General features: G+C 71.4%; 37 protein-coding genes and 1 pseudogene. 19 read left to right on the forward strand and 19 right to left on the reverse strand.

Going from position 1 to position 42,031, the window contains the following annotated elements; genetic code table 11:
- Positions 1-122: pseudogene (locus ACFW2Y_RS14745) on the forward strand (DUF4291 domain-containing protein); the annotation flags it as partial.
- A gap of 25 nt (positions 123-147) precedes the next feature.
- On the opposite strand, the gene nucS reads toward ACFW2Y_RS14745, so the two are convergent.
- Positions 148-819 carry an endonuclease NucS gene (gene nucS / locus ACFW2Y_RS14750; RefSeq protein ID WP_384878021.1) on the reverse strand — a complete coding sequence of 224 codons (672 nt, stop codon included), beginning with the start codon at positions 817-819 and terminating at the stop codon, positions 148-150.
- 239 nt (positions 820-1,058) lie between these two features.
- Between nucS and ACFW2Y_RS14755 the strand changes: the two genes are divergently transcribed.
- Positions 1,059-1,451, forward strand: a complete 393-nt coding sequence (locus ACFW2Y_RS14755) for an SCO5389 family protein (protein ID WP_017236120.1) — start codon at positions 1,059-1,061, stop codon at positions 1,449-1,451.
- 154 nt (positions 1,452-1,605) lie between these two features.
- On the opposite strand, the gene ACFW2Y_RS14760 is transcribed toward ACFW2Y_RS14755, so the two are convergent.
- Positions 1,606-2,640 (reverse strand): LLM class flavin-dependent oxidoreductase, encoded by a 1,035-nt coding sequence (locus tag ACFW2Y_RS14760; RefSeq protein WP_384878024.1) that lies wholly within the window; start codon positions 2,638-2,640, stop codon positions 1,606-1,608.
- A 197-nt stretch (positions 2,641-2,837) separates the two neighbouring features.
- Here ACFW2Y_RS14760 and ACFW2Y_RS14765 point away from each other — a divergent pair, with 197 nt between their 5' ends.
- Positions 2,838-3,164 (forward strand): ATP/GTP-binding protein, encoded by a 327-nt coding sequence (locus tag ACFW2Y_RS14765; protein WP_384878115.1) that lies wholly within the window; start codon positions 2,838-2,840, stop codon positions 3,162-3,164.
- Positions 3,165-3,179: 15 nt separating this feature from the next.
- Here the strand turns inward: ACFW2Y_RS14765 and ACFW2Y_RS14770 are convergent, their stop codons facing one another.
- The 7 genes from ACFW2Y_RS14770 to mce all read right to left on the reverse strand — a co-directional run bounded on the left by ACFW2Y_RS14770 (position 3,180) and on the right by mce (position 13,671).
- Positions 3,180-4,016, reverse strand: a complete 837-nt coding sequence (locus ACFW2Y_RS14770) for an ABC transporter permease (RefSeq protein ID WP_384878026.1) — start codon at positions 4,014-4,016, stop codon at positions 3,180-3,182.
- Positions 4,013-5,164, reverse strand: coding sequence for an ABC transporter ATP-binding protein (locus tag ACFW2Y_RS14775; protein ID WP_384878028.1), 1,152 nt, complete (start codon positions 5,162-5,164; stop codon positions 4,013-4,015). Before ACFW2Y_RS14775 ends, ACFW2Y_RS14770 begins: the two co-directional genes overlap by 4 nt.
- Positions 5,165-5,353: 189 nt before the next feature.
- Positions 5,354-6,133, reverse strand: coding sequence for an ABC transporter permease subunit (locus ACFW2Y_RS14780; RefSeq protein ID WP_384878031.1), 780 nt, complete (start codon positions 6,131-6,133; stop codon positions 5,354-5,356).
- Between the two features lie 3 nt (positions 6,134-6,136).
- Complete coding sequence (locus ACFW2Y_RS14785; RefSeq protein WP_384878033.1) at positions 6,137-7,105, reverse strand: ABC transporter ATP-binding protein; 969 nt, start codon at positions 7,103-7,105, stop codon at positions 6,137-6,139.
- A gap of 75 nt (positions 7,106-7,180) precedes the next feature.
- Positions 7,181-8,116 (reverse strand): cellulose-binding protein, encoded by a 936-nt coding sequence (locus ACFW2Y_RS14790; RefSeq protein ID WP_384878035.1) that lies wholly within the window; start codon positions 8,114-8,116, stop codon positions 7,181-7,183.
- A gap of 114 nt (positions 8,117-8,230) precedes the next feature.
- The gene (gene scy, locus ACFW2Y_RS14795) at positions 8,231-13,003 is read right to left on the reverse strand and encodes a polarized growth protein Scy (protein WP_384878038.1); all 4,773 of its coding nucleotides are present in this window, start codon (positions 13,001-13,003) and stop codon (positions 8,231-8,233) included.
- Between the two features lie 215 nt (positions 13,004-13,218).
- Positions 13,219-13,671 (reverse strand): methylmalonyl-CoA epimerase, encoded by a 453-nt coding sequence (mce, locus tag ACFW2Y_RS14800; RefSeq protein ID WP_384878041.1) that lies wholly within the window; start codon positions 13,669-13,671, stop codon positions 13,219-13,221.
- 137 nt (positions 13,672-13,808) lie between these two features.
- Here mce and ACFW2Y_RS14805 point away from each other — a divergent pair, with 137 nt between their 5' ends.
- Both ACFW2Y_RS14805 and meaB read left to right on the forward strand, forming a co-directional pair.
- Positions 13,809-15,020, forward strand: a complete 1,212-nt coding sequence (locus ACFW2Y_RS14805) for an acetyl-CoA C-acetyltransferase (RefSeq protein ID WP_384878044.1) — start codon at positions 13,809-13,811, stop codon at positions 15,018-15,020.
- A 24-nt stretch (positions 15,021-15,044) separates the two neighbouring features.
- Positions 15,045-16,001, forward strand: coding sequence for a methylmalonyl Co-A mutase-associated GTPase MeaB (meaB, locus tag ACFW2Y_RS14810; RefSeq protein ID WP_384878046.1), 957 nt, complete (start codon positions 15,045-15,047; stop codon positions 15,999-16,001).
- Positions 16,002-16,066: 65 nt separating this feature from the next.
- Here meaB and ACFW2Y_RS14815 read toward each other — a convergent pair whose 3' ends face one another.
- From ACFW2Y_RS14815 to ACFW2Y_RS14830, 4 genes are all read right to left on the reverse strand, one after another.
- Entirely contained in the window at positions 16,067-16,543 is a 477-nt protein-coding gene (locus ACFW2Y_RS14815) for a MarR family winged helix-turn-helix transcriptional regulator (protein WP_384878048.1), read from the reverse strand.
- Positions 16,544-16,626: 83 nt separating this feature from the next.
- The gene (locus ACFW2Y_RS14820; RefSeq protein ID WP_384878051.1) at positions 16,627-17,412 is read right to left on the reverse strand and encodes an AIM24 family protein; all 786 of its coding nucleotides are present in this window, start codon (positions 17,410-17,412) and stop codon (positions 16,627-16,629) included.
- A complete protein-coding gene (locus ACFW2Y_RS14825; RefSeq protein ID WP_384878053.1) occupies positions 17,409-18,059 on the reverse strand; it encodes an AIM24 family protein in 651 nt (216 codons plus the stop codon). Before ACFW2Y_RS14825 ends, ACFW2Y_RS14820 begins: the two co-directional genes overlap by 4 nt.
- Entirely contained in the window at positions 18,059-18,697 is a 639-nt protein-coding gene (locus ACFW2Y_RS14830; RefSeq protein ID WP_384878055.1) for an AIM24 family protein, read from the reverse strand. The genes ACFW2Y_RS14825 and ACFW2Y_RS14830 overlap by 1 nt, the downstream gene beginning before the upstream one ends.
- Before the next feature lie 107 nt (positions 18,698-18,804).
- On the opposite strand from ACFW2Y_RS14830, the gene ACFW2Y_RS14835 reads away from it, so the two are divergent.
- The 4 genes from ACFW2Y_RS14835 (at position 18,805) to ACFW2Y_RS14850 (ending at position 23,400) form a co-directional block, all read left to right on the forward strand.
- Positions 18,805-19,149 carry a DUF3817 domain-containing protein gene (locus ACFW2Y_RS14835; RefSeq protein WP_384878058.1) on the forward strand — a complete coding sequence of 115 codons (345 nt, stop codon included), beginning with the start codon at positions 18,805-18,807 and terminating at the stop codon, positions 19,147-19,149.
- A complete protein-coding gene (locus tag ACFW2Y_RS14840) occupies positions 19,146-19,439 on the forward strand; it encodes an MTH1187 family thiamine-binding protein (protein WP_384878060.1) in 294 nt (97 codons plus the stop codon). The genes ACFW2Y_RS14835 and ACFW2Y_RS14840 overlap by 4 nt, the downstream gene beginning before the upstream one ends.
- A 214-nt stretch (positions 19,440-19,653) precedes the next feature.
- Entirely contained in the window at positions 19,654-21,435 is a 1,782-nt protein-coding gene (locus ACFW2Y_RS14845; protein ID WP_384878063.1) for a glycosyltransferase family 2 protein, read from the forward strand.
- 3 nt (positions 21,436-21,438) lie between these two features.
- Positions 21,439-23,400, forward strand: a complete 1,962-nt coding sequence (locus ACFW2Y_RS14850; protein WP_384878070.1) for a galactose oxidase-like domain-containing protein — start codon at positions 21,439-21,441, stop codon at positions 23,398-23,400.
- Positions 23,401-23,414: 14 nt separating this feature from the next.
- Here ACFW2Y_RS14850 and ACFW2Y_RS14855 read toward each other — a convergent pair whose 3' ends face one another.
- Together ACFW2Y_RS14855 and ACFW2Y_RS14860 are read right to left on the reverse strand one after the other, a co-directional pair.
- Complete coding sequence (locus ACFW2Y_RS14855; protein ID WP_384878073.1) at positions 23,415-24,431, reverse strand: glycoside hydrolase family 6 protein; 1,017 nt, start codon at positions 24,429-24,431, stop codon at positions 23,415-23,417.
- Positions 24,432-24,488: 57 nt separating this feature from the next.
- Complete coding sequence (locus ACFW2Y_RS14860) at positions 24,489-25,481, reverse strand: DUF5937 family protein (RefSeq protein ID WP_384878076.1); 993 nt, start codon at positions 25,479-25,481, stop codon at positions 24,489-24,491.
- 78 nt (positions 25,482-25,559) lie between these two features.
- Here ACFW2Y_RS14860 and ACFW2Y_RS14865 point away from each other — a divergent pair, with 78 nt between their 5' ends.
- The 4 genes from ACFW2Y_RS14865 to ACFW2Y_RS14880 all read left to right on the forward strand — a co-directional run bounded on the left by ACFW2Y_RS14865 (position 25,560) and on the right by ACFW2Y_RS14880 (position 29,628).
- Positions 25,560-26,957: an MFS transporter gene (locus ACFW2Y_RS14865; protein WP_384878078.1), complete on the forward strand. Its 1,398-nt coding sequence runs from the start codon at positions 25,560-25,562 to the stop codon at positions 26,955-26,957.
- Positions 26,958-26,966: 9 nt separating this feature from the next.
- Positions 26,967-27,476 carry a MarR family winged helix-turn-helix transcriptional regulator gene (locus ACFW2Y_RS14870; protein ID WP_384878081.1) on the forward strand — a complete coding sequence of 170 codons (510 nt, stop codon included), beginning with the start codon at positions 26,967-26,969 and terminating at the stop codon, positions 27,474-27,476.
- A 43-nt stretch (positions 27,477-27,519) separates the two neighbouring features.
- Positions 27,520-27,852, forward strand: a complete 333-nt coding sequence (locus tag ACFW2Y_RS14875; protein WP_384878084.1) for a DUF3817 domain-containing protein — start codon at positions 27,520-27,522, stop codon at positions 27,850-27,852.
- Between the two features lie 75 nt (positions 27,853-27,927).
- Positions 27,928-29,628, forward strand: coding sequence for a methylmalonyl-CoA mutase (locus tag ACFW2Y_RS14880; RefSeq protein WP_384878086.1), 1,701 nt, complete (start codon positions 27,928-27,930; stop codon positions 29,626-29,628).
- Here the strand turns inward: ACFW2Y_RS14880 and ACFW2Y_RS14885 are convergent.
- Positions 29,604-30,266, reverse strand: coding sequence for a TetR/AcrR family transcriptional regulator (locus tag ACFW2Y_RS14885; RefSeq protein WP_384878089.1), 663 nt, complete (start codon positions 30,264-30,266; stop codon positions 29,604-29,606). The two genes, ACFW2Y_RS14880 and ACFW2Y_RS14885, sit on opposite strands and share 25 nt — an antisense overlap.
- Before the next feature lie 322 nt (positions 30,267-30,588).
- Here ACFW2Y_RS14885 and ACFW2Y_RS14890 point away from each other — a divergent pair, with 322 nt between their 5' ends.
- From ACFW2Y_RS14890 to ACFW2Y_RS14905, 4 genes are all read left to right on the forward strand, one after another.
- A complete protein-coding gene (locus ACFW2Y_RS14890) occupies positions 30,589-31,554 on the forward strand; it encodes a tetratricopeptide repeat protein (protein WP_384878091.1) in 966 nt (321 codons plus the stop codon).
- A gap of 604 nt (positions 31,555-32,158) precedes the next feature.
- On the forward strand, positions 32,159-32,824 hold the full coding sequence (locus ACFW2Y_RS14895) for a DUF6230 family protein (protein ID WP_384878094.1): 666 nt from the start codon (positions 32,159-32,161) through the stop codon (positions 32,822-32,824).
- Positions 32,825-32,942: 118 nt separating this feature from the next.
- Positions 32,943-33,578: a DUF6114 domain-containing protein gene (locus ACFW2Y_RS14900; protein WP_384878097.1), complete on the forward strand. Its 636-nt coding sequence runs from the start codon at positions 32,943-32,945 to the stop codon at positions 33,576-33,578.
- A complete protein-coding gene (locus tag ACFW2Y_RS14905) occupies positions 33,568-34,854 on the forward strand; it encodes a hypothetical protein (RefSeq protein WP_384878100.1) in 1,287 nt (428 codons plus the stop codon). The genes ACFW2Y_RS14900 and ACFW2Y_RS14905 overlap by 11 nt, the downstream gene beginning before the upstream one ends.
- 135 nt (positions 34,855-34,989) lie before the next feature.
- Here ACFW2Y_RS14905 and pyk read toward each other — a convergent pair whose 3' ends face one another.
- The 3 genes from pyk to pta all read right to left on the reverse strand — a co-directional run bounded on the left by pyk (position 34,990) and on the right by pta (position 39,946).
- A complete protein-coding gene (gene pyk, locus ACFW2Y_RS14910; RefSeq protein WP_384878102.1) occupies positions 34,990-36,420 on the reverse strand; it encodes a pyruvate kinase in 1,431 nt (476 codons plus the stop codon).
- A 74-nt stretch (positions 36,421-36,494) separates the two neighbouring features.
- Positions 36,495-37,802 carry an acetate kinase gene (locus ACFW2Y_RS14915; protein ID WP_384878105.1) on the reverse strand — a complete coding sequence of 436 codons (1,308 nt, stop codon included), beginning with the start codon at positions 37,800-37,802 and terminating at the stop codon, positions 36,495-36,497.
- Complete coding sequence (pta, locus tag ACFW2Y_RS14920) at positions 37,799-39,946, reverse strand: phosphate acetyltransferase (RefSeq protein ID WP_384878107.1); 2,148 nt, start codon at positions 39,944-39,946, stop codon at positions 37,799-37,801. Before pta ends, ACFW2Y_RS14915 begins: the two co-directional genes overlap by 4 nt.
- A 301-nt stretch (positions 39,947-40,247) precedes the next feature.
- Here pta and ACFW2Y_RS14925 point away from each other — a divergent pair, with 301 nt between their 5' ends.
- Both ACFW2Y_RS14925 and ACFW2Y_RS14930 read left to right on the forward strand, forming a co-directional pair.
- The gene (locus ACFW2Y_RS14925; protein WP_384878110.1) at positions 40,248-41,273 is read left to right on the forward strand and encodes an ATP-dependent 6-phosphofructokinase; all 1,026 of its coding nucleotides are present in this window, start codon (positions 40,248-40,250) and stop codon (positions 41,271-41,273) included.
- Between the two features lie 367 nt (positions 41,274-41,640).
- The coding region (locus ACFW2Y_RS14930) for a hypothetical protein (RefSeq protein WP_384878113.1) at positions 41,641-42,031 on the forward strand (391 nt) is incomplete at its 3' end.

Consider the following 42,031-nt stretch of genomic DNA (forward strand, 5'->3'; position numbering starts at 1 on the left):
CCCGGGAGGGGTGGGAGGAGGCCCTGTCCCGTGCCGTGCTGACGACGTCCGATCCCGCCGCGGTCTCCCGGGCTCCCGTGCACGTCCAGTGGGACCCCGAACGTTCGCTCCGGGGGGCCGCCCCCGTGCTTGATACTGCCGCCGCTGCTAGAACAGCCGCAGCTTGTCGTCCTCGATGCCGCGCAGGGCGTCGTAGTCGAGGACCACACAGCCGATGCCGCGGTCCGTTGCGAGCACCCGTGCCTGCGGCTTGATCTCCTGGGCGGCGAAGACGCCCTTCACCGGCGCCAGGTGCGGGTCGCGGTTCAGCAGCTCCAGGTAGCGGGTCAGCTGCTCGACGCCGTCGATCTCGCCGCGCCGCTTGATCTCCACCGCGACCGTGCCGCCGTGCGCGTCGCGGCACAGGATGTCCACGGGGCCGATCGCGGTCGGGTACTCGCGGCGGATCAGGGTGTACCCCTCGCCGAGGGTCTCGATGCGGTCGGCGAGCAGCTCCTGGAGGTGTGCCTCCACGCCGTCCTTGATCAGTCCCGGGTCCACGCCCAGCTCGTGCGAGGAGTCGTGGAGGATCTCCTCCATCGTGATGATCAACTTCTCGCCGGCCTTGTTGATCACGGTCCAGACGCCCTCCTCGCCGTCGGCGCCCTCCTTCAGGGTGCACGGCGGGGACATCCAGTTGAGCGGTTTGTACGCCCGGTCGTCCGCGTGGATGGAGACGCTGCCGTCTGCCTTGACGAGGATCAGACGGGGCGCGGAGGGCAGATGGGCCGTGAGCCGCCCCGCGTAGTCCACGGAGCAACGGGCGATGACGAGACGCATGGTCGCCAACGCTACAAGACGGGCGCTCTTCCGCGCGATTCGGGCAGCAGACGGAGGTGATCGTTGGCCGAACACCCGTCGTTTATCAGCCGGTTGTATGCCCAATCTTCTGGTGCGGCCCGGACTGCGCGCTTACCGTGGAAGCTGGAGGTCGTCGTCCGTGCACGCTGCGTGGCGCACGGCCCGGCCTTCGTCCGTGCCCGCAAGACCCCGCCCGCGGGGTCGCGAGAGGAGAACCCATGTCGCTCGACGTCTCACCGGCACTGTTGGAACAGGCCGAGCGAGGCGAGGTCGACGAAGCCGACTTCGTCGACTGCGTCCGGACCTCCCTGCCCTACGCATGGGAGATGATCAGTTCTCTGGTGGCCCAGCTGAAGGTGGACGGTGGAGAGTTCGCCGACAACCAGACGCCGCCGCCGAATGAGCAGGCACGTGGTCAGCTGCTGCGCGCACTTGCGAGCGATGCCATTCGTGGTGCGCTGCAGCGGCACTTCGGGGTGCGTCTCGCCTTCCAGAACTGCCACCGCGTGGCGGTCTTCCCGCTCGACCCGGCGGTGGACGAGCGCCTCGCCCGCTTCACGTCCGTCCGGGGACAGCTGCTGAACCAGTCGCCGGAACTGCGCGACTGCTGAGACATGGTGCTGCCGCTCCCCATCGCGGGAGACAGCGGGCGATGCGAGCCGACGCGCATCGCCGCGAAGAGGTGCCGGAGCGGCAGCACGGTCCGGGGCACGGCGTTCTGTGCATGCGCCGCACCCCTCACTCCCGTCGCGTCGCTGCCCGCCGTCACACCAGCAGTGGCAGGACCTCCGCGCCGAGGCGCCGGACGTTCTCCTCGGTGTCCGTGAGGTCGCCCGAGCCCTCCGCGAGCAGGGCGAAGCGGGTGATGCCCGTGCGCTCCGCGGTCGCCGCCAGTCGGTCCGCCGCGAGCCGAGGAGTGCCCACCGGGTGCAACCCGCACAACAGTTCCGTGTATGCGACGGGGTCCCGCATCGCCCGGTGTCGTCCGTCCACCGTCACATGCGCGTCGAGCCCCTGCTTCAGCCAGCCCGGCATCGCCTTGACCAAGGACTCCGCCGCGTCCGCCGTCCGGTCCGCGAGCTGGGCGACCCCCGCCGAGACGTGGCCCCCGCCGATCCGGGCGATCTCGTCCGGGTCTCGTCCGGCCTCCCGGGCGTACCGGGCCCAGGCCGCGACCATCTCCGCCTTGTCCTCGTCGCCGCAGTGCATGCCCAGCAGCATCGGCAGCCCGCGCTCCGCCGCGAGCCGCACGCTCTTCGGCGAGGTGCAGGCCACCACCACCTCGGGAGAGGCCGCTCCGCCGATCAACTCGTCGGGGCGGGGCACCACCGGCACCTCGCGGAAGGCGAACCGCTCTCCCTCGGCGCCCACCCGCGGCTCCGTCAGCCACCGCAACAGCAGGTCCAGCGATTCGGGGAAGCCCTTCTCGTACGCCTCCAGGCCCGCGCCGAACACCTCCAGGTCCACCCAGGGACCGCCCCGCCCCACCCCGAGGGTGAACCTGCCGCCCGAGGTCAGGTGCAGCAGCGCCGCCTGCTCGCCCAGGGCGACCGGGTGGACGGACGGCAGCACGCTCACCGCGGTGCCGACCCGCAGCCGTCGGGTGCGGCCGAGGAGCAGCGCGGCCAGGGTCACGGCCGAGGGGCACACCCCGTACGGCACGAAGTGGTGCTCGGCCAACCAGACCGAATCGAGCCCCGCCTCCTCGGCGACCTCGGCGGTCCGCACCGCCCGGTGCAACACCTCTCCTTGGCCCTGGCCCGGGAACTGGGCTGCCAGAACGAACGTACCCACGCGCATCGCCTTTTGCCTCCTTGCGGCCGACGCGTATCTCCCCTCGCACTGGCAACAACGTCTGACACGTGCCAAAGGCAACGGCCATCCGTGAAGTTCTTGCGATTTTCGGCTAAGCCGCTCCGGGCGCGGCCGGGGGCACCCGATGGCGGCCCGTAGGCTGGAGGGAACGGTCCGTGTCCCCCCGACCCCGTGAGGTGCCCGTGTCCCCGCGTCACAACCGGTCCCACAACCGCGGAAAGCCCGAGCCGCAGGGCGATCACGGCGACCGGTACGGCGGTGTGCAGCGCAGCGAGACCTGGCAGGGCGAGGAATGGAACGTCCGCCTGGTCGCCGGAGCCAGCGCCCCCGGCAAGCGCTACCGCTGCCCCGGCTGTGATCAGGAGATCCCGTCCGGCGCCCCGCACGTGGTCGCCTGGCCGGAGTACGGCGGAGTGGACGACCGCCGGCACTGGCACAAGGCCTGCTGGAACGCGAAGGACCGCCGCACCAGCAGGGTGCAGCGGTCCCGCAACGCGCCGAGGTACTGAGCCCCCGCCGAAGCCCTACACGTCCCGGCTGTTGAGCAGGGCGTACGCACCGCCCAGCGCAGCGGCGACGACCACGGCCATGATCAGCAGCGGCTCCCAACCCGCCGGGCCGGAATCGCCGAACGGGGCGGTCTCGCTGTACAGCGCGATCATCTGCGAGGGGATCGCGTAGGTGAAGAGGAACTTCTGCACCGACTGCAGCGCCTCGGAGAACATGAAGAGCGCCGCCACCAGCGGCAGCAGCAGCAGGCCGATCATCACCGTGATCGCGCCGGCCGAGTGCCGGATGAGCGTCCCCACCGCGAGGGACAGCAGACCGAGCAGGGCCAGGTAGCCACCCGCTCCGACGGTCGCCCGCAACCACTCGCCCGCCGTCGGCGTCGCCGCCTCGCTGACGATGGCCACCTGCACCACCGCCACCAGGGTCGCGATCACCGTGGTGACCGAGAACACCAGCAGGAAGAAGACGAGGGCCTTCGCCGTGAGCACCCGCGCCCGGCTCGGACACGCGGTCAGGGTGGTGCGGATCATGCCCGTGCCGTACTCCGAGGCGATCGTCAGGACGCCCAGCGTGATCACGCAGATCGACGCGGGCAGCATCCCGAAGAAACCGAAGCCGAGCGCGGACTCCTCGCCCATCGGGGCGTCGGTGGCGGCGGCGATCGCCGCGATGCCCAGCCCGATGGAGAGCATCAGCAGGATCATGACGCCGAGCGTCCACATCGTCGACCGGACCGAACGGATCTTCGTCCACTCGGAGGCGAGCGCGTCTCCGAGGTGCGCGGCGCGCACCGGGATGGGGGAGACGTAGGCCTGTGCCGCGGGGGCGTGGTGGGGAACGGGGGCGGTCATCGGGCGTCCTTGGGGGTGTCGCTCGGCTGCGGGGGGTTCGGCCGTGCGTCGGCCGGAGGAGCGTACGGGCCGGGCGCGGGTGCCTGCGGAGCCCCGGCGTAAGGATTCCGTCCGGGCGGCGGCGGGGCGTACCAGCCCTGCAGCGGCACCTCCTGGACCGGCGGCTGCGGCGGCATCCCGTATCCCGGCTGGCCGGGCTGCAGCGGCTGCTGGAGATGGGCCAGGCGGTCGTCCGTGGAGCGGTAGTCCACGGCCCCCTGCGTCAGGCGCATGTACGCCTCCTCCAGGGACGCCTGGTGCGGGGAGAGCTCCCAGAGCCGTACGTCCGCGTCGTGCGCCAGGTCGCTGATCCGCGGCAGCGGCAGACCCGTCACGCGCAGTGCCCCGTCCGGCTCGGACAGCACCTGGCCGCCGGCCTCGGTGAGCGCCGTGGTCAGCTTCTCGCGCTGCGCCGGCTCGGTTCCCGGGGTCCGCACCCGGGCGAAGTCGGCGGAGTTCGCCGAGATGAAGTCCTTCACGGGCATGTCGGCGAGCAACTGCCCCCGGCCGATCACGATCAGGTGGTCGGCCGTCAGCGCCATCTCGCTCATCAGGTGGCTGGAGACGAAGACCGTGCGGCCCTCGGCGGCCAGCTTCTTCATCAGGTTCCGGACCCAGAGGATGCCCTCGGGGTCCAGACCGTTGACGGGCTCGTCGAAGAGCAGCACCTGCGGGTCACCGAGGAGTGCCGCCGCGATGCCGAGCCGCTGCCCCATGCCGAGCGAGAAGCCCTTCGAGCGGCGCTTGGCGACGTCCTGGAGGCCGACCACCCCGAGGACCTCGTCCACGCGCTGCGCCGGAATGCCGGCCAGCTGGGCGAGGGAGAGGAGGTGGCTGCGGGCGCTCCGGCCGCCGTGCACGGCCTTGGCGTCGAGCAGCGCGCCGACCTGTCGGGGCGCGTTCGGCAACTGTCGGAAGGGGTGGCCGCCGATCGTCACGTGCCCCGCGGTGGGCCGGTCGAGCCCGAGGATCATGCGCATCGTGGTCGACTTGCCGGACCCGTTGGGCCCCAGGAAACCGGTGACGACACCGGGCCTCACCGTGAAGGAAAGGTTGTACACGGCCGTCTTGGCGCCGTAGCGCTTCGTCAGGCCGACTGCCTCGATCATTCTCCAGCCCCATCGACAGGTCGGTCGCATCCATGCCGGGGCGTGGCGGCCGTCGGCCGGAGCCCCCCGTATGAGTGAGGAGCTTATCCAGGCCTTGACGGTTCCGGCCAAGCAGAGAACGGCGTGGTACGCCCCCTAGGGGAAATCTCGGGGTTCTCCCCCAGGGGTGGGGGCGGGGGCGCCCGACGGTCAGGCGTCGCGCTTCCGCAGCACCAGATAGCCGCCCAACAACGAGGCCACCACCCACAGCAACATGATCCCGAGGCCGCCCCAGGGACCGTACGGCGTCTTGTCCGACCCCATCGCCTCCGGCACCACCTGCATGATCTTGGAGCCGGCCTGGTCGGGGAAGTAGCGGGCGACCTCCTTGGCCTTCGGGACCGCCGCGAGGATCCGCGAGATCAGGAAGAAGAACGGCACCAGGATGCCCAGCGACAGCATCGAGGAGCGCAGCATCGTCGCCACGCCCATCGAGAAGATCGCGATCAGGCCCATGTAGAGCCCGCCGCCGATCACCGCCCGCAGCACGTTGTCCGCGCCGAGGGTGGTGCGGTGCTCGCCCAGCAGGGCCTGGCCCAGGAAGAAGGAGAGGAAGCTGGTCGCCAGTCCCACGACCAGGGCGAGGACGCCGGCCACCGCGACCTTGGAGAAGAGGAAGGTCGCCCGCTGCGGAACCGCCGCCAGCGAGGTGCGGATCATGCCCGAGGTGTACTCGGTCCCGACCACCAGGACACCGAAGACCACCATGGCCAGCTGGCCGAGCACCATCCCGGAGAAGCTGATCAGGGTCGGGTCGAAGGTCGCCCGCTCCACCTCGGAGAGGTTGTTGAACTGTGCCTTCATCAGGGCGCTCAGGGCCGCGCTCATCGCCACCGTGACGAGGAGGGCACAGGCCAGCGTCCAGACGGTCGACGACACCGTTCGGATCTTGGTCCACTCGGACTGGAGGACCGCGCTTGCCGCTGCCATCGATCAGGCTCCCTCGGAGGTCGTGCCCCATGAGGGGGCCGGCGCCGCGGCGCCGCCGTGTACGTCGGTCCCGTGCGCGTGGTACTCCACCGCGGCGGCCGTCATCTGCATGAACGCTTCTTCGAGAGAGGCGCGCTGGGCGCTCAGCTCGTGCAGCACGAGCCCGTTCTCCGCGGCCAGCTCACCCAGCTTCTCCGTCGTCGCCCCGTCCACCTCCAGGGTGCCGTTGCCCGCCTCCACCGCGAGGAAGCCGTTCGCGTGGAGCACGTCGCGCAGTCGCTCCTGCTGCGGCGAACGCATCCGCACATAACTCCGGGAATTCTGCTGGATGAAATCCGCCATCGACGTGTCGGCCAACAACTTTCCCTGCCCGATCACGATCAGATGATCCGCCGTCAGCGCCATTTCACTCATCAGATGACTGGAGACGAAGATCGTCCGCCCCTCGGCCGCCAACGCCTTCATCAGATTGCGGATCCAGTGAATGCCCTCGGGGTCCAGACCATTGACGGGTTCGTCGAACATCAAGATCTCGGGATCGCCGAGCAGCGCCGAGGCGATGCCGAGCCGCTGCCCCATGCCGAGCGAGAAGCCCTTCGACTTCTTCTGTGCGACCGCCGTCAGACCCACCAGGTCGAGCACCTCGCCCACCCGGCTCGCCGGGATGCGGTTGGACTGCGCCAGGCACAGCAGGTTGTTGTACGCGGACCGGCCGCCGTGCATCGCCTTGGCGTCGAGCAGCGCCCCGATGTACTTCAGCGGCTCGTCCAGCTCCCGGTAGTGCTTCCCGTCGATCCGGACCGTCCCGCTCGTCGGGTTGTCCAGATCCAGCATCATCCGCATCGTCGTGGACTTGCCCGCCCCGTTCGGCCCCAAGAAGCCGGTGACCACGCCCGGACGGACCTGGAAGGAGAGGTGGTCGACCGCCACCTTCGTCCCGTACCGCTTCGTCAGCCCCTCAAGCTCGATCATGCGTACCAACCTACGGGCGCGCAAAACCCCCCGCCACCGGAATGACGGGGGGTTCTGGGGGCTGCGACCGAGCCGTTACCTCGACTGCTGGGCCGGGACGCCGGCGGCGCGCTCGTCGTCGATCGGCGAGCCGGCCGCCGCCACCGCGGCACCGGTCAGCGTCGCCAGCATCTCGCGGACGTTGGTCAGCTGCGCGTTGATCGAGTCGCGGCGGTTCGTCAGCGCCGCCAGCTCGCGCTCCGATTCCGAACGGATGCGGTCGGCCTTGGCGTTCGCGTCGGCCACGATGTCCTCGGCCTGGCGCTGCGCGGTCTCCACCGTCTGACGGGCCCGGCGCTCCGCGTCCGTGCGCAGCTTCTCGGCCTCCAGCCGGAGCTGCTCGGCACGGTGCTCGATCTCCGCGAGGCGCTTCTCGGCCTTCGCCTGCCGCGAGGCCAGGTCGCGCTCCGACTGCTCGCGCCGCTTCGCCAGGTTCGTCTCGAAGTCCGCGGCGGCCTGGGCGGCCTTGGCGCGGGTCTCCTCGAAGAGGGCGTCCGCCTCCTCACGCTTCGACTGCGCGTCCTTCTGCGCCTCGGCGCGCAGCGTGTTGGCCTCGCCCTGAGCCTTCTCGACGATCCGGACGCCCTCGTCCTCGGCCTTGGCCTTGCGCTCGGCCGCGAAGGACTCCGCGTCGTTGCGCACCTGCTGGGCGGCCGACTCGGCCAGCTCGCGGTGCTGCTCGGCGGCGCGCCGGGCCTCCTCGCGCAGGTCCTTCGCCTCCTCCTCGGCGAGCCGGAGGATCTTCTCGACCCGGGCGCCGAGACCCGCGTACGACGGCTCGGCGTCGGTCACCTGCGCCTGGGCGTTCTGCGTTTCGAGGTGGAGCTCCTCGATGCGCTTCTCCAGCGAGGTGATGCGGGACAGGGCGCTGTCACGGTCGGCCACGAGCTTGGTAATGCGGTCGTCCACCTGACCGCGGTCGTAACCGCGCCGCACGAGCTCGAAGCCGAAGGGGGAGGAAGTGTCGCTCATGGGGTTCCTGTCGAATGAGACCGGTGAGGTGTTGGAAGGAATCCTAGGGGCCGAAGCGGCGTGTCATCGAGCGTATGCCCGTTTGATCTGGAGAATGTCCAACCTTTTGAGTGGCTAGCCGTCCTGGGACTTGCCACTCGAACGAGTGGAACCCGCGGACGCGCCCGCCTTGGCACCGATCGGCCCGGACGATTTACTCCCCCCGGAAGGAGCCTCGAAAGATTCCAACGCTTCGAGCACGTCCTGGACACGGGAGATCTCGGCATTGATGTCCTTCCGCCGTCGCGTCAGCGCCTCCAGCTTGCGCTGCCCCTCCGAGACCGTCTTCTCCGCCTCGGCCGCCGCCTCCGCGCGGATCCGCTCGGCCTCCGCCTTGATGACCTCGGCCTCCGCGATCAGCGAGGCCTTCTTCTGCGAGGCCTCCTTGAGGAGCCCGTCCGCCTTGCGGACCGCGGCGATGCGGACCTTGCTCGCCTCCGAAGTCGCGTCGGAGACCAGCTCCTTCGCCTTCTCCTGCGCTTCGGCGCGCTGCTCCTCGGCCGCCTTCACCAGCTTGTCGACCCGCTCGCCGGCCGTCTTCATCTGCTCGGCCGTCTCGCGTCGCGCCCGCTCGTGCAGCTCCTCGATCTCCCCCTCGATCCGGCCCCGCAGCTCTTCGGCGCGCTCCCTTATGGCCGTCGCGTCGCTGCGCGCACCGACCAGCAGTTCGTCCGCGTCCGTACGGGCCTTCTCCACCAGCGAGTTGCCCTCCACGGTCGCCTCGGCCACGATCCGCTCGGCCTCCTTGCGAGCCGCGCCGACCATGGTGTCCGCCTGCGACTCGGCCTCCGTGGTGGCGCGCAGCGCCTCCTCCCGGGCCTTGGCGATGAGGGTGTCGGCCTGCTCGGCCGCGTCCGAGCGCTTCCGGGCCCCGGCCTCACGGGCCTCGTCCAGCGTCCGGTCCGCCTCCTCGCGGGCCTCCGTGCGCATCCGCTCGGCCGCCGCGGCCGCGTCCGCCTTCACCCGCTCCGACTCGGTACGGATCCGCTCCGCGTCCCGCAGGGCCTCGGCGATCGCCTCGGCCCCCTCGGAGCGCAGCCGTTCCGCCTCCTCCTCGGCGGCGTCGACCGTCCGGCCCGCTTCGGCACGGGCGTCCGCACCGACCGAATCGGCCAGCTCGGCGGCCTCGTTCACGATCCGCTCGGCTTCGGCGGTGGCTTCGCCGATGAGGGTGTCGGCCTGTTCGGCGGCGTCGGTGCGGCGCTTGTCGGCGGCCTTGCGGGCCTCGTCCAGGATCTGGTCGGAGTCCGCGAGCGCGGCGTTCCGCAGGGCCTGCGCATGTGCTTCGCCGTCGGCCTTGACCTGTTCGGCTTCGGTCCGCAGCCGTTGGGACTCCTGCTCGGCGTCGTTCAGGAGCTCGGTGGCTTCGGTGGTGATGCGTTCGGCTTCGGTGGTGGCTTCGCCGATGAGGGTGTCGGCCTGTTCGGCGGCGTCGGTGCGGCGCTTGTCGGCGGCCTTGCGGGCCTCGTCGAGGAGCTGCTCGCCCTCGGTCCGGGCTTCGGCCCGCAGGGCTTCCGCCTGTGCTTCGCCGTCGGCCTTGACCTGTTCGGCTTCGGCGCGCAGCCGTTGGGACTCCTGCTCGGCGTCGTTCAGGAGCTCGGTGGCCTCCGCGGCGATCCGCTCGGCCTCCGCACGGGCCTCGCCGACCGTCGCCTCGGCGCGCTCGGCGGCCTCCGAACGGATCCGGTTCGCGTCCTCCCGGGCGTCCGCGCGGCTGCGGGCCGCGTCCTGCTCGGCGGAGGCGAGCGCATCGCTCGCCTCGGTGCGCAGCCGTTGGGACTCCTGCTCGGCGTCGTTCAGGAGCTCGGTGGCTTCGGTGGTGATGCGTTCGGCTTCGGTGGTGGCTTCGCCGATGAGGGTGTCGGCCTGTTCGGCGGCGTCGGTGCGGCGCTTGTCGGCGGCCTTGCGGGCCTCGTCGAGGAGCTGCTCGCCCTCGGTCCGGGCTTCGGCCCGCAGGGCTTCCGCCTGTGCTTCGCCGTCGGCCTTGACCTGTTCGGCTTCGGCGCGCAGCCGTTGGGACTCCTGCTCGGCGTCGTTCAGGAGCTCGGTGGCCTCCGCGGCGATCCGCTCGGCCTCCGCACGGGCCTCGCCGACCGTCGCCTCGGCGCGCTCGGCGGCCTCCGAACGGATCCGGTTCGCGTCCTCCCGGGCGTCCGCGCGGCTGCGGGCCGCGTCCTGCTCGGCGGAGGCGAGCGCATCGCTCGCCTCGGTCCGCACCCGCTGCGCGTACTCGGCGGTGTCCGTCCGCAGCTTCTCCGCCTCGGCCAGCGCCTCCCTGACCGTCCGCTCGGCCAGCGCCTTCGCGGCCTCCGACTCCTCCTGGGCGCGCTCCCGCGTGCGGACGGCGTCCTCGGACGCCCGCTCGCGCTCCTCGTACGCGTCGGCGCGGACCCGGTCCGCCTCCTCCTGCGCCTCGGTCCGCGTCCTCTCTGCCGCGTGCTCGGCGGCCGAACGCAGTCCGGAAACCTCTTCCTCGGCCTGCTCGCGCAGGCCCGCCACTGCGTCCCGCACCTCCTGCGCGGCCTGCTCGGCAGCGGCGACCATCCCGGTCGCCCGGGCTTCCGCCTCTTCGACCAGGCGCTGCGCCTCGGTCTGCGCCTCCTCGACGCGCTTGCGGGCGGCGGCGAGCAACTCCTCGGACTGTTCGCGGGCGTGCTCGCGCTCCCGGCCGGCCTGGGAGCGGGCCGACTCCAGGGTCTCCTCTGCCTCCCGGCGGCGCCGCGTCGCCTCTTCCTGGGCGGCGGCCAGCGCCTCGGCGGCCTCGGCGGCCACCCGCTCGGCGGCGGCGGCGGCTTCGGCCCGCACCCGGTCGGCGGTCTCCTGAGCCTCCGACCGCAGGCGCTCCGCCTCCTCGGACGCTTCCGCACGGAGCCGCACCGCGGCGCCCTCCGCCTCGGTGCGTGCGGTGGACGCGTCCGTCGCGGCTTCGGTCCGCAGCCGCTCGGCCTCTTCCTCGGCCTGCTCCCGCAGGGAGCGGATCCGTCCGGCGGCCTCGGTCCGCAGGCGTTCCGTCTCCTCGGCGGCCTCGCGGCGGATCAGCTCCGCCTCGGCGCGCGCGTCGGCGAGCTCCTCCCCGGCGGACGCCACCTTCGCATCGGCGTCGGCGTGCAGCCGGGCCAGCTCCTGGGAGGCTTCCGAGCGGCGCGCCTCGGCGGCCCGCTCGGCGTCCGCACGCACCCCGGCGGCGGCCCGCTCCGCTTCGGCCCGTACGGCCTCGGCCTGCTCATCGGCCTCGGCGCGCAGCCGCTCGGCCTCGGCGCGGGTGCGCTCCAGGGTCTCCTCGGCCTGGGCGCGGAGCGTCTGGGCGCGCTCCATCGCCTCCGACTTGACCCGCTCGCCCTCCGCCCCGGCCTTGGCGCGGAGCTCGTCGGCATCGGTGCGGGACTTGGTGAGGAGCTCCTCGGCGGTCTTCGCCGCTTCCTCGATCTGCTGGAGGGCTTCGCGCCGGGCTTCGCCGCGGATCCGCTCGCCCTCGTCGACGGCTTCGGCGCGCAGCTGCTCCGCCTCGCCGCGCAGTCGACGCGCCTCCTCCTGGAGCTCGACGGTCTTGGCGCGGTACTCCTTGGTGTCGTCCTTGGCCGAGCCGAGCAGTTCGTCGGCCTGCTCGCCGGCCTCGGCACGCAGCCGGTCGGCCTCGGTCTCGGCCTCGCGGCGGACCCGCTCGGCCTCCTCGGCTGCCTTGCGGGTGGTTTCGCGGGCCTCCTCGGACGCCTTGCTGAGGATCTCCTCCGCGCTGCGGGCGGCCTTGGCGAGTGCGGCGGCCGAGTCCTCGGCGGCGGCGGAGCGGGCCTTCTCGGTGGCTTCCGTGACGAGCTTCTCCGCCGCGGCGTTCGCCTCGCGGAGCTTCTCCTCGGCCTCTGCCTTGAGGGCTTCGGCGTCCTTGGTGGCCTCGCCGACGAGGCGGGCGATCTCCGCCTTGGCGGTGCGGGTGCGCTGCTCGTTGACCGACTCGGCGGCGGCGAGCTGCTTGGCGGCGGCTTCCTTGGCCTCGGCGAGGGACTTCTCGGCCTCGGTGCGGGCGACCCGGAGCTTCTCCTCGGCCTCCTGCATGCGCTGTTCGGCGGAGCGGGAGAGCTCGGTGGCCTGGCGGCGGGCCTGGTCGGTCTCGGCGGCGGTGGTGGTGCGGAGCCGTTCGGCGTGGCTGGTGGCCTCCTGCGCCTGGCTGGAGGCGGTGCTCAGGAGCCGTTCGGCGTCCTTGCGGGCCCGCAGCAGGATCGCCTCGGCCTCGGCGCGGGCGGCCTCCGCCTCGCTTCCCACCCGGCGGCTGGTCTCCTCGGCGAGCCGGTTCGCCTCGGCGCGGGCGGTGGCGAGCGCCTGCTCGGCCTCCGCGCGGGACTCCTCCATCAGCCGGCGGGCCTGGGCCTCGGTGCGGGCGCGGAGCTGCTCGGCCCAGGCGACGTTCTCGTTGACGTGCGCCTCGACGGTCTGGCGGCGCTCGTTGAGCTCCTGGTCGAGCTGCTGGCGGCGCTGGACGGCCTCGTTGTGCAGTTCGGCCTGGAGCCGTGCCTGGTGCTCGGCGTGCTCCTGGAGGATGCGCTGGGTCTGGGCGCGGGCCTCGCGCAGTTCCCGCTCGGCGTCCTGGCGGAGCTGCTCGGCCTGTGCCTGCGCGTTCCGCAGCAGTTGCTCGGCCTGGTAGCCGATGTCGGCGCTGTCGTACGCGGGCCGGGACGCGATGGTGCGGCGCGCCTCGTGGAGCTTGGCGCGCAGCACCTCGACCTGGTAGCCGAGGTCCTCGGCATGCTGGACGGCCTTCTCGCGCTCCGTCTTCAGCCGGTCCATCTCGGCTTCGAACCTGGCGAGATGGTCGTCTTCAGCTCGGTGGCTCTCCTGGCGTTCGTAGCCCCGCACTGCGCGGTCCCATCCTTCCCCGAGCTCTTCGAGCAGGGGAGACCCCAACCCTGGTCGCAACACTCCAACGAGCACGCCCTCACGGCTGAGGACGGACCCCCGGGGGAATCGTGGCAGATCGGATGACCCCGACATTCCGACTTCGATGCCGCGCGGATGGTCCCGACCGGCCCCGGCCCGGAGTCGCCCACTCTACCGGGCCAGGAATCCTGAGGTCAGTGCTCCGCTGAGGAGTGGTCAGCGGAGGGCTCCGCCGAGGTGACCAGTTCGGTGAGGACGCCGTGGCAGTCCTTGGGGTGGAGGAAGGTGATCCGGGAGCCCATGGAGCCGATCCGCGGCTCGTCGTAGAGGACCCGGACGCCCTTGGAGCGGATGGCCCCGGCGTCCCCGTCGACGTCGGCGGTGCCGAAGGCGATGTGGTGGACGCCCTCGCCGTTCTTGGCGAGCCACTTGCCCACCGCGGAGTCCTCCCGGGTCGGCTCCAGGAGCTGGAGGTAGGAGGCCCCGCCGTCCGAGGTCTCGTTGATCTTGAGCATGGCCTCGCGGACGCCCTGCTCCTCGTTGACCTCGGTGTGGAAGACCTCGAAGCCGTAGGTCGCGCGATAGAACTCGACCGTCTTGTCGAGGTCGAAACAGGCGATTCCGATGTGGTCGATTCGCGTCAGCATGCTTCCAGTGCAGCGCCGGGAGGGTGGTTACGCAACGTGCGCGCGATCACACCATCGGGCCGGTGACCCGGCGCGCCACCGCTCAGTACATTGGCAGTAAACCCTCGTTCACTCCTCATCCCAAGGGGCTGTGCCTCATGTCTGGAACGACCGGTACCACCTCAGTGATCGTCGCTGGCGCCCGCACGCCCATGGGGCGCCTGCTCGGCTCGCTCAAGTCCTTCTCGGGCGCCGACCTCGGCGGCTTCGCCATCAAGGCGGCCCTCGACCGGGCCGGCATCGGCGGCGACCAGGTGCAGTACGTGATCATGGGGCAGGTGCTCCAGGCGGGTGCCGGGCAGATCCCCGCCCGTCAGGCCGCCGTCAAGGCCGGCATCCCGATGAGCGTTCCGGCGCTCACCATCAACAAGGTGTGCCTCTCCGGCCTCGACGCCATCGCCCTTGCCGACCAGCTCATCCGTGCGGGCGAGTTCGACGTGGTCGTCGCCGGCGGCCAGGAGTCGATGACCAACGCCCCGCACCTGCTGCCGAAGTCCCGTGAGGGCTTCAAGTACGGCGCCATCGAGATGCTCGACGCCATGGCGTACGACGGTCTCACCGACTCCTTCGAGGGCATCGCCATGGGCGAGTCCACCGAGAAGCACAACACCCGCCTCGGCATCAAGCGCCCCGAGCAGGACGAGATCGCCGCCCTCTCGCACCAGCGCGCCGCCGCCGCCCAGAAGAACGGCATCTTCGAGGCCGAGATCACCCCGGTCGAGATCCCGCAGCGCAAGGGCGAGCCGGTCGTCTTCTCCAAGGACGAGGGCATCCGCGCGGAGACCACCGCCGAGTCCCTCGGCAAGCTCCGCCCGGCCTTCGCCAAGGACGGCACCATCACCGCCGGCACCTCCTCGCAGATCTCCGACGGCGCCGCCGCCGTCGTCGTGATGAGCAAGGCCAAGGCCGAGGAGCTGGGCCTGGAGTGGATCGCCGAGATCGGCGCCCACGGCAACGTCGCGGGCCCGGACAACTCGCTCCAGTCGCAGCCGTCCAACGCGATCCTGCACGCCCTGAAGAAGGAGGGCCTGGCCGTCGGCGACCTCGACCTGATCGAGATCAACGAGGCCTTCGCCGCGGTCGCCGTCCAGTCAATGAAGGACCTCGGCGTTACCCCCGAGAAGGTGAACGTCAACGGCGGTGCGATCGCCCTCGGCCACCCGATCGGCATGTCCGGCGCCCGCCTCGTGCTCCACCTCGCCCTGGAGCTCAAGCGGCGCGGCGGCGGCGTCGGCGCGGCGGCCCTCTGCGGCGGCGGCGGCCAGGGCGACGCGCTGATCGTTCGCGTGCCCGGCGTTTCCGGCAAGTAAGCACCCACCCGAGGAGCAGCGCAGATGGTGGACGTCCTCGAACTCGTCGCCCAGGCACGGGAGGGCCGGCCGCGTGCGGTGGCCCGGCTCATCTCCCTCGTGGAGGGGGCGTCCCCACAATTGCGCGAGGTGATGGCGGCGCTGGCGCCGCTCACCGGCGGCGCGTACGTGGTGGGCCTGACCGGCTCGCCGGGCGTGGGGAAGTCCACGTCGACGTCCGCGCTGGTCTCCGCGTACCGCAGGGCGGGCAAGCGCGTCGGCGTGCTGGCCGTCGACCCGTCCTCGCCGTTCAGCGGGGGAGCCCTGCTGGGCGACCGGGTCCGGATGTCGGAGCATGCCTCCGACCCGGGCGTCTACATCCGTTCCATGGCGACCCGCGGCCACCTGGGCGGCCTCGCCTGGTCGGCCCCGCAGGCCATCCGGGTCCTGGACGCGGCCGGCTGCGAGGTGATCCTGGTGGAGACGGTCGGCGTGGGACAGTCGGAGGTCGAGATCGCCTCCCAGGCCGACACCTCCGTGGTCCTGCTGGCTCCGGGCATGGGCGACGGGATCCAGGCCGCGAAGGCGGGCATCCTGGAGATCGGCGACGTCTACGTGGTGAACAAGGCCGATCGGGACGGCGCGGACTCCACCGCCCGCGAGCTCAACCACATGCTGGGCCTCGGCGAGGCACGGGCCGCGGGCGACTGGCGACCGCCGATCGTCAAGACGGTCGCGGCGCGCGGCGAGGGCGTCGACGAGGTCGTGGAGGCGCTGGAGAAGCACCGTGCCTGGATGGACGAGCACGGGGTCCTCGCGGAGCGCCGCCGGGCCCGGGCCGCCCGCGAGGTCGAGACCATCGCGGTCACGGCCCTGCGCGAGCGGATCGGCGACCTGCACGGTGACCGGCGCCTCGACGCCCTCGCCGAGCGGATCGTGGCGGGTGACCTCGACCCGTACGCGGCCTCCGACGAACTGGTCACGAGCCTGACGGGCGGCTGAGTCCCGGAATGCGGGGAAGGGCTCCTCCGGACCTCCGGAGGAGCCCTTCCCCGTTCTCTGTCAGGTCACGGCTTGCCGCGCCGGCCGCGGAGCTGGTCCGCGATCGGCTTCAGCGACTCGTGGAGGTCGCCGAGCGCCTCGCCGCTGAGCTGGTCGATGAAGTGCTTGCGCACGGATTCGACGTGGTGCGGGGCGACCTTCCGCATGGTGTCCATGCCGAGGTCGGTGAGCACGGCGTAGAGACCGCGACGGTCGGACTCGCAGTTCTCGCGACGCACCAGGCCGGCGTTCTCCATGCGGGTGATCTGGTGGGAGAGTCGGCTCTTCGACTGGAGGGTGGCCGCGGCGAGGTCGCTCATGCGCAGCCGCCGCTCCGTCGACTCCGAGAGGTTCACCAGGATTTCGTAGTCGTTCATCGTCAGGCCGAAGGGCTGGAGGTCCCGCTCCAGCTGGTACGTCAGCATTCTCTGGACGTCCAGGAACGTGCGCCAGGCGCACTGCTCCCCGTCGGTGAGCCAGGGGGTGGCGGTCTCGGTCTCCATGTGTGGATTCTACCTAAGAAGTTGAATATTTTACGAAGTGTGGGAGCGCGCGTTCGAAGGCGTCACACTCCGCAGAGTACCGCTCACAGACCGAAGCGACGCTGGAGGTCGCCGAGCTGGCCGGGAAGGCGCGGCACCGAACCCAGTGGACCCTGGCCGGAACCCGGTGCTCCGTGCCCGCCCGGGACCCCCTCCTGGGCCGGTGGCGTCCCGATCGGCCGTTCCGCCATCAGCAGCTCCGTCGACTGGAGGAGCACCGTGCCCGCCCCCACGAACTCGAACTGGTGCTCCTCGCCCGAGGTGCCGCCGAGTCCCGTCAGCGAGCGCAGGCCGCCCATCACGCCCGTCATGTAGCCGTGGTCGTAGTGGTGGCAGGGCGAGGGGCAGTCCGCCCAGCCGACCAGCGCCTGCGGGTCCACCCGCAGCGGCGGCTCCATGAAGACCACCGCACCGTTCGACGCGGCCACGAACTTGCCCGTGCCGATCAGCGTCACGAAGCCCGGCACGATCGACTGCTTCAGCGCCAGCGAAGGCTGGTACGCCAGCAGGTTTCCCGAACGGATCGTCAGGTTGCCCTCGTCCAGGTCGTACGAGTTCACGTCGAACGCCCGGTCCGCGAGCAGCATCTTTCCGCTGCCCTCCGCCACCACCCAGTCGCTGGCGTGCAGCGGGGAGTGGAAGGACGTCCGGATCAGCCGGTCGAGCCGCCCGTGCCCGATGCCGTTGAACTCGATCCGCCCGTAGTAGGCGATCATCTTCCCCTTCTGCAGGAACCACTGGGAGCCCTTGAGCTCCACGCAGAAGGTGTAGGAGTTCACGTTGTCGTCCGACGGAAGGGTCGTCGGGTCGTGGATCACCGGGGTGCTCACAGCTTCTCCTCCGAGGCCTGGACGTACACCGCGCCGCTGCCGCTCAGCTCCAGTTGGAAGGCCTCGCCCGAGCCTCGCCCCACCATGTCGCGCCAGCCGAGCGCCGTGGACAGCTTGTTCCGCACGTCGCCGTGGTGCGCCACGTACGCCTGCGGGTCGACGTGGACCGGGCGGCCCGGGGAGATCGGCAGCTCGATGACCCCGCCGTGCGCCATCACGGCCACGGAACCGTGTCCCCTCAGGGTCGTCGTGAACAGGCCCTGGCCCGTCACCTGGCCCCGCACCATGCCCATGACCCCGCCCTGCGAGCCCATGAACATCGTGCCCTGCTCCAGGGTCCCGTCGAAGGCGAGCAGCCGGTCGGCCTCCACGTACAGGGTGTCGCCCGTCAGTGCGATCACCTGGATGTGGTGGCCGCCGTGCCCGAACATCACCGTGCCGTTACCCTCGACGGTCATCAGCGGGGTCGCCTCGCCGGCCACCCGGCGGCCGATCATCGACATCAGGCCGCCCTGGCCGCCCGTGATGTTCGGCGTGAAACTGACGTCGCCGCGGTACGCGAGCATCGCGCCGCGCTGGCTGAACATCCGCTGCCCGGGGATGACGGTCGCCTCGACCATCTTGGAGTTGATCTCGCGGAAGGGCATCAGAGGTCGCCCCCGATCGTGTTCCGCTCGCTCGGCTGGACGTAGACGAGCCCGTCGCCCTCGAAGCGGATCTGGAAGGCTTCGCCGCTGCCCTCGCCCATGAAGGTGCGGAAGGTCACACCGGACTGGAAGTGCTGCTGGAGGTTGCCCTGGTGGGCGATGTACGCCCCCGGGTCGACCTGGAGCGGGTACTGCGGGGTCACCCGCAGCACCACCGCCGGACCGTCCGACATGATGGCGGCCTGGCCGGTGCCCTCGACGGTGGTGGTGAAGAGGCCGTTGCCGGTGGCGCCGCCGCGCAGGCCCGTGAACGTGGTGCCGGTGCGCAGGCCCGCGTCCGTGCACAGCAGGTTGCTCGCCTCCACCCACAGCTTGTCGCCGTGCAGCGCCACGAGGTTGATCTCGGAGGCCCGGTCGGCGAACCAGCAGGTTCCCTGGCCGCGCACCTCCATCACCTCCATCTGCTCACCCGTCAGCCGACGGGTCACCATGCCGCGCAGGCCCTCGCCCCCGCCGCTCATCTTCTTGAACGCCATCTGGCCGTCGTAGGCGACCATCGAGCCGTTCTTCGCCTTGACGGCGTCGCCGGTCATGGAGACGGCGAGCACTTTGCTGCCCTGGAGTCGGAACGTTGCCACCCGAGGAAGGTACTGGGCCCCCGGCTAAAGGAACAGCAAAGTTGCCGTGCACAATGGACGGGCCCTTGTGCATCCGTTCACAAGATCGAACGAAGGTGACCCCCTCCGTGGACCTCAAGACCGCTTCCTCCCTCCACCGCCTCCGACTCGTCTCCGCCCCGGAGGCCGTCTCGTTCCTGCTCCTGCTGGTCTGCTCGGTGCTCAAGCGGACGACGGACTTCAACGCGGTGCCGGTCATGGGTGCTGTCCACGGACTGCTGTTCGTCCTCTACGTCCTCTTCTGGCTGGACGCCTGGAACCGCACCAAGTGGAGCTTCGGCACCGCCGCCCTCTACTTCGTGCTCTCGGTGCTGCCCCTGGGCGGGTTCTACGCCGAGCGGCGGCTGAAGCGCGAGGCCGAGGACGCGGTCATCGCCTCCCGCGTGCGTGCCGAGAGCGCGGTGAAGGCGTGATCGTCGCGTTCTCCGTGACTCCCCTCGGAGTGGGGGAGGAGGTCGGCGAGTACGTCGCCGACGCCGTCCGGGTCGTCCGCGAGTCCGGTCTGCCGAACCGCACCGATGCGATGTTCACCTCGATCGAGGGTGAGTGGGATGAGGTGATGGACGTGGTGAAGCGTGCCGTCGCCGCCGTCGAGGCCCGTGCGCCGCGGGTCTCCCTGGTCCTCAAGGCCGATGTCCGCCCCGGTGTGACGGACGGTCTGACGTCGAAGGTCGAGACGGTGGAGCGCCACCTCGGCGGCTGACGCCGTCCCGTTTCCGCGCCGAAGCCCCGTCCGCGCCCCTTCGGTTCCCGCGGTCGCCGCGAGGTCCCAGCCCCAGGGGGGCCGGGGGCGTCGAGGGCCGCGGGGCCGTGTGCGCCGCCCGTAAAACCGCTCACTCGGACCACTCCGGTCGACACGCCGAAACTTTGCCCCTTTCGTTGGCTTATCGACTTGTTCGACGACAGCGGGAGGCGCCGTGCGGCAGGGAGGCTACGACTACGACCGCTACAGCCGACTCGCCGGCCCCCTCGTCGAACCGGACCCGGTGCGACACCGGGTCCGCTATCGCAGCCTCCTCTCGAAGGAACCGCACCGCATACGGGCCGTCCTGCTGATGACCCTCGCGCCGGCCCTCTCGGCGCTGCTCCTGGCCTACCTGGTCTGGCCCTCCCACTGGACCGTCCGCGAGGGCGACGACCGCTGGCGCGTGCCCTACGACACCGTGATGCTCGTGTCGATCGGGCTCATCTGCTTCTTCATGCTGCTGAACGTCACCTCGATCGCCCACGCCACCCTGGTCGCCCGCGATCCGATACCCGTGCACGCCGAGCCGGGCACCCGCGTCGCCTTCCTCACCACGTACGTCCCCGGCAAGGAACCGCTCGCGATGGTCCGCGGCACCCTCGAAGGCGCCGTCCGGGTGCGGCACGACGGCCCGCTCGACGTCTGGCTCCTCGACGAGGGGGACGCCGAGGAGGCCAGGGAGCTCTGCGCCGAGCTCGGCGTCCGTCACTTCACCCGCGCCGGCGTCCCCGAGTGGAACCGCCGGAAGGGTTCGCACCGGGCGCGGACCAAGCACGGCAACTACAACGCCTGGCTCGCCCGGCACGGTGACGACTACGACTTCTTCGCCTCCGTCGACACCGATCACGTCCCGCTCCCCAACTTCCTGGAGCGGATGCTCGGCTACTTCCGCGACCCCGACGTCGCCTTCGTCGTCGGCCCCCAGGTGTACGGCAACTACACCAACCTCGTCACCAAGGCCGCCGAATCGCAGCAGTTCCTCTTCCACGCCCTCATCCAGCGGGCCGGCAACCGGTACCGCGCGCCCATGTTCGTCGGCACCAACAACGTCGTCCGGATCGCCGCCCTCCAGCAGGTCGGCGGCCTGTGCGACTCCGTCACCGAGGACATGGCCACCGGCTTCGAACTCCACCGCCGCCGGAACCCGCGCACCGGCCGCACCTGGCGCTCCGTCTACACCCCCGACGTGCTCGCCGTCGGCGAGGGCCCCGCCTCCTGGACGGACTTCTTCACCCAGCAGCTCCGCTGGTCCCGGGGGACGTACGAGACGATCCTCAAGCAGTACTGGAAGGCGCCCTTCAGCATGCCGCCGGGGCGCCTCCTCAACTACACGCTGATGCTGGTCTACTACCCGATGACGGCGGTCAACTGGCTCCTCGGCGTCCTCAGCTGCGTCCTCTACCTCTGGCTCGGCGCCTCCGGAACCCAGGTGTCGACCCAGGTGTGGCTGATGGTCTACAGCGACGCGGTGGCCCTCCAGATCGGCCTCTACCTCTGGAACCGGCGGCACAACGTCTCGCCCCACGAACCCGAGGGTTCCGGTGGGCTCGCCGGCATGGGCATGTCCGCGCTCTCCGCCCCCGTCTACCTCACGTCCCTCGGCTCGGCGCTCCTGCGCACCCGCGGGCGCTTCGTCGTCACCCCCAAGGGGGGCGAGGCCAGCCCCGACCGGATTGCCACCTTCCGGATCCACCTCTTCTGGGCGGCGGTCCTCGCCGCCTCGCTCCTCGCCTCCGCCCGCTACGGCCACACCCACGCGGCGATGCGCACCTGGGCCGCCCTGGCCCTGCTCGTCGCCCTCGCCCCGATCGCCCTCCACGCCCACGCGACAGTGCGGAACCGGCGCCTCCGTGCCGTGCGCGACCGCGCCAGGGAACGCACCCGTGCCCGCGGAGGCGTCGGAGGCCGGCCGGCCCCCGCCCCGTCCGCCCGCACGACGACCGGAAGGAACTGAGCCGTGGCCTACCGCCCGTCGAAGCAGTTCAAGAAGACCCTGCTCGGCAGCGGGGCGGTCCTGGTCCTGGCGGCCCTCAACGCCCCCGCCGCCGTCTCCTTCGCGGAGGAGAAGTACCACGCCTACAAGATCGCCCGTCCCGACTACACGCGGCGGTACGGCTCCTGGGCCGAGGTGCCGGTGCCCGCGGAGTACCGCATCAACGCCATCCACGCCGCCCTGCTGCACACCGGCAAGGTGCTGCTGATCGCCGGCTCCGGCAACGACCAGAAGAACTTCGACGCGGGCACCTTCGAGACGATCCTCTGGGACCCGGCCCGGAACGCCTTCAAGAAGGTCCCCACCCCCGTCGACTTCTTCTGCTCCGGCCACACCCAGCTCCCCGACGGACGTCTGCTCGTCGCCGGGGGCACCGCCCGCTACGAGGTCCTCGACGGCGAGGTCAAGAAGGCGGGCGGCGGCATGCGGGTCAAGAACGAGAGCCCGGACAAGGAAGTGACGCTGAAGAAGGGCACCGTCTTCCGTTCCCCCTCCGGGATCGAATACGTCTCCACCTCCGAGGTCACCGTCCCCAGGGCCAAGCGCGAGTTCGAGATCTCGTACTTCGCGAGCGGCCAGATGAAGCCCTGGAAGACCAAGGTCACGGCCGCCGAGTCTCGGGTCTTCGTCGAGGCGAGGGAAGAGGGGCCGGAGGCCCTCACCACCGAGGCCGCGCAGTACGAGGTGGTCGGCCTCACGGGCGAGGACGCCGACAACGTCTACGGCCTCGCCCAGAAGCTCACCACCGAGAAGCAGGACTTCCAGGGCATCAAGGCCGCCTACGAGTTCGACCCCAAGGCGGAGAGGTACGTTCCGGTGGCTCCGATGAAGGACGCCCGCTGGTACCCGACCCTCGTCGGCCTGCAGGACGGCAGGGTCCTCGCCGTCTCCGGCCTCAATGACGTCGGCGACGTCGTGCCCGGCGACAACGAGATCTACGACCCCGAGAGCAAGAAGTGGACCAAGGGCCCCTTCCACTACTTCCCCACCTACCCCGCCCTCTTCCTCACCCGGGGCGGCAAACTGCTCTACACCGGCTCCAACGCCGGCTACGGACCCGCCGACAAGGGCCGTGAACCGGGCCTGTGGGACCTGGAGACGAACACCTTCACCAAGCTCGGCGGACTCACCGACCCCGACCAACTGGAGACCTCCGCCTCCCTGCTGCTGCCCCCCGCCCAGAACCAGAAGGTCATGGTCCTCGGTGGCGGCGGCGTGGGCGAATCCGAGAAGTCCACCGCCCGCACCTCCGTCATCGACCTCTCCGCGGACAGCCCTGTCTTCACCGACGGGCCGGCGCTCCCGCAGGGCACCCGCTACCTCAGCAGCGTCCTGATGCCCGACGACACCGTCTTCACCAGCGGCGGTTCCCGGGACTACCGGGGGCGCAGCGGCAGCGACGTCCTCAGGGCCCAGTTCTACGACCCCGAGAGCAACGCCTTCACCGAGGCCGCGGAACCGACCGTCGGCCGCAACTACCACTCCGAGGCCCTGCTGCTGCCCGACGGCCGGGTCGCCACCTTCGGCTCCGACCCGCTCTACGACGACGAGGACAACACCAAGCTCGGCACCTTCGAGCAGCGCATCGAGGTGTTCACCCCGCCCTACCTCCACCGGGCCGGCACCGCCCGCCCCGTCCTCGGCGGGGGCTCCCGGGAACTCGACCGGAACGGCCGCGCCACCTTCACGACCGAGGACGCCGGACGGATCGTGAAGGCCCGGCTGATGCGGCCCAGCGCCGTCACCCACACGACCGACGTCGAACAGCGCTCGATCGCCCTCGGCCTGACGAAGGGATCAGACGGGGTCACCCTCACCGTCGACGTGCCGGACGACCGGACGCTCGTGCCGCCCGGCTGGTACATGCTCTTCGTCGTCGACCGGGACGGCGTCCCGTCCGAGGCGCAGTGGATCCAGGTGGGGTGACCCGGGCCCCGGGCCTAGGACTTCGCCCTGCGCGCCAGGCCCAGGGCGTACTCCGGCCACCAGGTGCCGGCCGCCGGGCCGCCCCGGCACTGCCCGTCCGAGTCGCCCGGCCGCTTGATCCACAGATAGGCGTCCACGAGTTCGTCCCCGGTCCGGTCGGTCGGCGGCACGCCGAGCGCCCGGCCCGGCGGATTGCACCAGGCCTCCTCCCGGTCACCCGGGAGGGGGCCGTCGCCGTTCCGGCTGGTGTCCACTGCGAAGTGGGCGCCTCCGAGCAGGGCGGAGAGCGTGGCGCCGAAGCCCTGCACGGCCTCGTTCGTCTGGAAGTTGGAGACGTTCAGGGAGAAGCCGTCCGCCCGGGCGATGCCCGCCCGGCGCAGCGGCTCCACCAATTTCCCCGGATCGTCGATCCACGCCGGATTGCCCGCGTCCAGGTAGACCCGGGTGCGCGGCTGCCGCTTCAGCCGTTCGACCGCGTCCGCCAGCAGCCGGTACCGCTCGTCGTGGTACCCCGCCGGGGTGCAACCGTCCACGACGTGCGGCACCGCGTCGGGCTCCAGGACGACGATCGCGGCGGCGTCCCCGATCGCGGCGGCGAAGGAGTCGATCCAGTTCCGGTACTCCTGCCCGTCGTGCGCGCCGCCCGCCGAGTACATGCCGCAGTCCCGGTGCGGGATGTTGTACGCGACGAACACGGCCGTGCGGTTCCCGGACGCCGCGCCCCGGACCGCCCGGGCGATCTCCGGCACGGGATCGTCGCCGGCCGGCCAGTCCGCGACCGGCCGCTCCGAGATCCGCCTCAGCACCCGGGCGTCCTCGGACCTGCCCTGCGCCTCGTACTCCCGCACCTGCCGGGCCGCGTCGCTCTCCGGATCCACCCAGAACGGCGAACCCGAGGCGGGGGCCGCCGCCTCGCCGCGTGCGGCGGACGGTCCCGCGGGCCCTCCTGCCGGCCCGTCCACCCCGCACCCGGCCAGGAACGATGCGGAGGCGAGGACCAGGGCGGCGGTGGCGACGGTACGGCGGAACATCCGGCCCCCAGGCTCGGGTACGGGACGGGACGGGCGGCCCCCATCGTCACACGGGGGTCATCGCGCACCGGGCTGCGACACCGCGATGCCCAACGGGGTCCGCTCGTAGAGCACCTGGTGGCCGTACCGCCGGGAGGCCAGCAGTCCGGCGTCCCGCAAGACCGCCAGGTGCGCGGACACCGACGAGGGCGCCCGGCCCAGCCGGTGCGCGAGAGCCGTCGTCCCCATCGGCTCGTCGAGCGCGCACAGCACGTCCGCGCGCACCGGACCGAGCAGCCGGGACAGTGCCTCCGGGGTGCGGTCCCCGGCCTCCGACCACAGCCCGCCGATCCCGCGCGCCGGGTACACCACGGTCGGCTGCCACGGTGGATCGAAACCGCTCACCACATCGGGCCAGGTGAAGACCGAGGGCATCAGCACCAACCCCCGCCCGGCCAACGGCCGGATGTGCTCGCCGCGGTACGCGACCGTGAGCGTGGCCGTGGTCGCGTCCCACGCGAACGCCGGGTGCAGCTCGCCCAGCAGCCGTTCGAGACCGCCCTCCGCGAGCCGCCGCGAGTGGTACGCCACGTCCGCCTCCAGCAGTGCGCGCAGCCGCGGCCAGTCCGGGGCGACCAACGCTTCCCACGCCGCCAGGAGCAGGTCCGCGAGCCGCAGCACCGCCCCGGCCGGGTCCGCCAGCATCCGCCGCCCCTCGGCCGTCGAGGCCGCGCCGGGGGTGTCCGCGAGCGCCCGCTCGAAGTCGTCGAGGGCGAGCGCCGGATCGGTCTCCCGCACGGCCGTGATCTCCTCTTCGAAGGCGGCGGCGGGACCCAGCGGCGGAGGGTAGAGGAAGTCCGGGCTGTGGCCGGACAGCGGCATCAGCAGTTGGAGCGGCCCGAGGTCCAGCTCCCGGGCCGCGCCCGCGATCCGTCGCATCCACGGCAGGTGGTAACCCTGCTTCTGCGGTCGCGCCAGCACCCGCACCGCGGAGTGCGTCTCCCAGAGCGGCGAGATCGCGAACCGGATGCGCAGCGGGTCGGCCTCGCCGAAGTGCAGGTGGTACGGCACGGATGGTCCTCCCGCCCGGAAGATTCGTCTGCAGCCGAAAGTCTAGGGTCCGGACTCCGGACCCGGCACGCTGCGCACATGTCCGAGAACGACACCCGGGCGCCGGCCCCGGCGCCCGTGCGCACCGCTGCCCCGAAACCTTCCGCATCCGTCGCCGGAGTCGCCCCGGCGCCGTCCGCCGATGCCGCCCCGTCCGCCGGCCCGCCCCCGCCGGCCGGCCCCGTTCCCGCGGCGGATCCCGTTCCCGCGGCGGATCCCGCCCGTAGCCCCGGCTACCGCTCCGTCTTCGCCGTACGCGAATTCCGCTTCGTGTTCGCGGCGCACCTGTCCTCCCTGATCGGGCTCGTCGTCAGCGAACTCGCGCTCACCGTGCTGGTCTACGAGCTGACCCGCTCGCCGCTGCTCTCCTCCCTCACCTTCGCCCTGGGCTTCCTCCCCTACCTCCTCGGCGGCACCCTCCTCGCCGGTCTCACCGACCGGTTCCCGCCCCGCCGGATCCTCGTCGTCTGCGACCTGGTCTGCGCCGTCTGCGTCATGGCGATGATCGCTCCCGTCACGCCCGTCGCCGTGCTGCTCGCCCTGCGCTGCGCGATCGCCGTCGTCTCGCCCGTCTTCCAGGGCACCCGCATGGCGACCCTCGCCGACGTCCTCGGCGAGGGCGACCTCTTCGTCCTCGGTCGTTCCCTGCTGAGGATCGTCTCCCAGAGCGCCATCCTCGTCGGCTTCGGCGTCGGCGGGGTCCTCCTCACCGTCGTCCCGCCGCGCGGCGCCCTCGCCGTCACCGCCACCACCTTCCTCGTCTCGGCACTCCTCCTGCGCCTCGGCACCGCCCGCCGTCCGGCCCGCGCCACCGGGGCCGGGGGCAGCGGACTCACCGGCACCTGGGCGGTGCTCCGGAACCGGCGGGTGCGCGCCCTGATGCTGATGTTCTGGGCGCCCCCGTTCTTCGTCGTCGTGCCCGAGGCCCTCGCCGCCCCCTACGCCGACGAGATCGGCGTCTCCACCGCAGCCCTGGGGCTGCTCATGTGCGCGCTGCCGGTCGGCACCATCACCGGAGAGCTGCTCGCCGGGTCGTTCCTCTCCGCCCGGACCCGCTCCCGGATCGTGCTGCCGCTCGCCGTCGCCGCCGTGCTGCCCTACCTCCTCTACGCCTTCCGGCCCGGCGTCGCCCTGGCGGTCGCCGCCCTCTTGCTGGCCGGTGCCACCGGTGCGTACACGCTCGGCCTCGACGCCCGCTTCGTCGCGGCCGTCCCCGAGGAACAGCGGGGGAGGGCCATGACCCTGATGACCGCGGGCATGATGACCGTGCAGGGCCTCGGCATGGCCGGGGCCGGGGCCGCGGCGGAGTTCGCCCCCGTGCACGCGGTCGTCGCGGGCACCGGAGTCCTCGGCACGGTCTGCCTCCTCGCGGCTGCCGTCGAGCTGTGGGCGACCGAAAGGCGAGACGGGGCTGACCGTCATATGACCAGTCGGTAAGGTCGACGCGTGCCGAAGCCGCTCAGTCTCCCCTTCGACCCCATCGCCCGTGCCGACGAACTCTGGCAGAAGCGCTGGGGGCCGGTCCCCTCGATGGCCGCGATCACCTCGATCATGCGCGCCCACCAGATCCTCCTGGCAGAGGTCGACGCGGTGGTCAAGCCGTACGGGCTTACCTTCGCGCGGTACGAGGCCCTGGTCCTGTTGACCTTCTCCAAGGCCGGCGAACTGCCGATGTCCAAGATCGGCGAGCGGCTGATGGTCCACCCCACCTCGGTGACGAACACGGTGGACCGGCTGGTGAAGTCCGGCCTCGTCGACAAGCGGCCCAACCCCAACGACGGCCGCGGCACACTGGCCTCGATCACCGAGAAGGGGCGCGAGGTCGTGGAGTCCGCGACCCGCGACCTGATGGAGATGGACTTCGGCCTCGGCGCGTACGACGCGGAGGAGTGCGGGGAGATCTTCGCGATGCTCCGCCCGCTGCGGGTCGCGGCGCACGACTTCGACGAGCGCTGACCCCCGCGAAGATCGCCCGGAACGTGCCGTTACGCTCGTGGCCATGAAATCCAGCGTGCTGACCCGCTACCGCGTCATGGCGTACGTGACCGCCGTCATGCTGCTCGTGCTGTGCACCTGCATGGTCTTCAAGTACGGGTTCGACATGGGCGAGGACGTGACCTTCGCGGTGTCCCAGGCCCACGGCGTCCTCTACATCCTCTACCTGGTCTTCGCCTTCGACCTGGGCTCCAAGGCGAAGTGGCCGCTCGGCCGGCTCGCCTGGGTGCTGCTCTCCGGCACGATCCCCTTCGCCGCGTTCTTCGTCGAGCGCAAGGTCGTCGCGGACACGCTTCCGCTGGTCAGCGGCGCGCAGCCGGAGCCGGCCAAGGCCTGACCTCCCCCGCCTCCGCACACATGTGCGGAGGTTTGCCGTCGACACTTACTAGGACGTCCCAGTAAATTCGAAGGCATGGACGCTGACGCCATCGAGGAGGGCCGCCGTCGCTGGCAGGCCCGTTACGACAAGGCTCGCAAGCGGGAGTCCGACTTCACCACGCTCTCCGGCGACGCCGTCGAGCCTGTCTACGGTCCCCGGCCCGGTGACTCCTACGAGGGGTTCGAGCGCATCGGCTGGCCCGGAGAGTACCCCTTCACCCGGGGCCTCCACCCGACCGGCTACCGCGGCCGGACCTGGACCATCCGCCAGTTCGCCGGCTTCGGCAACGCCGAGCAGACCAACGAGCGGTACAAGATGATCCTGGCCGCCGGTGGCGGCGGCCTCTCCGTCGCCTTCGACATGCCCACCCTGATGGGGCGCGACTCCGACGACCCCCGCTCCCTCGGCGAGGTCGGCCACTGCGGCGTCGCCGTCGACTCCGCCGCCGACATGGAGGTCCTCTTCAAGGACATCCCGCTCGGGGACGTCACGACGTCCATGACGATCTCCGGGCCCGCCGTCCCGGCCTTCTGCATGTACCTGGTCGCCGCCGAGCGCCAGGGCGTCGACCCGGCCGTGCTCAACGGCACGCTCCAGACCGACATCTTCAAGGAGTACATCGCGCAGAAGGAGTGGCTCTTCGAGCCCGAGCCCCATCTGCGCCTCATCGGCGACCTGATGGAGCACTGCGCGGCGAACATCCCCGCGTACAAGCCGCTCTCCGTCTCCGGCTACCACATCCGCGAGGCCGGGGCGACGGCCGCGCAGGAGCTCGCGTACACCCTGGCCGACGGCTTCGGCTACGTGGAGCTCGGGCTCTCCCGCGGCCTCGACGTCGACGTCTTCGCACCCGGCCTCTCCTTCTTCTTCGACGCGCACCTCGACTTCTTCGAGGAGATCGCCAAGTTCCGTGCCGCCCGCCGGATCTGGGCGCGGTGGATGAGGGAGGTGTACGGCGCCACGACCGACAAGGCCCAGTGGCTCCGCTTCCACACCCAGACCGCCGGTGTCTCCCTCACCGCCCAGCAGCCGTACAACAACGTGGTGCGGACCGCCGTCGAGGCGCTCTCCGCCGTCCTCGGCGGCACCAACTCCCTCCACACCAACGCCCTCGACGAGACCCTCGCGCTCCCCAGCGAGCAGGCCGCCGAGATCGCGCTCCGCACCCAGCAGGTGCTCATGGAGGAGACCGGCGTCGCCAACGTCGCCGACCCGCTCGGCGGCTCCTGGTACGTCGAGCAGCTCACCGACCGCATCGAGGCCGACGCCGAGAAGGTCTTCGACCAGATCAAGGAGCGCGGTCGCCGGGCGCACCCGGACGGGCGGCACCCGATCGGCCCGATCACCTCCGGCATCCTGCGGGGGATCGAGGACGGCTGGTTCACCGGCCGGATCGCCGAGTCCGCCTTCCGCTACCAGCAGGCCCTGGAGAAGGGCGAGAAGCGGGTCGTCGGCGTCAACGTCCACCACGGCTCGGTCACCGGCGACCTGGAGATCCTGCGGGTCAGCCACGAGGTCGAGTGGGAGCAGGTCCGCATCCTCGGCGAGCGCAAGGGGCGCCGGGACGACGCCAAGGTCCGCGCCTCCCTCGACGCGATGCTGGCGGCGGCCCGCGACGGCTCGAACATGATCGGCCCGATGCTGGAGGCCGTGCGCGCCGAGGCCACGCTCGGCGAGATCTGCGACGCCCTCCGCGACGAGTGGGGCGTCTACACGGAGCCCCCGGGCTTCTGATCCGTCCGGACGGCGGCGGCCGTCGCAGCCGCGCCCAGACCACCGAGGAGGAGGGCCGAGAGGCGGGCCGCCCAGGGGGCGTCCACCGGTTCGGCGCTGACCAGCGCGCGGTGCACCACCGCCCCCGCGACGACGTCGAAGATCAGGTCGTCGGTGGCGGCGACCGGACCGAGGTCCGGCGGGAGCTCGCCGCGCTGCTGCGCCCGTCTCCGGCCCGCCAGGACCAGACGCTTCTGGCGGTCGACGATCGAGGAGCGGATGCGTTCGCGCAGCGGCTCGTCCCGGGTCGACTCGGCGACCACCGCCATCAGCGCCGTCTTCGTCTCGGGTCGCTCCAGGAGCGCCGCGAACTGGAGCACGACGTGCTCGATGTCGGCCTGCAGGGAACCCAGGTCGGGCAGTTCGAGCTCGTCGAAGAGGACGGCGACGGCGTCCACCACGAGCTCGTTCTTGTTGGCCCAGCGGCGGTAGAGGGTGGTCTTCGCGACCCCGGCGCGGCCGGCCACGTCCCCCATCGTGAGCTTGGACCAGCCCAGTTCCACCAGGGCCGCGCGGGTCGCCTCCAGGATGGCCGTGTCGGCCTCGGTGGAGCGGGGGCGTCCGGTACGGCTCCTGCGCTGGTGGGTACGGCTGCACATGGAAAGCGACCATACCCGCCAGTAGGTAGCGCGCCAGGGGTGCGCGATGTGAGGCAGTTCACCGCCCGGATCGCACGTGCGACCTCCCCCCGGATCCCCTGGTGGAGTTACGCTACGACCCGTAGCGAAAGGCATTGAGCGGCCTGAGCGACAACCATGGCACCGGGTGGGGACCCGGTCCCAGTGCCGGGTGGGGACCCGGCACGAACCGAAGACGAGGGACCGTGCCGTCCGCGCGCTTCCGCTCCGGCGGGAGACGGGTGGACGGCACGGTTCGGCCATGACGTACCGGTGACGTGCGCGGAAGGGGGAGGATGTATCCATGCAGCCCCGAAACATGTCCATGAGCGGCGTCGTCGACCTCGCCGCGGTGAAGGCGGCCGGAGAGGCCAAGGCGAAGGCGGAGCAGGCGCGCGCCGAGTCCGCCCGGCAGGGCGGCCCCGCCGCCGTGCCCCCGTCGGCCCTGGTGATCGACGTCGACGAGGCCGGCTTCGAGCGCGACGTGCTCCAGCGCTCGGCCGAGGTTCCGGTCGTCCTCGACTTCTGGGCCGAGTGGTGTGAGCCCTGCAAGCAGCTCGGCCCCCTCCTGGAGCGGCTCGCCGTCGAGTACCACGGCCGCTTCCTGCTCGCGAAGATCGACGTCGACGCCAACCAGATGCTGATGCAGCAGTTCGGCATCCAGGGAATTCCGGCCGTTTTCGCGGTGGTCGCCGGTCAGGCGCTGCCGCTGTTCCAGGGCGCCGTGCCCGAGGCCCAGATCCGCGAGACCCTCGACCAGCTCATTCAGGTCGGCGAGGAGCGCTTCGGTCTCACCGGCATCGCCGTGGACGCCCAGGCCGATGCCTCGACCCCCGTCGCCCCGCAGGCCGGCCCGTACGACGCGCTCCTCACCGCGGCCATGTCCGCGCTCGACGCGGGCGACCTGGCCGGCGCCGTGCAGGCGTACGAGAACGTCCTCGCCGACGACCCGGCCCACCCGGAGGCCAAGCTCGGCCTCGCCCAGGCCCAACTCCTCCAGCGGGTGCAGGGCTTGGACCCCGCCGTCGTCCGCAAGAACGCGGCGGACGCCCCGACGGACGTCACCGCGCAGATCGCCGCCGCCGACCTCGATCTGGTGGGCGGCCACGTCCAGGACGCCTTCGGGCGCCTCGTGGAGACCGTGCGCCGCACGGCGGGCGAGGACCGGAACGCCGCCCGGCTGCGCCTGCTGGAGCTGTTCGAGGTGATCGGCGCCGAGGATCCGAGGGTCACGGCGGCCCGGCAGGCCCTCGCCCGGGTGCTGTTCTGATCCGTTTTCGAACCCCGCAGCGGGGTGCCGGATCGCCTGGCGATTTGGCGACAGAGTGACAGAAGGCGGCCGCGCTTTACCAAAACTTGGTAATCGCGGCCGCTGTTACTTGCAGTAAATCAAACTCGTGGTTCCGTCCCGATTCATCGGGCTATCTACCGACATCAACGGTCACCCCCTCGCACCCTGAGTGTCCGTTCGGCCCCTCCCCGCCATGACGCGGTTATCCACCCGTTACTAGCGAGTAACGAACCCTCTTGTGCGGGGGGCCGGAATGGACCACGATCGGCGACGCTCGGTCCGAACCGCACGACCCCGGCAACCATCCGGGATCACGGGGAGGGTCCCCACCGAGTGGACCGGTGTTCCGGCACCGGTCGTGGACAGGGGGGTTCCCGCTCTCACCGAACGGGGCCTGTCCGCAACGGGTCGCGCCCGAAGGCACGGCCCATGGTTGTCGCTCGGGGGTGATCGCCGGTGATTCGGACGCGCACGCGCCGCCTGACGCCTCGGCGCTCTCCTTCCCGAGGACGTAGCTCTTCTCCCATCCCTGGACGGGCCCCGGGCCCTTCCGGAGATGTACGTCCGAGAAGGAGGAATTCTCATGAAGTCCCAGGTTCGTGGCGGGACCCGATGGAAGCGGTTCGCCGTCGTCATGGTCCCGAGCGTGGCCGCGACGGCCGCGATCGGTGTCGGCCTGGCCCAGGGCGCGCTCGCCGCGTCCTTCAGCATCTCCGGCCAGGAATTCAAGGTTAAGGCCAACAGCCTCGTCGGCAAGGACTTCGTCCAGTACGGCAGCGTGGACGCGGGCAAGGACCTCGAAGGCAAGGACTTCGCCGCTCCGGTGGCCGTGTCCGGCTTCTCCGAGGCCTGGATCACGAACATGTGCCAGTCGGTCGTCACGCCGAAGGTGCCGTTCATCGGTGACGTCACCCTCCGCCTGGAGGCCGGCACCGAGGCCGTCAAGACCGGCAAGGACGAGGACAAGGTCTACGCGAAGGGCATCTACCTCGATGTCTCCGAGCTCAAGACCGACGCCGAGTTCAAGAACATCGACATCGGCGTCGCCGCCGGTGCCCTCGCGAAGTCGCCGGGCAAGCCGGGCATCCAGCCCAACACCCAGGCCAACCCGTACGGCTTCGGGCAGCGCGCCGACCAGGCGACGCTGAGCAACGTGGAGCAGAAGGCGTGGGCCACCACGGCCGGCACCTTCAAGCTCCCCGACCTGCACCTCTCCCTGCACCGGGGCACGTCTGCCGAGTGCTACTAGGACCGGCCGGTCCACCAGGGCCGATCCGTCCGGAGGGTGGGGTCGCCGCGTGCGGCCCCACCCGCCGGGTCCTTCGTCTTCAACCTTCTCAGCAACACCGCTTCCAGGGAGCTGTTCCATGAGCGCCGAGATCCCCGCCTCCCGCGAAGTCCCCGTAAAGGAGAACCGGTTCAAGGTCTGGCGGCAGACCAGGCCCTTCTGGGCGGGACTGTTCACGATGGTCGGCGGCCTGCCGATCGCCTACCTCCCGTACGGTGACATGCGGCTCGGCAACGTCACGCTCGCCATGCAGACGACCGCCGGAGCCGGCGCACTGATCATCGGTGTCCTGTTGATCACGCTCGGCCTGACGATGTGGTTCCAGCCCGTCGTCCGGGTCTTCGCGGGCGTCGCCTCCATCGTCCTGGCCCTCGTCTCCATCCCGGTGTCGAACTTCGGCGGCCTCGTCGTCGGATTCCTGTTCGCCCTCATCGGAGGCGCCATGTCCGCCTCCTGGGCGCCCGCGCCCCCGGTCGAGGAGCAGGCGGAAGCGGAGCACGGCGACCGGTCGGACGTTCCGGCCGAGCCCGGTGCGCAGCCCTCGGCCGCACCCACGCCCGAGGCCGGTGCCGAGCACCCGGCTCCGGACGCACCCCGGGTCGAACCGGAGGTCGAGGCCGTACCGGCGGCCGTGGTCCCGGAGCAGCGCGACGCGGAGCACCGGGAGACCGAAACCACGACCGACGCCAAGGGCGGGAGGAACAGTGCGGGGTGACGAGAGCCAGCCGGCGCTCGCGAAGGGGGGCCCGCGACACGCGGCCCCGCGCAAGTCGCTGCTGAACAGGATCCAGGGCCCCGCGGGGAAGGCGATGGCACTGGCCGCCATGCCGACCGCGGTGTTCGTGGGCATGGGCCTCACGCCCAGGCTCGCCCTCGCCGACGACAAGGAGATCCCCTTCGCCCCCGGCCCCTGCGTGACCCGCTCGGACGAGCCGGCACCGGAGGAGACGGAGACCGCGAAGCCGACGGCCGAGCCCACCGCCACGGCCACCTCCGAGCCCACCGCCCAGCCGACCGACACTCCCTCGGCGCCCGCGACCACCACGCCGTCCGCCACCGCGACCCCGGCGCCCACCACGACGCAGCCCGAGGCGATCGCCCCGGAGCCCCGACAGGCGACGGCCACCACCGCCCCGAGCGCCGCCCCCGCGCCCACCAAGTCCGTGAACCCGCTGGACCCGCTGGGTCTGGGCGACGCCCTCAAGGACCTCTTCCACGGCCTCGACCCGGAGCCGACCGCCACGGCCGAGCCGACGGCGGCCCCCACGACGAGCGCCCCGCAGCCGACGGAGGCCCCCGAGGAGGAGGCTCCGGAGACCGCCGCACCGACCGCGACCGCTTCCCCCCGGCCGAAGGGGGCGACGGACCCGGCCGCGGAGCAGACGAAGGCGGCGATCAAGAAGGCCGCCGCCCAGGCCGGCGCCACGGTCGAGGAGCTCCCGGAGAGCGCACAGGGGCTCGAAGCCAGGCAGGACACGGACATACCCGATGGGGCCAAGCCGCGCTTCCCGTGCCCCGAGCTCGACGCGCAGGCGCTCGCCGACGCCGAGCTGGAGCCGGGCATCCCGCTGCTGCCGGACGAGCCCTGGCGCCTGGAGAGCTCGTTGCTCACCCTGAGCGGCCTGGACTACCACGGCATCGTCGAGGTGAGGACCGGCAGCGGAAAGATCAAGAAGGTGCTGAAGTTCACCGCGAGCTCGGTGGACATCAAGGACCTGCACCAGCTGGCGGACCACTCCGAGGGGCGCACCGCGCACGTCCGCTCCAACAGGGGCTCGACCTCGACCATCCGCAACGGCACGGTGACCATGTACACGGAGGAGTTGAAGGGCAACCTCTTCGGCCTCATCCCGATCACCTTCGGCCCCGAGTCCCCGCCCCCGCTGGACGTCCCCTTCGCCTTCTTCACCAACGTGAAGCTGCGCCAGGCGGGCCAGTTCGGCGGCACCCTGAAGATCCCGGGCCTCCGCAACACGATCGAACCCAGCTGACCCCGAAGGACCCCTCCGGGAGCCGCAGGGCGTCGAGGCCCGTCACCCGGGACGGTGCCGGGCCGCGACGCGCAGTGGGCCGCACCCCCTCGGGAAGAGGGGGTGCGGCCCACTGTCGTGCGTCCTGCGGGACCGTCAGCCGCGCTTGTTGCCGCCGAGGTGGTGGACGCGGACCATGTTCGTGGTGCCGGGGACGCCGGGGGGCGAGCCGGCCGTGATGATCATGGTGTCGCCCTCGCCGTAGCGCTGGAGCTTGAGGAGCTCGGCGTCCACGAGGTCGACCATCGCATCGGTGTTGTCGACGTGCGGCACCAGGAAGGGCTCGACGCCCCAGCTCAGGGTGAGCTGGTTGCGGGTGCCCTCGTCCGTGGTGAAGGCGAGGATCGGCTGCTCCGCGCGGTAGCGCGAGAGGCGGCGGGCGGTGTCGCCGGACTGGGTGAAGGCGACGAGCGCCTTGCCGCCGAGGAAGTCCGCGATCTCGCAGGCCGCGCGGGCGACCGAACCGCCCTGGGTGCGCGGCTTCTTGCCCTGGACCAGGGGCTGGAGGCCCTTGGAGAGCAGCTCCTCCTCGGCCGCGGTGACGATCTTCGACATCGTCTTCACGGTCTCGATCGGGTACGCGCCGACCGAGGACTCGGCCGACAGCATGACCGCGTCGGCGCCGTCCAGGATCGCGTTGGCGACGTCGCTCGCCTCGGCACGGGTGGGCCGCGAGTTGGTGATCATCGACTCCATCATCTGGGTGGCGACGATGACCGGCTTGGCGTTCCGACGGCAGAGCTCCACCAGGCGCTTCTGCACCATCGGGACCTTCTCCAGCGGGTACTCCACCGCGAGGTCGCCGCGGGCCACCATGACGGCGTCGAAGGCGGCGACGACATCGGCCATGTTCTCCACGGCCTGCGGCTTCTCGACCTTTGCGATGACGGGGACCCGGCGGCCCTCCTCGTCCATCACCTTGTGGACGTCCTTGACGTCGTCGGCGTCACGGACGAAGGAGAGGGCGACCATGTCGCAGCCCATCCGCAGGGCGAAGCGGAGGTCGTCGACGTCCTTCTCGGACAGGGCCGGGACGTTCACCGCGGCGCCGGGCAGGTTGATGCCCTTGTGGTCGGAGATGACGCCGCCCTCGACGACGATGGTCTTGACGCGGGGGCCGTCGACCTCGACGACCCGCAGCTCGACGTTGCCGTCGTTGATCAGCACCTGGTCACCCTTGGCGACGTCGCCGGGCAGGCCCTTGTAGGTGGTGCCGCAGATCGACTTGTCGCCGGGAACGTCCTCGGTGGTGATGGTGAACTCGTCACCGCGCACCAGCTCGACCGGTCCCTCGGCGAAGGTCTCCAGGCGGATCTTCGGGCCCTGGAGGTCGGCGAGGACGCCGACGGCGCGCCCGGTGTCCGCGGAGACCTGCCGGACGCGGTCGTACCGCTCCTGGTGCTCCGCCTGGGACCCGTGGCTGAAATTGAATCGGGCCACGTTCATGCCGGCCTCGATGAGAGCCTTCAGCTGCTCATACGAGTCGACGGCGGGGCCCAGCGTGCAGACGATTTTGGAACGGCGCATGAGGCGGATCCTATCGGTTTGTTTCACTGCGGAATATTCCGGCTGGCGGAAAGTACAAATGGGCGCGGGGCCGCTCAGGCGTTCACTTCTTCGTGCACCAGTGCGTAGCTCTGTCGGGCGATCTCCAGCTCCTCGTCCGTCGGCACCACGGCGACCGCCACCCGCGCGTAGACCGGCGAGACGATCCGGGCCTCGTCGGACCGCACGGAGTTCAGCTCCGCGTCCACCGCGAGCCCCAGCTCTTCGAGGCCCGCGATCGCAGCTTCCCGCACCGGAGCCGCGTTCTCGCCGACGCCCGCCGTGAACACCACCGCGTCCACCCGACCGAGCACCGCGTAATACGCACCGATGTACTTCTTCAGCCGGTGGACGTAGATCTCGAAGGCGAGCGCCGCCCGCTGGTCGCCCTCGTCGATCCGGCGCCGGATCTCCCGCATGTCGTTGTCGCCGCAGAGTCCCACCAGGCCGGACTTCTTGTTCAGCAGGACGTCGATCTCGTCCGTCGACATGCCCGCCACCCGCTTGAGGTGGAAGGTCACCGCCGGGTCGACGTCACCCGAGCGGGTGCCCATGACCAGGCCCTCCAGCGGGGTCAGGCCCATCGAGGTGTCCACGCACCGGCCGCCCCGCACCGCCGAGGCCGAGGCGCCGTTCCCCAGGTGCAACACGATCACGTTCACCTCCTCGGGTTCCTTGCCGAGCAGTCGCGCCGCCTCCCGCGAGACGTACGCGTGCGAGGTGCCGTGGAAGCCGTAGCGGCGGATCCGGTGCGCGTCGGCGGTCTCCACGTCGATCGCGTACCGTGCCGCCGACTCCGGCATCGTGGTGTGGAAGGCGGTGTCGAAGACCGCCACCTGCGGGAGGTCGGGGCGCAGGGCCGTCGCGGTGCGGATGCCGGTCAGGTTCGCCGGGTTGTGCAGCGGTGCCACCGGCACCAGCCGCTCGATCTCCGCGAGCACCTCGTCGTCGATGACCGTCGGCTCGGTGAACCGCAGCCCGCCGTGCACCACCCGGTGGCCGATCGCCGCCAGTTCGGGGGAGTCCAAACCCAGGCCGTCCGTCGCCAGCTCCTCCGCCACGGCCTTCAGCGCGGCCGCGTGGTCGGCGATCGGTCCGGTCTTCTCGCGCTTCGCGCCGCCGCCCTGCAACGGGGTGTGCACGAGCCGGGAGGTCGCCTCGCCGATCCGCTCCACGAGACCTTGGGCCAGACGGCTGTCGTCCCGCATGTCGAGCAGCTGGTACTTCACCGACGAGGAGCCGGAGTTCAGGACGAGCACACGAGTGGGCGACGGGGTCGGGGTGGGGGTGGGCGACGGGTGGTTGGAGGGGGTCGAGCTGGGCTCGTCGGATGGGGTGGGGGTGGGTGACGGGTGGGCGGTCATCCGCGAAGCTCCTGACCCTGGTGGGCGGTCGGGGTGGTGGCCTGGGCCTGGATCGCCGTGATGGCGACCGTGTTGACGATGTCGCTGACGAGTGCGCCGCGCGAGAGGTCGTTCACGGGCTTGCGCAGCCCCTGGAGGACCGGGCCGACGGCCACGGCGCCGGCCGAACGCTGCACCGCCTTGTAGGTGTTGTTGCCGGTGTTGAGGTCGGGGAAGATCAGCACGGTCGCCTGGCCCGCGACCTCGGAACCCGGCAGCTTCGTCGCCGCGACGGAGGGCTCGACGGCCGCGTCGTACTGGATCGGGCCCTCGATCCGCAGCTCCGGGTGGGCCTCGCGGACCAGCTTGGTCGCCTCCCGCACCTTGTCGACGTCGGCGCCCGAGCCGGAGGTGCCGGTGGAGTACGAGAGCATCGCGATCCGCGGCTCCACGCCGAAGCGGGCCGCGGTGGCCGCGGACTGGGCCGCGATGTCCGCGAGTTGCTCCGCGTTCGGATCCGGGTTGACCGCACAGTCGCCGTAGACGAGGACCTTGTCGGCCAGGCACATGAAGAACACCGAGGAGACGATGGCGGCTCCTCCGGGTGTTCCCCCGGAGGCTTCGCCGGGGGAGGCGTTCTCGGGCTTGGTCTTGATGATCTCGAAGGCGGGGCGGATGGTGGCCGCGGTGGAGTGCACGGACCCCGAGACCATGCCGTCGGCCAGGCCCTCCTCGACCATCAGGGTGCCGAAGTAGTTCACGTCGGAGACGACGTCGTAGGCGAGTTCGACGGTGACGCCCTTGTGGGCCCGCAGCGCCGCGTACTTCTCCGCGAACGCGTCGCGCAGTTCCGAGGTCTGGGGGTCGATCAGCTGGGTGTCGGCGAGGTCCACGCTCAGGTCGGCGGCCTTCTTGCGGATGGTCTCGACGTCGCCGAGCAGCGTCAGGTCACAGACACCGCGGCGGATCAGCACGTCGGCGGCGCGCAGCACCCGCTCCTCGACGCCCTCGGGGAGCACCACCCGGCGCCGGTCGGCGCGGGCCTGTTCGAGCAGTACGTGCTCGAACATCATCGGGGTCACCCGGCCGCTGCGCGCGACCGAGATCCGCTTGAGGAGGTCGGCGGTGTCCACGTGCCGTTCGAAGAGGCCGAGGGCGGTTTCCGCCTTCCGCGGAGTGGCGGCGTTCAACTTGCCTTCGAGGGAGAAGAGCTCGGCTGCGGTCGGGAAGCTGGTGCCGGGCACGGAGATGACCGGGGTGCCGGGGGCGAGGCGGGCCGCCAGGGTCAGGATCTCCTCGCCGGGCCGCTCGTTCAGGGTGAGCAACAGGCCGGCGATCGACGGGGTGCCGGCGGAGTGCGCGGCGAGCGCGCCGACGACCAGGTCGGCGCGGTCCCCGGGGGTGACGACGAGGCAGCCCGGGGTCAGTGCGTGGAGGAAGTTGGGGAGCATCGCGCCGCCGAAGACGAAGTCCAGTGCGTCCCGGGCCAGGCCCGCGTCGTCGCCGAGGACGACGGTCGCCCCGAGCGCCTGGGTGATCTGGGCGACGGTGGGCGCGGCGAGCGCCGGCTCGTCGGGGAGGACGTAGCAGGGCACGGGCAGCCGGGCCGCGAGCCGCTCGGCGATGGCCTCGCGGTCCTCGGCGGCCACGCGGTTGACGACCATCGCGAGCACGTCGCAGCCGAGTCCGTCGTACGCGCGGAAGGCGTTGCGCGCCTCGGCCCGTACGGACTCGGAGGGTTGGCCCTTGCCTCCGACCACCGGGATGACGGAGGCGCCGAACTCGTTCGCGAGGCGTGCGTTCAGCGCCAGCTCGTCGGGGAGCTGGGTGGCGGCGAAGTCGGTGCCGAGCACGAGGACGACCTCGTAGTCGCGGGCGACGGCGTGGAAGCGGTCGACGATCCGGGAGACCAGTGCGTCGGTGCCCTGCTCGCCCTGGAGGGCGGAGGCCTCGTGGTAGTCCATGCCGTAGGCCGTCGAGGGGTCCTGCGAGAGTCGGTAGCGGGCGCGCAGCAGGTCGAAGAGCCGGTCGGGGCCGTCGTGCACCAGGGGGCGGAACACCCCCACCCGGTCCACCTGGCGGGTGAGGAGCTCCATGACTCCCAGCTCGACGACCTGGCGGCCGTCACTGCGGTCGATCCCGGTCACGTACACGCTGCGCGTCACGCCGTGGTCTCCTGTCCAGTCCTGCGGAGGGGCCAGGGGTGCCGTCGCGGCACCTGTGCGGCCCGTGCGTCAATCGAAAGTGCTCAGAAAGCCCCGATAGAGCGGCATTACCCCCTTGACAATACCCCCGCCAATGGTGCAGTTGCCCGCCGGGCAAAGGGCCCGACAACACGGGACGAAAGTCCTTCGCGCAGCCGCCGGGAAGGACGCGCGGAGTGCGGAGGAGCAGGCCCCCCAGAGCCGGCGTGTGAGAATTGCGGTGACCCATCACGGACCGCGACCGAGCAGGAGACACAGCACGATGCGCATCGGAGTTCTCACCGCAGGCGGAGACTGCCCCGGCCTGAACGCAGTGATCCGGTCGGTCGTGCACCGGGCGCTGACCGGTCACGACGACGAGGTCATCGGCTTCGAGGACGGCTTCAAGGGACTCCTCGACGGTCACTACCGCCCCCTCGACCTCAATGCCGTCAGCGGCATCCTGGCCCGTGGCGGCACCATCCTCGGCTCGGCCCGCCTGGAGCGGAGCAGGCTCCGCGAGGCCGCGGAGTCCGCCCCCGACCTGGCCCGCAAGTACGGCATCGACGTCCTCATCCCGATCGGCGGCGAGGGCACCCTGACCGCAGCCCGGATGCTCTCCGACGCCGGCATGCCCGTGGTCGGCGTCCCGAAGACGATCGACAACGACATCTCCTCCACGGACCGCACCTTCGGCTTCGACACCGCCGTCGGCGTCGCCACCGAGGCCATGGACCGCCTCAAGACCACCGCCGAGTCCCACCAGCGGGTCATGGTCGTCGAAGTGATGGGCCGCCACGCCGGCTGGATCGCACTGGAGTCCGGCATGGCCGGCGGCGCGCACGGCATCTGCCTGCCCGAGCGTCCCTTCGAGGTCGACGACCTCGTCAAGATGGTCGAGGAGCGCTTCGCCCGCGGCAAGAAGTTCGCCGTGATCTGCGTCGCCGAGGGCGCCCACCCGGCCGAGGGCTCCATGGACTACAAGAAGGGCGAGATCGACCAGTTCGGTCACGAGCGCTTCCAGGGCATCGGCAACCAGCTCGCCGTCGAGTTGGAGCGGCGCCTCGGCAAGGAGGCCCGCCCGGTCATCCTCGGCCACGTCCAGCGCGGCGGCACCCCGACCGCGTACGACCGGGTGCTCGCCACCCGCTTCGGCTGGCATGCGGTGGAGGCGGCGCACCGCGGCGACTTCGGCCGGATGACGGCGCTGCGCGGAACGAACGTCGAGATGGTGCCGCTGGCCGATGCCGTGACCCGGCTGAAGACGGTCCCGGAGGACCGCATGCGCGAGGCGGAGTCGGTCTTCTAGCCGGTCGACCGGGGCACCGGCCCGCTGAGGGTCCGGTTGCCGGTGGCCGGGACTTCGCCCCCCTTCCGCGGGACCTTCGACCCGAACCTTCCCGGAGGCGCACCGGGACCCGCCCGGATCCGCCCCCCGTGACCGTGCGCCTCCCCGGAACCCGCACGGCCCCCTTCCCCTCCCCGTCCAGGGACCCGTAGGACGGCCCCCTTCCCTTCCCCTCCCCTCCCCTCCCCGTCCCGGGAGCCGCAGGGCCCCCTTCCCCTCCCCTCCCCGGGAAATGTCGGATTCCGTCCTTGAGCCCCGGCGCTCGATCCACGAGGCTGGGACCTCGTCCCGGACGCGTGCCGAACCCGTCCGGCGGAAAGGGGAGCCGATGACGCCGGGGGAGGAAGGGGACTCCGCCGGGCAACCGCCCGTGTGGCCCGGCGCCGATGACTTCCGGGAGGACCCGGACGCCGCCCGGCCGGGTCCCCGGCTCCGCCTGGGGCGCGCCCTCGTCGTGCTGATCGCCCTCGCTGCGCTGGTGCTCGCCGGCATCAGCGTCGTCGCCTTCCTGCGGGACGGCCACGCCGGGCACCCGCCGCGCACCTCCGGCGCACCCGCACCCGGGCACGTCCGCATCCGGGGCACCGACACCGGGTCCTGTCCGGGGGAGCGCCGCGGCACCCGCACCGGCCGCGTCCACCAACTGCCGTGCGCCGCCGTGGACGTTCCGGGGTACGCGCCGGTCGCGGCGGCCGGCGGCCCGTCGGAGCGTCCGGGCC

Origin of the sequence: Streptomyces sp. NPDC058877, from assembly GCF_042742855.1 — a bacterium.
Taxonomy (GTDB): domain Bacteria; phylum Actinomycetota; class Actinomycetes; order Streptomycetales; family Streptomycetaceae; genus Streptomyces.

Coding starts and splice junctions, on each gene's coding strand:
- nucS (WP_384878021.1), bottom strand. CDS start 819: ATGCGTCTCGTCATCGCCCGTTGCTCCGTGGACTACGCGGGGCGGCTC.
- ACFW2Y_RS14755 (WP_017236120.1), top strand. CDS start 1,059: ATGTCGCTCGACGTCTCACCGGCACTGTTGGAACAGGCCGAGCGAGGC.
- ACFW2Y_RS14760 (WP_384878024.1), bottom strand. CDS start 2,640: ATGCGCGTGGGTACGTTCGTTCTGGCAGCCCAGTTCCCGGGCCAGGGC.
- ACFW2Y_RS14770 (WP_384878026.1), bottom strand. CDS start 4,016: ATGACCGCCCCCGTTCCCCACCACGCCCCCGCGGCACAGGCCTACGTC.
- ACFW2Y_RS14775 (WP_384878028.1), bottom strand. CDS start 5,164: ATGATCGAGGCAGTCGGCCTGACGAAGCGCTACGGCGCCAAGACGGCC.
- ACFW2Y_RS14780 (WP_384878031.1), bottom strand. CDS start 6,133: ATGGCAGCGGCAAGCGCGGTCCTCCAGTCCGAGTGGACCAAGATCCGA.
- ACFW2Y_RS14785 (WP_384878033.1), bottom strand. CDS start 7,105: ATGATCGAGCTTGAGGGGCTGACGAAGCGGTACGGGACGAAGGTGGCG.
- ACFW2Y_RS14790 (WP_384878035.1), bottom strand. CDS start 8,116: ATGAGCGACACTTCCTCCCCCTTCGGCTTCGAGCTCGTGCGGCGCGGT.
- mce (WP_384878041.1), bottom strand. CDS start 13,671: ATGCTGACGCGAATCGACCACATCGGAATCGCCTGTTTCGACCTCGAC.
- ACFW2Y_RS14805 (WP_384878044.1), top strand. CDS start 13,809: ATGTCTGGAACGACCGGTACCACCTCAGTGATCGTCGCTGGCGCCCGC.
- meaB (WP_384878046.1), top strand. CDS start 15,045: ATGGTGGACGTCCTCGAACTCGTCGCCCAGGCACGGGAGGGCCGGCCG.
- ACFW2Y_RS14815 (WP_384878048.1), bottom strand. CDS start 16,543: ATGGAGACCGAGACCGCCACCCCCTGGCTCACCGACGGGGAGCAGTGC.
- ACFW2Y_RS14825 (WP_384878053.1), bottom strand. CDS start 18,059: ATGCCCTTCCGCGAGATCAACTCCAAGATGGTCGAGGCGACCGTCATC.
- ACFW2Y_RS14855 (WP_384878073.1), bottom strand. CDS start 24,431: ATGTTCCGCCGTACCGTCGCCACCGCCGCCCTGGTCCTCGCCTCCGCA.
- ACFW2Y_RS14865 (WP_384878078.1), top strand. CDS start 25,560: ATGTCCGAGAACGACACCCGGGCGCCGGCCCCGGCGCCCGTGCGCACC.
- ACFW2Y_RS14875 (WP_384878084.1), top strand. CDS start 27,520: ATGAAATCCAGCGTGCTGACCCGCTACCGCGTCATGGCGTACGTGACC.
- ACFW2Y_RS14880 (WP_384878086.1), top strand. CDS start 27,928: ATGGACGCTGACGCCATCGAGGAGGGCCGCCGTCGCTGGCAGGCCCGT.
- ACFW2Y_RS14885 (WP_384878089.1), bottom strand. CDS start 30,266: ATGTGCAGCCGTACCCACCAGCGCAGGAGCCGTACCGGACGCCCCCGC.
- ACFW2Y_RS14890 (WP_384878091.1), top strand. CDS start 30,589: ATGCAGCCCCGAAACATGTCCATGAGCGGCGTCGTCGACCTCGCCGCG.
- ACFW2Y_RS14895 (WP_384878094.1), top strand. CDS start 32,159: ATGAAGTCCCAGGTTCGTGGCGGGACCCGATGGAAGCGGTTCGCCGTC.
- ACFW2Y_RS14900 (WP_384878097.1), top strand. CDS start 32,943: ATGAGCGCCGAGATCCCCGCCTCCCGCGAAGTCCCCGTAAAGGAGAAC.
- pyk (WP_384878102.1), bottom strand. CDS start 36,420: ATGCGCCGTTCCAAAATCGTCTGCACGCTGGGCCCCGCCGTCGACTCG.
- ACFW2Y_RS14915 (WP_384878105.1), bottom strand. CDS start 37,802: ATGACCGCCCACCCGTCACCCACCCCCACCCCATCCGACGAGCCCAGC.
- ACFW2Y_RS14925 (WP_384878110.1), top strand. CDS start 40,248: ATGCGCATCGGAGTTCTCACCGCAGGCGGAGACTGCCCCGGCCTGAAC.